General features: G+C 34.9%; 49 protein-coding genes and 2 tRNA genes (2 of these 51 only partly in view). 22 read left to right on the forward strand and 29 right to left on the reverse strand.

Features of this window, described 5'->3' with window-relative positions:
- On the forward strand, positions 1 to 856 hold the 3' portion of the coding sequence (locus CEY12_RS08615) for an alpha/beta hydrolase (RefSeq protein ID WP_089027310.1). It extends 278 nt beyond the left edge of the window; only the last 856 of its 1,134 coding nucleotides appear in the window; its start codon lies beyond the left edge, outside the window; the stop codon is at positions 854 to 856.
- Positions 857 to 1,091: 235 nt separating this feature from the next.
- Here CEY12_RS08615 and CEY12_RS08620 read toward each other — a convergent pair whose 3' ends face one another.
- Complete coding sequence (locus tag CEY12_RS08620; protein ID WP_089027311.1) at positions 1,092 to 2,096, reverse strand: o-succinylbenzoate synthase; 1,005 nt, start codon at positions 2,094 to 2,096, stop codon at positions 1,092 to 1,094.
- Positions 2,097 to 3,113: a class 1 fructose-bisphosphatase gene (gene fbp, locus CEY12_RS08625; protein ID WP_089027312.1), complete on the reverse strand. Its 1,017-nt coding sequence runs from the start codon at positions 3,111 to 3,113 to the stop codon at positions 2,097 to 2,099.
- 393 nt (positions 3,114 to 3,506) lie between these two features.
- On the opposite strand from fbp, the gene CEY12_RS08630 reads away from it, so the two are divergent.
- The 5 genes from CEY12_RS08630 (at position 3,507) to CEY12_RS08650 (ending at position 8,581) form a co-directional block, all read left to right on the forward strand.
- Complete coding sequence (locus CEY12_RS08630) at positions 3,507 to 4,745, forward strand: aspartate kinase (RefSeq protein ID WP_089027313.1); 1,239 nt, start codon at positions 3,507 to 3,509, stop codon at positions 4,743 to 4,745.
- 22 nt (positions 4,746 to 4,767) lie between these two features.
- Positions 4,768 to 6,609: a lysophospholipid acyltransferase family protein gene (locus CEY12_RS08635; RefSeq protein ID WP_089027314.1), complete on the forward strand. Its 1,842-nt coding sequence runs from the start codon at positions 4,768 to 4,770 to the stop codon at positions 6,607 to 6,609.
- A gap of 109 nt (positions 6,610 to 6,718) precedes the next feature.
- Positions 6,719 to 6,791, forward strand: a tRNA-Phe gene (locus CEY12_RS08640).
- 216 nt (positions 6,792 to 7,007) lie between these two features.
- Positions 7,008 to 8,354 (forward strand): DUF3472 domain-containing protein, encoded by a 1,347-nt coding sequence (locus tag CEY12_RS08645; protein WP_089027315.1) that lies wholly within the window; start codon positions 7,008 to 7,010, stop codon positions 8,352 to 8,354.
- A gap of 154 nt (positions 8,355 to 8,508) precedes the next feature.
- A tRNA-Phe gene (locus CEY12_RS08650) sits at positions 8,509 to 8,581 on the forward strand.
- Positions 8,582 to 8,648: 67 nt separating this feature from the next.
- Here CEY12_RS08650 and CEY12_RS08655 read toward each other — a convergent pair.
- Positions 8,649 to 9,407 (reverse strand): response regulator transcription factor, encoded by a 759-nt coding sequence (locus CEY12_RS08655; RefSeq protein ID WP_089027316.1) that lies wholly within the window; start codon positions 9,405 to 9,407, stop codon positions 8,649 to 8,651.
- Between the two features lie 395 nt (positions 9,408 to 9,802).
- Between CEY12_RS08655 and CEY12_RS22250 the strand changes: the two genes are divergently transcribed.
- From CEY12_RS22250 to CEY12_RS08665, 3 genes are all read left to right on the forward strand, one after another.
- Entirely contained in the window at positions 9,803 to 9,964 is a 162-nt protein-coding gene (locus CEY12_RS22250; RefSeq protein ID WP_157676789.1) for a hypothetical protein, read from the forward strand.
- Between the two features lie 65 nt (positions 9,965 to 10,029).
- Positions 10,030 to 11,373, forward strand: a complete 1,344-nt coding sequence (locus CEY12_RS08660) for a cupin domain-containing protein (protein WP_089027317.1) — start codon at positions 10,030 to 10,032, stop codon at positions 11,371 to 11,373.
- Positions 11,373 to 13,574 (forward strand): peptidase domain-containing ABC transporter, encoded by a 2,202-nt coding sequence (locus tag CEY12_RS08665; RefSeq protein ID WP_089027318.1) that lies wholly within the window; start codon positions 11,373 to 11,375, stop codon positions 13,572 to 13,574. Before CEY12_RS08660 ends, CEY12_RS08665 begins: the two co-directional genes overlap by 1 nt.
- A gap of 67 nt (positions 13,575 to 13,641) precedes the next feature.
- On the opposite strand, the gene CEY12_RS08670 is transcribed toward CEY12_RS08665, so the two are convergent.
- The 3 genes from CEY12_RS08670 to CEY12_RS08680 all read right to left on the reverse strand — a co-directional run bounded on the left by CEY12_RS08670 (position 13,642) and on the right by CEY12_RS08680 (position 16,625).
- Complete coding sequence (locus CEY12_RS08670) at positions 13,642 to 14,322, reverse strand: hypothetical protein (RefSeq protein ID WP_228409823.1); 681 nt, start codon at positions 14,320 to 14,322, stop codon at positions 13,642 to 13,644.
- Positions 14,323 to 14,327: 5 nt separating this feature from the next.
- A complete protein-coding gene (locus tag CEY12_RS08675) occupies positions 14,328 to 15,347 on the reverse strand; it encodes an alpha/beta fold hydrolase (protein ID WP_157676790.1) in 1,020 nt (339 codons plus the stop codon).
- A 168-nt stretch (positions 15,348 to 15,515) separates the two neighbouring features.
- Complete coding sequence (locus tag CEY12_RS08680; protein WP_089027320.1) at positions 15,516 to 16,625, reverse strand: helix-turn-helix domain-containing protein; 1,110 nt, start codon at positions 16,623 to 16,625, stop codon at positions 15,516 to 15,518.
- A gap of 230 nt (positions 16,626 to 16,855) precedes the next feature.
- Between CEY12_RS08680 and CEY12_RS22580 the strand changes: the two genes are divergently transcribed.
- From CEY12_RS22580 to CEY12_RS08695, 4 genes are all read left to right on the forward strand, one after another.
- Positions 16,856 to 17,455, forward strand: a complete 600-nt coding sequence (locus CEY12_RS22580) for a thioredoxin family protein (protein WP_228409824.1) — start codon at positions 16,856 to 16,858, stop codon at positions 17,453 to 17,455.
- A gap of 410 nt (positions 17,456 to 17,865) precedes the next feature.
- Positions 17,866 to 18,030: a hypothetical protein gene (locus CEY12_RS22585; RefSeq protein ID WP_228409825.1), complete on the forward strand. Its 165-nt coding sequence runs from the start codon at positions 17,866 to 17,868 to the stop codon at positions 18,028 to 18,030.
- 8 nt (positions 18,031 to 18,038) lie between these two features.
- A complete protein-coding gene (locus CEY12_RS08690; protein ID WP_089027321.1) occupies positions 18,039 to 18,671 on the forward strand; it encodes a DUF3575 domain-containing protein in 633 nt (210 codons plus the stop codon).
- A gap of 4 nt (positions 18,672 to 18,675) precedes the next feature.
- On the forward strand, positions 18,676 to 18,882 hold the full coding sequence (locus CEY12_RS08695) for a hypothetical protein (RefSeq protein WP_089027322.1): 207 nt from the start codon (positions 18,676 to 18,678) through the stop codon (positions 18,880 to 18,882).
- Here the strand turns inward: CEY12_RS08695 and CEY12_RS08700 are convergent.
- On the reverse strand, positions 18,879 to 20,075 hold the full coding sequence (locus tag CEY12_RS08700) for an exo-beta-N-acetylmuramidase NamZ domain-containing protein (RefSeq protein ID WP_089027323.1): 1,197 nt from the start codon (positions 20,073 to 20,075) through the stop codon (positions 18,879 to 18,881). The two genes, CEY12_RS08695 and CEY12_RS08700, sit on opposite strands and share 4 nt — an antisense overlap.
- A 4-nt stretch (positions 20,076 to 20,079) precedes the next feature.
- On the opposite strand from CEY12_RS08700, the gene CEY12_RS08705 reads away from it, so the two are divergent.
- Both CEY12_RS08705 and CEY12_RS08710 read left to right on the forward strand, forming a co-directional pair.
- On the forward strand, positions 20,080 to 21,309 hold the full coding sequence (locus CEY12_RS08705) for an ABC transporter permease (RefSeq protein WP_089029829.1): 1,230 nt from the start codon (positions 20,080 to 20,082) through the stop codon (positions 21,307 to 21,309).
- Positions 21,310 to 21,441: 132 nt separating this feature from the next.
- Positions 21,442 to 22,425 (forward strand): PLP-dependent cysteine synthase family protein, encoded by a 984-nt coding sequence (locus tag CEY12_RS08710; RefSeq protein WP_089027324.1) that lies wholly within the window; start codon positions 21,442 to 21,444, stop codon positions 22,423 to 22,425.
- 40 nt (positions 22,426 to 22,465) lie between these two features.
- On the opposite strand, the gene CEY12_RS08715 is transcribed toward CEY12_RS08710, so the two are convergent.
- The 3 genes from CEY12_RS08715 to CEY12_RS08725 all read right to left on the reverse strand — a co-directional run bounded on the left by CEY12_RS08715 (position 22,466) and on the right by CEY12_RS08725 (position 24,252).
- Positions 22,466 to 22,990: a hypothetical protein gene (locus tag CEY12_RS08715; protein ID WP_089027325.1), complete on the reverse strand. Its 525-nt coding sequence runs from the start codon at positions 22,988 to 22,990 to the stop codon at positions 22,466 to 22,468.
- Positions 22,991 to 23,029: 39 nt separating this feature from the next.
- Positions 23,030 to 23,245: a chaperone modulator CbpM gene (locus CEY12_RS08720; protein WP_410493907.1), complete on the reverse strand. Its 216-nt coding sequence runs from the start codon at positions 23,243 to 23,245 to the stop codon at positions 23,030 to 23,032.
- A gap of 89 nt (positions 23,246 to 23,334) precedes the next feature.
- Complete coding sequence (locus CEY12_RS08725) at positions 23,335 to 24,252, reverse strand: DnaJ C-terminal domain-containing protein (protein ID WP_089027326.1); 918 nt, start codon at positions 24,250 to 24,252, stop codon at positions 23,335 to 23,337.
- Between the two features lie 94 nt (positions 24,253 to 24,346).
- Here CEY12_RS08725 and CEY12_RS08730 point away from each other — a divergent pair, with 94 nt between their 5' ends.
- Positions 24,347 to 25,552, forward strand: coding sequence for a dicarboxylate/amino acid:cation symporter (locus tag CEY12_RS08730; RefSeq protein ID WP_089027327.1), 1,206 nt, complete (start codon positions 24,347 to 24,349; stop codon positions 25,550 to 25,552).
- 204 nt (positions 25,553 to 25,756) lie between these two features.
- On the opposite strand, the gene CEY12_RS08735 is transcribed toward CEY12_RS08730, so the two are convergent.
- Positions 25,757 to 26,140, reverse strand: a complete 384-nt coding sequence (locus tag CEY12_RS08735) for a DUF779 domain-containing protein (RefSeq protein WP_089027328.1) — start codon at positions 26,138 to 26,140, stop codon at positions 25,757 to 25,759.
- A gap of 506 nt (positions 26,141 to 26,646) precedes the next feature.
- Positions 26,647 to 28,176 (reverse strand): aldehyde dehydrogenase family protein, encoded by a 1,530-nt coding sequence (locus CEY12_RS08740; protein WP_089027329.1) that lies wholly within the window; start codon positions 28,174 to 28,176, stop codon positions 26,647 to 26,649.
- A 176-nt stretch (positions 28,177 to 28,352) separates the two neighbouring features.
- On the opposite strand from CEY12_RS08740, the gene CEY12_RS08745 reads away from it, so the two are divergent.
- From CEY12_RS08745 to CEY12_RS08760, 4 genes are all read left to right on the forward strand, one after another.
- The gene (locus tag CEY12_RS08745) at positions 28,353 to 29,276 is read left to right on the forward strand and encodes a helix-turn-helix domain-containing protein (protein WP_089027330.1); all 924 of its coding nucleotides are present in this window, start codon (positions 28,353 to 28,355) and stop codon (positions 29,274 to 29,276) included.
- Positions 29,277 to 29,309: 33 nt separating this feature from the next.
- Positions 29,310 to 30,254: an alpha/beta hydrolase gene (locus CEY12_RS08750; protein ID WP_089027331.1), complete on the forward strand. Its 945-nt coding sequence runs from the start codon at positions 29,310 to 29,312 to the stop codon at positions 30,252 to 30,254.
- A gap of 421 nt (positions 30,255 to 30,675) precedes the next feature.
- Positions 30,676 to 33,528 (forward strand): SusC/RagA family TonB-linked outer membrane protein, encoded by a 2,853-nt coding sequence (locus CEY12_RS08755; RefSeq protein WP_089027332.1) that lies wholly within the window; start codon positions 30,676 to 30,678, stop codon positions 33,526 to 33,528.
- Positions 33,529 to 33,531: 3 nt separating this feature from the next.
- Positions 33,532 to 35,103 (forward strand): RagB/SusD family nutrient uptake outer membrane protein, encoded by a 1,572-nt coding sequence (locus CEY12_RS08760; protein ID WP_089027333.1) that lies wholly within the window; start codon positions 33,532 to 33,534, stop codon positions 35,101 to 35,103.
- Between the two features lie 56 nt (positions 35,104 to 35,159).
- On the opposite strand, the gene CEY12_RS08765 is transcribed toward CEY12_RS08760, so the two are convergent.
- The 11 genes from CEY12_RS08765 to CEY12_RS08815 form a co-directional block, all read right to left on the reverse strand.
- Positions 35,160 to 36,488: a hydroxymethylglutaryl-CoA synthase family protein gene (locus CEY12_RS08765; protein WP_089027334.1), complete on the reverse strand. Its 1,329-nt coding sequence runs from the start codon at positions 36,486 to 36,488 to the stop codon at positions 35,160 to 35,162.
- A gap of 149 nt (positions 36,489 to 36,637) precedes the next feature.
- The gene (locus CEY12_RS08770) at positions 36,638 to 39,148 is read right to left on the reverse strand and encodes a M1 family metallopeptidase (protein ID WP_089027335.1); all 2,511 of its coding nucleotides are present in this window, start codon (positions 39,146 to 39,148) and stop codon (positions 36,638 to 36,640) included.
- Between the two features lie 14 nt (positions 39,149 to 39,162).
- Positions 39,163 to 39,390, reverse strand: a complete 228-nt coding sequence (locus CEY12_RS08775; protein ID WP_089027336.1) for a hypothetical protein — start codon at positions 39,388 to 39,390, stop codon at positions 39,163 to 39,165.
- Between the two features lie 4 nt (positions 39,391 to 39,394).
- On the reverse strand, positions 39,395 to 40,714 hold the full coding sequence (locus CEY12_RS08780) for a serine hydrolase domain-containing protein (protein ID WP_089027337.1): 1,320 nt from the start codon (positions 40,712 to 40,714) through the stop codon (positions 39,395 to 39,397).
- Between the two features lie 74 nt (positions 40,715 to 40,788).
- Positions 40,789 to 41,583, reverse strand: a complete 795-nt coding sequence (locus CEY12_RS08785; protein WP_089027338.1) for a thymidylate synthase — start codon at positions 41,581 to 41,583, stop codon at positions 40,789 to 40,791.
- Positions 41,584 to 41,754: 171 nt separating this feature from the next.
- Entirely contained in the window at positions 41,755 to 42,393 is a 639-nt protein-coding gene (locus CEY12_RS08790; RefSeq protein ID WP_089027339.1) for a hypothetical protein, read from the reverse strand.
- Positions 42,394 to 42,396: 3 nt separating this feature from the next.
- On the reverse strand, positions 42,397 to 42,837 hold the full coding sequence (locus CEY12_RS08795) for a hypothetical protein (RefSeq protein ID WP_089027340.1): 441 nt from the start codon (positions 42,835 to 42,837) through the stop codon (positions 42,397 to 42,399).
- Between the two features lie 118 nt (positions 42,838 to 42,955).
- Positions 42,956 to 44,302 (reverse strand): alpha-amylase family glycosyl hydrolase, encoded by a 1,347-nt coding sequence (locus CEY12_RS08800; RefSeq protein ID WP_172821023.1) that lies wholly within the window; start codon positions 44,300 to 44,302, stop codon positions 42,956 to 42,958.
- A gap of 278 nt (positions 44,303 to 44,580) precedes the next feature.
- On the reverse strand, positions 44,581 to 45,177 hold the full coding sequence (locus CEY12_RS08805) for an IS1096 element passenger TnpR family protein (RefSeq protein ID WP_089027341.1): 597 nt from the start codon (positions 45,175 to 45,177) through the stop codon (positions 44,581 to 44,583).
- A gap of 133 nt (positions 45,178 to 45,310) precedes the next feature.
- A complete protein-coding gene (locus CEY12_RS08810; protein ID WP_089027342.1) occupies positions 45,311 to 46,342 on the reverse strand; it encodes a sensor histidine kinase in 1,032 nt (343 codons plus the stop codon).
- Positions 46,343 to 46,390: 48 nt separating this feature from the next.
- Positions 46,391 to 47,068, reverse strand: a complete 678-nt coding sequence (locus tag CEY12_RS08815) for a response regulator (RefSeq protein WP_034686154.1) — start codon at positions 47,066 to 47,068, stop codon at positions 46,391 to 46,393.
- Positions 47,069 to 47,255: 187 nt separating this feature from the next.
- Here CEY12_RS08815 and CEY12_RS08820 point away from each other — a divergent pair, with 187 nt between their 5' ends.
- Both CEY12_RS08820 and CEY12_RS08825 read left to right on the forward strand, forming a co-directional pair.
- Positions 47,256 to 49,907, forward strand: coding sequence for a TonB-dependent receptor plug domain-containing protein (locus tag CEY12_RS08820; RefSeq protein WP_089027343.1), 2,652 nt, complete (start codon positions 47,256 to 47,258; stop codon positions 49,905 to 49,907).
- A gap of 41 nt (positions 49,908 to 49,948) precedes the next feature.
- Positions 49,949 to 51,172, forward strand: a complete 1,224-nt coding sequence (locus tag CEY12_RS08825; RefSeq protein ID WP_089027344.1) for a hypothetical protein — start codon at positions 49,949 to 49,951, stop codon at positions 51,170 to 51,172.
- Between the two features lie 233 nt (positions 51,173 to 51,405).
- Here CEY12_RS08825 and CEY12_RS08830 read toward each other — a convergent pair whose 3' ends face one another.
- From CEY12_RS08830 to CEY12_RS08855, 6 genes are all read right to left on the reverse strand, one after another.
- The gene (locus CEY12_RS08830) at positions 51,406 to 51,933 is read right to left on the reverse strand and encodes a hypothetical protein (RefSeq protein ID WP_089027345.1); all 528 of its coding nucleotides are present in this window, start codon (positions 51,931 to 51,933) and stop codon (positions 51,406 to 51,408) included.
- Between the two features lie 293 nt (positions 51,934 to 52,226).
- Positions 52,227 to 53,468 carry an amidohydrolase gene (locus tag CEY12_RS08835; protein WP_089027346.1) on the reverse strand — a complete coding sequence of 414 codons (1,242 nt, stop codon included), beginning with the start codon at positions 53,466 to 53,468 and terminating at the stop codon, positions 52,227 to 52,229.
- 81 nt (positions 53,469 to 53,549) lie between these two features.
- The gene (locus CEY12_RS08840) at positions 53,550 to 54,395 is read right to left on the reverse strand and encodes a helix-turn-helix domain-containing protein (protein WP_089027347.1); all 846 of its coding nucleotides are present in this window, start codon (positions 54,393 to 54,395) and stop codon (positions 53,550 to 53,552) included.
- 56 nt (positions 54,396 to 54,451) lie between these two features.
- Entirely contained in the window at positions 54,452 to 55,786 is a 1,335-nt protein-coding gene (locus CEY12_RS08845; RefSeq protein WP_089027348.1) for an amidohydrolase, read from the reverse strand.
- A 177-nt stretch (positions 55,787 to 55,963) separates the two neighbouring features.
- A complete protein-coding gene (gene hemL / locus CEY12_RS08850; protein ID WP_089027349.1) occupies positions 55,964 to 57,247 on the reverse strand; it encodes a glutamate-1-semialdehyde 2,1-aminomutase in 1,284 nt (427 codons plus the stop codon).
- Positions 57,248 to 57,302: 55 nt separating this feature from the next.
- A protein-coding gene (locus tag CEY12_RS08855) for a glucosaminidase domain-containing protein (protein WP_089027350.1) crosses the window boundary here: on the reverse strand, positions 57,303 to 57,671 show its 3' end. 684 nt of this gene lie beyond the right edge of the window; only the last 369 of its 1,053 coding nucleotides appear in the window; the start codon falls outside the window, past its right edge — the gene reads right to left on this strand; its stop codon occupies positions 57,303 to 57,305.

The raw sequence follows: 57,671 nt of genomic DNA on the forward strand, positions 1-57,671 counted from the left end.
AGCAGATAATCTCGGTGGAACTCAAAGAATGTTCTACGAATTGTATAAAAACATGTCCTCTACAAAATTAAGGAGCGATGTTTTACTATTTATTCATGGTTATGCTTATGATTTCGATGATGAACTGGAAGCAATCATAGATTTAAAAAAATTATTTATTGATCATCCTGAATCTCCCATCGAACACATCTTATTTGTAAGCTGGCCAGCTTCAAGCAGTATTGTCCCATTGACCTATTTTGATGATAAAGCATCAAGTATTAATTCAGGAACTTCTTTGATGAGACTGTTCTATTTCTATACTCAGTTTTTAAAAGACATCTTTTCCAACCGGGATTTAGCCCCTTGTAACCAGAGAATTCATCTTATGGCTCATTCTTTAGGAAACAGAGTACTTCAAAGTATGCTGTATAGCCTGAAAAATGAGAATATTCTGAGAGTTATTGATCAGGTCCTACTCCTGAATGCTGATGTAACTTATAAAGTTTTTGAAGATTCTGAAGATTCATTTAATAAACTGCCTTTGCTTGCCAATCGGATCTCAATTTATTTAAACCGTAATGATGCTGTTCTGGCTATTTCCCAATTTACCAAGAATATTCTTACACCGAGGCTTGGCAAAAACGGACCGACTAACATAGAAAAATTTAAGGATATTGTTTCTATTATTGATTGTACCTTTATTGAAAATGATCTTAAAACCGGTTTAAAATTTGAGCTTGGAAATCACTGGGGATATCTCTCCAGCTCACAAGCTCAAAATGATATTTTCCAGACACTGAACGGAATAGATAGAAACCTCATTACCAATAGAATAAGTAATTCTGAAAATATTTTCACAATTATTTCAAAATGATCATTTAACTTAGCATTAACAATAAAATAATGTGTTAAAATTTGTAAAAAATATAAAATGGCATGATCATTGCTTATTTCTAGCGATAGAGAATTAATTAAAATTTCCGGCAATGAAAAAGTTTAAAGAAAAGTTTTCTATTTTATTAGAAAACATCAAAAAAACGATTTTCATAAATGATGAGATTTAGCTAGATGCACATCAACAAGAATCCTAACACAGTTCCATGTTGAAATCATGCTTTAAAAAGCAAGCGTTCCCCAATTAGTTCCGAATGGTTGTCAAAATTATTAGTAAATAAGCCTCCTGTGCCTAAGCCTTGAGGCAATTTGCTATTTTTGGTAAAGGTATATTGCGCAATTGCATTCAATCCAATATTACTCTCCAATGCGGATGTGATCCACCAGCCAATATTATTTTCTTCTGCAAGAGCAATCCATTCATCAGATCCAGAAAAGCCCCCAATCAGAGAAGGTTTAAGAATTATATATTGCGGGTTGATCGTTTCTAATAGTTTTTTCTTTGCATCAATAGATGTAATCCCTATCAATTCTTCATCCAAAGCAATTGGTGTTGGAGTTTCAGCACATAGCAAAGCCATGTCATTCCAGTTTCCAGCCTTGATAGGCTGTTCTATAGAATGAATATTCAGATCTGAAAGTTGTTGTAATACAATTTTAGCTTCCTGCACTGTAAATCCCCCGTTAGCATCCACACGCAGTTCAAGTATATCTTCTGAGAACTTTTCCCTTAATTTCTTTAATACTTCATGTTCAGACTTCCAATCGACTCCAATCTTTAGTTTGATACAATGAAACCCTTTTTCGAGCTTATCCTGAATCTGCTCTTCCATATAGTCTACATCTCCCATCCATATCAACCCATTGATGATAATAGGAATCTGACCCTTTGTAAATTCGCTCGGATAGTAAAGATGATTTCCATTCTTCAGATTGAGAATCGCCTGTTCGTATCCAATCCAAATGGATGGAAATTCGGTTAACTCTTTCTTTAAAAATTGATGATCCTCCTGAATATTTTCACAAAGCCACTTCAGCTTCTCTTCATAATCAGGCCTGTCATCGAAACTCAATCCTCTAAAAATAGCACATTCCCCAATTCCCTTTTTTCCATCTTCTGAAATTGTAAGAATAAAAGTCTCTTTTTCATACAAAACGCCACGAGATGTTCCACTCGGGCGTTTGAATTTTAATAAATATCTGGAATATTCCGCTGTCATTTATTTTACATTATCTATTCGCATAAACTCTTCTGCTTTCTCTACCATAGATACACTTCCACAAAAGAATGGGATCCTCTGATGAAGTTCTGTAGGTTCTACTTCCAGGATTCTTCTAAATCCATCTGTAGCTTTCCCACCCGCTTGTTCAGCAAGAAATGCCATTGGATTACATTCATATAACAATCTAAGTTTTCCGTTCGGCGATTGAGAATATGAAGGATAAATATAAATCCCCCCTTTCAGCATATTTCTATGAAAATCCGCCACAAGGGAACCAATATACCTCGATGTATAAGGACGATCCCCTTCTTCCATCTGGCAATATTTCAAATAATTTTTAACTCCCTGAGGAAACTTGATATAATTCCCTTCATTGATTGAATAAATTTTCCCGGTAGCAGGGAACTTCATATTAGGATGAGAAAGATAATAGGTACCTAAAGAAGGATCAAGAGTAAATCCATTTACTCCGTTTCCAGTGGTATAAACGATCATTGTAGAAGATCCGTAAATCACATACCCGGCAGCAATTTGATTAACTCCTTTTTGTAAGAAATCTTCAAGCTGAACAGGCGTACCTGGTTCTGACACTCTTCTGTAAATTGAGAAAATAGTTCCTACAGAAACATTTACATCAATATTTGAAGATCCATCAAGGGGATCAATTAAAACTACATATTTACTAAGGTGTCCATTTCCAACACATTTAATATCTATAAAATCATCGTTTTCTTCTGAAGCAATTCCACAAACCACTTCCCTTTGTGACAAGGCAGTGATAAATATTTCATTGGCAAGAACATCAAGCTTTTGCTGTTCCTCTCCCTGAATATTTTCATTACCCGCTTTTCCAATGATATCTGCAATTCCAGCTTTATTTACTTCTCTGTTTACAACTTTTGAAGCCAATCTTATAGCACTTAGAAGTCGGGAAAGCTCCCCTGTAGAATACTGAAAATCTTCTTGTTTATCTATAATAAATTCTCCTAAAGTCTGCAACGATTGATCTGACATATTTTACTTTTTACGATTTCCCCAAATTTCGTAAAATTATTGCAATCTGAAAAAAATTCTTTTAAAACACTTTAATAACTGTATACCAACACAATACACCCCGATCTAATCATTACACCCTCTTATTGTTTCTATAATTTGTTCCCATTTTTGACTATAAGTAAATTTCATTAATTTTTATCATTTTTGGTCATATAACTCCATTACATAGGAATAATATGGTATAATCCCAACTATATAACACAAAAACACATCAATATGGTCAGTTTATCATAAAAATCTTTATCTCATCCTGCCCTTTAGCTATTTCATATCTCATTGTAAATTTATAATTTTGACGTCCGTAAAAAACTCAACTATTTTTTATCTAACAATTTTATTTTTAATAATTTAATGAAAATTTTCAAGTTTGGTGGAGCGTCTGTAAAAGATGCTGAAAGTGTAAAAAATGTGTCAATGGTTTTAAAAAGCCAGGGATTTGCTAAATGTTTGCTGGTAATCTCAGCAATGGGCAAAACGACTAATGAATTGGAAAAGGTTGTAGAACTTTATTTCAAGAAGGAAAACTATCAAACTGAAATTAAGGTTATTAAACAGAAACACATAGAAATAGCTCAGGGTCTTTTTCAGGAAAATCATCCTGTATTTGCAGAGATCAATTTGTTTTTTGATGATCTTGATTCTTTTCTAAGAAGAAATAAGTCACCTAACTTCAATTTTGTATATGATCAGGTAGTAAGCTGTGGAGAAATGATTTCCACTAAAATTTTAAGTGAATATCTGAATGAAATACAGTTTACCAATCAATGGCTGGACGCCAGAGATTATATAAAAACTGACAATTCATACAGAGATGGTAATGTAGATTGGAAAAAAACAGAAGAATTTATTTCTACTTTAAATTCTGAAATTTGCTATGTAACCCAAGGTTTCATTGGTTCAGATGAGAATAATTTTACAGTAACTTTAGGAAGAGAAGGTTCGGATTATTCTGCTGCTATTTTTGCTTATTGCACCAATGCAGAAGCAATGACCATATGGAAGGATGTTCCCGGAGTAATGACAGGTGACCCAAGAAAATTCAAGGATGTTACTTTACTTTCCAATATTTCTTATGAGGAGGCTATTGAAATGGCGTATTATGGGGCCAGCGTCATTCACCCGAAAACATTGCAGCCTTTACAGCAGAAAAGCATTCCCTTTTATGTTAAATCTTTTGTGGATCCTACAAAAGAAGGAACAAAAGTAGGAGCTTCAGAAAAAAATCAACATGAGGAATCTTATATTTTAAAAGAAAATCAAAATCTCCTGAAAATATCTACTAGAGACTTCTCATTTATTGCAGAAGATCATATGAGCCAGGTTTTCAGTCTTCTATCCAGACATAAAATTAAAGTTTCTTTGATGCAGAATTCTGCAATTTCACTAGCTTTATGTTTGGAAGATAAATTCAATGCAATTGATGATCTGAATGAAGAATTGCAAAAAGGCTTTAAAACTGAGGTAATTAAGAATGTATCATTATTTACCGTAAGAAATGCAAAGATGGATAAGATTGATCAATTTTACCAGGAAAAAAGTGTATTATTGGAACAAATTTCCAAGAACACACTTCAAATGGTAACACAATAAATATAATTGCGACTAAACACATATGAGCTTAATTTCGAAAAACGATTTAATCCAGGCTTCCGGCTTAAGTAAAATAGGGTTTCTAAAGAATCCTGTGGCATCTGCTATCATGAGCGTTGCTAAAATAAATGAAGTTAATAAACTATATGATAAACTGAAAGACAAGGAAGGTAAAGACTTTTTCGATTCATTTGTAAGGGAAAGAAACTTAAGCTATATCGCTTTTGAAGAAGATCTGGCTAAGATCCCAAAGACAGGGCCTTTTATTTTAGTTTCCAACCATCCGCTAGGCGCAATTGACGGGATTTTGATGTGTAAAATACTATTAGAAGTACGTCCTGATTTTAAAGTAATGGGTAATTTTTTACTGGAAAAAATAAAACCCATGGAGCCTTATGTAATTTCTGTAAATCCATTTGAAAACAGGAAAGGAGCTTACAACAGTTCTTCAGGAATGCGCGAAACTTTAAAGCATATTGAAAATGGGGGTTGTGTAGGTATTTTTCCTGCAGGAGAAGTTTCAAATAAAAACAATGCTTATAGCGAGATCTTAGATAGAGAATGGGAAAAGCCAGCTTTAAAATTAATTAAGATGGCCAAAGTACCTGTTGTTCCCATGTATTTTCATGCTAAAAACAGTACTTTATTTTATCAGGTCGCAAAGCTTCATGCAAGTCTGCAAACCCTAATGTTACCATCTGAAATGATGAATGACAGGGAGAAGCCCATTCGTGTACGAATAGGAAAACCTATAGCTGTAAAAGCTATGGATGAGATGGAAAATATAGAGGAACTGGGTGAATTTCTAAAGCGTAAGGTTTACATGATGAAATCTTACTACGAAAAAAGAAAATCTTTAGCCCAGGTCATTAATCTTCAAAATCTATCTTTAAAATTTCCTTTGCTTAAAGAAGAAAATATTGTCCAGAATATCATCGATGAAACGCCAAAAGAAAGTATTCTGCATGACATTAATAAACTGAAAGGTACCGATAAAATGCTTTTCAGTAATGGTAATTACGAGATCTATTTTACGACCTACGAAGAAATCCCTTCTGTAATGCGGGAGATAGGCAGACAAAGGGAGCTTACATTCCGTGCTGTAGGAGAAGGAAGCAATCTTCCTTTCGATCTGGATGAATATGATAAGCATTATCATCATCTTTTCCTTTGGGACAGCACTGCAGAGATGTTAGTGGGTGCTTATAGAATGGCTTTAGGAAAAGAGGTCATGAAAAAGTATGGCATCAAAGGATTTTATACAAGCTCACTTTTTGAATTTGAACAGGACATCCATCCATTCTTCAAAAAGGTCATTGAAATGGGAAGAGCTTATATCTGCCAGGAGTATCAGCAGAAGCCTCTTCCACTCTTTTTATTGTGGCGCGGAATCGTTCACGTATGCTTAAGAAATCCAGACCATAAATTCCTGATGGGAGGAGTAAGTATTTCGAATAAATTTTCAGAATTTTCAAAATCTTTGATGATTGAATTCATGCGTTCGAATTATTATGACGGTGCAGTAGCTCAATATATAACTCCAAGAAATGAATATAAGGTAAAGCTTAGGGATCGTGATAAAAATATCTTCTTTGAAGAAATGGAGTCTGATCTTAATAAGCTTGATAAAATTATCGACGACCTGGAACCGGAGTTGAGATTACCTGTTTTGATCAAAAAGTATATCAAACAGAATGCAAAAGTAATCGCTTTTAATGTTGATCCTAATTTCAATGATGCTATTGACGGACTCATGTATATCCGCATCAGCGATCTTCCGGAAAGTACGATTAAACCGGTATTGGAAGAAATGAGTGAGCAAATCAGAAAAGAACAGGAAAACAATCCGGCTGAGAATCAGTAGGTTTTTATCTTTAGTAGAAAAAAGTTTCGTTAATACTTGCGTCATATACTAAAACTTACTACTTTTGCATCACTTTAAAACAACGAAGTAAGACAAACAAAAATATAATGGTTTCTTAGCTCAGTTGGTAGAGCAATGGATTGAAAATCCATGTGTCCCTGGTTCGATTCCTGGAGAAACCACAAACCACCTTTTTAAGGTGGTTTTTGTTTTTATATACTTACAGCACTCCTTTCCACTCATACTATCCCAAAAGAGATAAGAAGTTCATCAACGAAGTAATATGTTTTTATTTCATGAATAACATCAATAAATTTAATCATCGATTTGTGAAATAATTTTCTAATTAGCGATAAAAGAATTAAATTAGTCTTTTAAACCAAATCACACATACAATCATGAGATTAAAATTATTAACCGATACTTTTTTAGGTATCTCATTGCTCATTTTTCAATCATGCGCAGAAAGCAATATTGCAACAGAAGACACCATTTCTACGCAAAAGAAAGTATCAGCTTTAGCAAATAACACCTCTTTCAGTGTACCAGTTGCAGGAAACTCCTTTCTAACAATAAAGCCTTCTGGTGCCAACGAGGTAATCACTTCTACCAAATTAGCCAACTGGACCAGCTCCAATACGGTTATCAGCACTTATTTCAGAGTAAGCAATACCGGAATATTAAGTATTGGATTAAAAGCCTCTGTCCCATCAGGCAGCAGTGTTGTAAAAGTAACTATAGGCAATACTTCAAAGAATATCACGTTAACAGGATCAGCTTACACTGATTATAGTGTGGGAGATTTTACGGTTTCTACTCCAGGATATGTAAAAGTTGATCTTCAGGGAGTATCCAAAACCGGTGGGTATTTTGCGGACCTAACAGATATTACGTTCAGTGGGGCAGCTTCCACCGGAACTAATGTTTTCAGTAATGACCCATCTTATTATTATTGGGCCCGCAGAGGACCTTCATGTCATCTGAACTATACCATTCCAACAACAGACAATGTCAGCTATTATTACAATGAAGTAACAGTGCCTGCAGGAGAAGACAAGATTGGCTCTTATTTTATGGCAAATGGCTTCGGTGAAGGTTATTTCGGCATGCAGGTTAACTCTTCTACAGAAAGAAGAATTTTATTTTCTGTATGGAGCCCTTTTGAAACGGATGATCCTAACAATATTCCTCCTGATCATAAAATAATCCTCAACAGAGCTGGTAGCGGTGTTACTATTGGGGAGTTTGGTAATGAAGGCTCCGGAGGACAAAGTTATTATAAATACAACTGGACGGCCGGGCAAACCTACAAATTCTTATTAAAAGGAGAACCCGACGGTAATGGAAAAACAGATTATACAGCATGGTTTCTTTCCCCAGATACCACAACCTGGAAACTTATCGCCAGCTGGAAGAGACCGCAAACGACGACTTATCTTAAAAGATTTTACAGTTTTGTAGAAAATTTCAATCCTGAGAATGGATACCAGGGAAGAAAAGCTGAATTTAAAAATCAATGGGTAAGAACAGCAGGTGGAAACTGGATGGCCATCTCAGGAGCGAAATTCAGTGTTGACAATACTTATAATGCTCAACAAAGAATCGATGCAATGGGTGGGACAAATAATGGTTCTTTCTTTTTACAAAATGGAGGATTTTTTAACTCTATCGTAGCTCCGGGAACACAATTTTCAGTTACTGCTCCTAATCAAGCCCCCAATATAAATCTTTCCACTCTTCCATAAATCACTAGATCAAAGATATTCAGCCAGTTATTACTTTGAAATAAATAACTGGCTTTTTATTTTCATTTAATTTTAATTTTTTGTTGCATTATATACTAAAAAGCACTATTTTTGCACCCACTTTAAACAACGAAGTAAGTCAAACAAACATATTGGTTTCTTAGCTCAGTTGGTAGAGCAATGGATTGAAAATCCATGTGTCCCTGGTTCGATTCCTGGAGAAACCACAAAACCACCTTATATAAGGTGGTTTTTTATTTTAAATAGATCAAGTAATTATTTAATTATTATACACTATAATAACTTATTGCTTGTAACAAAGGCCAATGCTTCAGAAATATTGCTTACCTGCATTTTCTCAAATAACTTTCTTCGATGAAATTTAATGGTATCGGGTGAAACAAAAATTTTCTCAGCAATTTTATTGATTGTATATCCCTGTGCGTAGTAGCGTAAAACTTCGAGCTCCCTTTCGCTCAGTTTTATTTTTTCCTCATTTCTCCATTTTTCCTCTTCAGCATCATACCACCAATAGTCATTAGTTCCCTGTCTTGAAATGGTAATATTTCCAGAATTCGTATTAGTAGATAAGGAGACGACCCCCATCGCTTTCCATATTTTACCTTCTTCTGTAAGAAACAAGGGTGTCAGTTTTTGATTGACCAAAATGGCTTTATCCTTATTCAGCAAGTGGATATCATAAGAAAGGGTATAATATTTTCTTTCCTCAGCAGGAATTTTTTCATAAAACTCATATCCCAACCGATTAACCTTTGATAATAAATCAGCGTCACTTTTCTGGACATATCTAAAATAAAACTCATACCCCATTTTCTTCACTTCTTCTGCAGTATTACCGCAAAGAAACAAGGGGTTCTCCGAAACATACTCAAAATTTCTTTTCTGATAGTCTATTATATATACACTCATATAAATAGCACGGGAAAAGGCATCCGTTACCTCAAGGTAATTATTTAATGCCATAGTTTCTTCATTTAGATCCTCTTTAACTGTATTCTCAGAAAAAAAGAACCTATTAATATTTTCACTCATAAATTCAAATTTGGTTATTGTTTTTTCATGTCATATCTGATCTAATTAACAATTCTACACTAAAGTGTAGCATTTAGTTAATTCAATCCGTCTAAATTTATGAAAAATAATTCCCACGAGCAAGACATCTTTAACGAAAATAATTATTGACTATAAGTTGTTTACAACGTCTATAATTTGTTTCCTTAAAAAAACTGAGGCATTTATTTCATTAATACAAGAATTAAAACGCTTCTCTTGCTTTAAATTGTTTTTAATTTAAAGAAGCATAACAATCTTTCTTTTTGATCTCAATAAGACAGATGTAAAAATACTTTCTTGCAAGAAGAGACCAGCGAAGGAGCTAATGTCTATAAACTTTGATCCACAAAAAATCATTTTAAAAATTTATTATCATGAAAAAAGCAAATTTTAACGCAAAAGAGTTTTTGAAAGTAAAAAACCTTTCTCCACTAGATCAAAACAAAGTAAGAGGTGGATTCGGAGCACAAGAAGCTGATAACGTAGTTGTACGTCAAGTACGTCAGGTAGTACAAGTTGTACAAGTAGTTTCTTAATATTACCTAGACAACAGAGAACCCCAATTCTCTGTTGTCTTTTTTTATTTCAAAAACTAAATACTATGGAAAATAATTTTACTAAAGATTTTTGGGAAAGTTTTATTGCTACCAATAAAAACTTCACTCAAACCTGTGTGATCAAAGATGTCATCTCAGAAGATTTGATCAAAAAACTGAAAGATGCAGTAGTTGATGGATTAATCAACAGATTTAAAACAAAAGATCATGATGGTTTCAGACTTTATTTTCCTTCTCAGGGAAAAGGTAAAGAAAATAATGATTTTGTTGATGAATTATATAAAAACCCTCCTTTTGAAAATGAGGATATCATAGAATATTGTAATCGGGTTTTCAAAGAAAAATTCGGCCTGATCGTTAATTTCCTTGAAAGACATTCTGATTATATAGCAAAAGAACTTAGACTCATCACTGAACCCCTACTGGAAACCATTGGTATTCCAGCTACAGGAGTAGATGTAACTGTTTTTATCGGAAACTACGGTTGGACACCCCTTGGAATCCATCAGGATCACAAAGGGGAAAACGTACTTCATTTCCATTTAGGTCCCGGAGAAAAAACAATGTACATATGGGATCAGGAAAAATATAAAGACCTTACGGGTACAAAACACAATAATTTTGATATAGAGCCTTTACTTGAACACGCTGAAAAATACGATTTTGGAGCTGGCGACTTATTCTATATGCCATGGAATAAATTTCATATCGGTAAAAGTGATGACCTTTCAGTTGGAGTAACATTTTGGTTCAACAACCCTTCGAAGGTTAAATTTTTCGACAGAGTGCTTAATACTTTCTATACCAATTATCTGGACGTTAATAAGGATGTTCTGGAGCCTCAACATAATTACTTAGAAAATCACCAGACCTTTGAAGAGTTCCTTTCTCTTTTAAAGCTGGACGAAGATATATTAAAAGGATCCACTGAAGCATTCTTTAAATACCTGTATGACGAATACAAGAGTAGTTTACTAAGCAATGCAGGATGGCAGGCACCTCCTCAAACGAGAGAATCAGAGGATAAATATGATATCGATGGTTATGAATTTTTACTTGAAAAAGAGATTCATGCCAATGACCCCTTTAAAATGATCTACAAAGTAGATGAAAGCAAAGACACATTCTATCTTTTCGTAAGAGGTTCAAAAATAGAAATGAGGTATCATCCTGAGCTAAAAAATATCGTTGATAACCTTAACACCCACAAAAGCTGGAAAGTAACAGATCTGTTAAAAGACCTGGAAACAGAATGGCCGATAGAAGCCGGTTTATATTTTCTTTCAATGATCTATAACAAAAAAGGGATTGAAATTGTAGGCGAAACTAAAACAGTGAAACAAACTGAGGATATTTTAACTGAGGATATTTTAATAGAAGAAAAATAATGAAATTTATTCCTCAACATGATAAAATGGACTGTGGTCCGTCATGTCTGGCTATGATCACTGCTTATTATGGCAAAGCATACGGACTACAGTACTTACGTGATTATTGTTTTATATCCAGGGAAGGTGTTTCCATTCTTAGTATGAATGATGCAGCCACCAAAATTGGATTTAAGACTTTAGCCACACAACTTGCTATTGAGGATTTAAAAAATGAATTCTTACCATGTGTCTTGCACTGGAACCAAAATCACTTTGTAGTTCTTACTAAAATTTCCAAACACTTTTTTAATAAGGAAAAAATATATACAATCGCTGATCCGGCACATGGAATTATCAAATTAACAGAAACTGAGTTTAAAAAGTCGTGGCTGAAAAACTCTGACAAAGGTATAGTATTGCTACTAGAGCCTACAGAAAACTTTTTCCAGGCTGAAAATGTTAAAGATAAAAAGGTATCCTTACAATACGTTTATCAATATCTGAGTCCACATAAAAAACAGTTCCTGTGGTTATCATTGATTCTTCTGCTGGGAACAGTGGCTACTCTGGCCTTCCCTATTCTTACACAAAAACTGATTGATGATGGTGTGAATAAGAAAAATCTAAGCATCATCACTTACATCCTTCTTGCCCAGCTGACATTTTTCCTTGGAAATATCATATTAGGAGTATTCCGTAACTGGATCATGTTGAGTGTTGGCAGTAGATTGAATATTAAAATCATATCCGACTTCCTTAAAAAACTGATGAGCTTACCGATAAAGTTCTTTGACACTAAATTTATGGGTGATTTTAATCAAAGAATACAGGATCATGAAAGGATAGAGCTTTTTCTTACTTCACAGAGCTTAGCGACTCTTTTCTCAATGATTACCTTCTCGGTATTCTTTGTTGTCCTGTGGACCTATGATTTCAGGATTCTTGCGACCTATTTTATATTAACCATAATTTCAGTTGTATGGTCGCTGTATTGGCTAAAAAAAATAAAATCGTTAGATTATTTCAGATTCCGTGAAAAAAGTGAAAATCAGGAATCCATTTATGAGATCATTAATGGTATTTCCGAGATGAAACTGAATCAGTTTGAAGAACACAAACGTAAGGAATGGGAAGAAATCCAGCAAAAATTATTTAAAGTAAATATCCGGATTTTAAAGCTTGACCAAATCCAACTTTCCGGATTCGAATTCATCAACCAGCTAAAGAATATTATCGTTACTTTCCTCGCTGCTTCTTTCGTAGTAAAGGGACATATGACATTAGGAGCCCTGCTGAGTGTATCCTATATCATCGGGCAAATGAACTCTCCCGTTAGCCAATTGATCAGCTTCTTTAAATCTTTACAGGATGCTAAGTTAAGCTTATCCCGTTTAAATGAAGTTCAAAATCATCCGGAAGAAGAACAGGAAGATCTGGTTCCTTTAATGAATGAAAAGTACACCACTCAAAACGGAATTCAGAAAGGGATCTATTTTAAAAATGTCTCTTTTCAGTATGAGGGACCTCAATCCCCTTTTGTTCTTAAGGACATTGATCTTTTTATCCCTCAGGGAAAAGTTACTGCCATTGTTGGAGCAAGTGGCAGTGGAAAAACAACATTGATGAAATTATTATTGAAATTCTATGAACCAACTTCTGGGGATATTTATTTCAATCATTCCAATTTAAAAGAAATTTCTCCAAAGAATTTAAGAAAAAACTGTGGGGTGGTGATGCAGGATGGTTATATATTTTCTGATACCATTGAAAGAAACATCGCAACCGGGGAAGAAATTCCGGATGATGATGTATTAGACTTTGCCCTTAAAACGGCCAATATTAAATCATTTGTAGATGAACTTCCTTTAGGACTAAACACAAAAATCGGAGCTTCAGGAAATGGAATATCTGGTGGGCAAAAACAAAGGATATTGATTGCAAGAGCCGTTTACAAACAGCCTTATTTTGTATTCTTTGATGAAGCGACCTCTGCACTGGATGCAGAGAACGAAAAAGTCATCCATGATCATTTACAGGATTTCTTTAAAGGTAAAACTGTTCTGATTATTGCACACAGGCTTTCAACCGTTAAAAATGCAGACCAGATCATTGTTTTGAAAAAAGGAGAGATCGTAGAACAGGGAAATCACCAGTCGCTGGTAGAAAAAAAATCAGATTACTACAATCTGGTTAAAAACCAACTGGAACTGGGTGCGTAAAACAATACAACTTCAATCACTATTTAAAAATAAAATGCCGGGTTTTTAAAAAACCCGGCATTTGCTATTAAAAAGGCAGTTTATAATTATACCCAACCTGTAAAAGATAAGGCAGCTGCGGTTTTGTTTTTAAGTCTTGTGATACGATAGCTCCCACTTTAAGATATACTTCCTGATTACTAAAAGAGTATCCTCCCTGAACTGCACCATAGAAGTTCCCTCCGGTTGCCGGTTCATACCACCCATCTTTTACGTCAGGATAATCTTCTTTGTAGTGGTCAGTATGTTTAAAATGGGTGACGATGGCTTTATCAAATCCAATTTCAAGGGCAGCAAACCATTTTGGACGATAATATCCGATAGTTCCGGACATATCCAAGCCAAAATTCATGAGTTGTACATTTTCATTTTCATATTTCCGGAAAATACCCTGAGCTTTCGCTGAAAACTGTAGATTATTAAGTTTTAACCATCTTACATTTGCACCTGCTTTCGTTTTAAAATCATCAAATAAACGCTCTCCCATAGGAACAGACGCTTCTATATTAACAATGGTGGGAAACAATTTGCTGTTGAATTTATATCCATATCCAAGACCAACAATAGCTCCATATTCAGCCCCTACATTCACATTGAGTATATGTCTTTCCTTGTCAGTAAGTCCTCCCCAGTTTACCGTCTGTGATAATGCCATGTTAGATACCAGGCTAAAAAAAGCTGCTGTTATATATAATTTATTATTTTTCATTTCTCTTAAAGGCTGTTGATAAAGTTGATAATTTTAGGTTTTGTCTGAGAGTTCCATGCATCCTTATTGGTGACGATACCATCGTGTCCGACATTTGAAACTTTAACGCTCTCCACATGTTTATAGGAAGAAGTTATCTTTTGAGCCCAGGAATCAGGATACGCCTTGTTTCTTTCACTGTAAAAAAACAATACCGGAGCGTTATAGTTTTGTAGACCGGCAGAAAAGTCTGATTTGTATTTATCCCCTACTTCAAACAAAGCGTCCATTATTACCGCTCCATCTCTCCAACCCGCACTTGAGTCAAAATCACCCTCTCCTGTAATATCATTTTTTGAACTCAGCATCGACATTTTATAATCTAATATTTCGTGCTGATCCTCTTTCCCGGAAATAAACTGATCCAGATAAGTGGCATCATTAAGAATCTCACCCCATAATTTAAAGGATCTTGATTCCTTTACATAGTCCTCAACGTCATCCCATTTTAATCCGCCGGGTTCACATACTATAAGTCCCTGGACAGCTTCAGGATATTTACCAGCATATCCTGAAGCTAGCATAGCTCCCCACGAGTGGCCTAATAAGACGACTTTTTGATTGGGTGTCTTTTTATAATGGGCAATTACTGACTTTAATTCCTCAAACATAATATTGGTAGCCCCTGCTCCCTGTGACGTGTAAGAATTTTTGGAAAAGCGCTGTGATAATCCAGAACCCCGCTGATCATAAAACACAACACGATATCCCTGGGCGGCTAGATCCTTGCAATTCAGAAGGTATCTATAATCTCCACCAGGCCCGCCGTGAAGGGCAATAATAAGAGTTCCGTTTTCAGGACCAAAAGCTTCAGAATGGAGTAAAGCGCCGTTGACACTGATTGCCGGCAAAGAAGAATCCTGGTCTACTGTTTTTGGAACTAAATTTCCAGGCTCATCTATTGTCCGTCCCTCGGTACAGGAAAATAGTAATGTAAAAATTGTAAAAGAAGCGACCAAGGCATTCTTTTTTCTTAATGTTGTCATAGTTTTCGGTTTAAAAATATTGATGCAAAGATTCATCAATTCCGAAAGCTAAGCGCCCCAACAGGAAGGTTGGCCCATGAAAAACAGCAAATACAAATAAATGACTATCAATTAATTATGCAAGTTGAAACGATTCCCTGAAACATGAAACGCTGAAAAAGAAAAGAATTAAAATGTTTTTTGGTATTCTGTGGGAGTAACTCCCGTGTATTTTTTGAAATTTCTATTGAAGGATGTTTTAGAATTAAAACCACAGTCAAATGCGATAGCTAAGAAAGTATATTGCTTACTCTCTGGTTCTACAATTTTATTTAAAAATTCTTCAATCCTCTTCTCATTAATCAGTTCGTAAAAGTTCTTATTCTCCCTTGAATTGATAACCTGAGAAAGGTAGTTAGGATGAACTTTAAGCAATTCAGCCAGTTCATTTAAAGTGAGATTGGGATTAATAAATGGTTTTTCTTCATTTAAAACGATGATCAAGCGTCTATGAATATCTTCAATACTTTGTTCCGTCAATCCTGATTTCTGATATTTTTTATCTTCAGAATCAACAATATGAACCACTTCATCCGCTTCATCTTCACTTTCTTCTATGGTAAAAAAGGAATTAGGCTGATTAAATACCTGCACCTGCTTAATTCCAAAATATCCTAACCACATAATAAAAACAGCAACAGCCCCATAAACAATATCGGCATTTTGGTTTAAAAGAACCAAACCCCAAATCAATCCCATCCAGATAATGAGATACAGCAACCAATTAAAATTTATTTTCTCAGTATTGGAAAATTGCTGAACCATATTTTTACGGAATCGGTACAAAAGAAGGAATGAAACAGCTACATAAACAATCCCAGATATATAGATGCCATACAATCTAATAAGTAATTCAGTATTAAAACCTCTTCCTTCCTGTTTAAAAATACTAATCCTTTCACTAAAAGAGGCTGTGTAAAATGATAAAAACAAAAGATTACACATTAAAAAAGGTAAAAAATGCAATAACAATAATGATGAAAAAGGCTTAGGAGAGGTTTGTTTTTTTACATACAAATACAAAAAAGGTCCATAAAGCAATGGTAGTGTAAATCCTAAAAAAACAGAAGAGGGATATTCTGTATACTGATTGGTAAGGAATAAGTAGTGGGTCAACAAATTGACTCCAATGGTCAAAAGCCATCCCCCTAAAATGAAATCAGCTGAACTTTTACCTTTCTTGGTCAACAAAAGAAAAGTGAGAAAAAAAGCGATAAATATCCCAGAAAGATAAAGCATACAAAGCTTTTATTATTGGTTATAGCATTAATACATTTAATTGTCTGATCGACAAAAATAAAGAATAACTTTCATCTAATGATGACAAAACAAAATAAAAACGGCAGTTAATTGTTTCAATATAGAAATTAACTTCAGTTCTTAAAATTAGTTAATATAAGAGATCAAACCGCTAAATCCTTAATCTATATCTTGAAAATTACCTATCTTCGCCTACAAATTTTAATCGAATGAAGAAGATCATCTCCGGATTATTTGTTTTTTTCACTGTACTTCTTTTTGCACAGGAAGCTATTCAGTTTCAGGATCTGCCTTTTAAAGACCTCGTTGCTAAAGCAAAGAAAGAAAATAAAATTATTTTTTTAGATGCTTATGCCTCATGGTGTGGTCCATGCAAACTGATGGAAAAAAATGTATTTACAAAAAAATCCGTTGGAGATTATTATAATGCCAATTTCGTCAATGCCAGATTTGATATGGAAAAGGGAGAAGGAAGAGAAATTGCTGCCAAATATGGTGTTCGTTCCTACCCTACTTATTTATTTCTAAATGGAGATGGTGAATTGGTTTCTCAGAATCTCGGATACATGGAAGAAAGTGTTTTCCTTGCGATGGCACAGGACATCAACTCCCCCAATAATAAAAAAGGTTCTTTAAAAGACCGTTTTGCTTCCGGTGAAAAAGACCCTGAATTTTTAATCAATGTCATGAAGTTAAATTCTACTTCAGATTTTGATTTTGCAAAAAAAGCTTCAGAAAGATATTTTGAAAACAAAAAGAAAACGGAGGAACTTTCGAAAGATGATATTGGATTTTTATTATTTTTCTAAAATCCGTAGAAGATCCTAATTATAAAATTTTCACTTCAAGAAAAGCCGATATTATCAAATATCTTCCTGAAGAAACTTACAAAGAGTTTGATCATCAGCTTATATTATCAAAAGTTGTAGCACAGTCTATTGATGATAAAAATAAGAAAATCAATGAAGACTATTTTCTGAAAACGGCAGAACCTTTAGTTGGAAAATATGAAGCTACCGTAAAACTGAATCAAACTAAAATCAGTTATTACGAACAAAATGAAAATTTCCCGGAGTACGAAAAAGCCGCTCTGGAATATTATAAAAATTCGGATTCTTTTGAACCTAATCAATTATTAAAAGCAGCCTGGATATTCTCCGAGCATATCAAAACAACGTCTTCATTAAAAAAAGCTGTTGAGTGGGCAGAAAAATCGGTTATGAGAGGAGAAACATCTGAAAACACTTTTATTTTAGCAAAGCTTTATTTCTTAACGGGAAATAATGATATGGCAAAGACCTATGCTGAAATGTCTAAAAATATGGCAACACAATCTAACAAGGATGCTACTTTAGCAGAAGGATTGCTTAAACAAATCAAATAATATTCAATATGAAATATAAATTTGCGATGGGTTTTCTTAGCCTGTTTTCATTAGGAATGGTACAGGCTCAGGAAAAGGAGCAGACAATAGAAAAAGAGAAAAGTTTGTATGTAAAAGGTAATGCTCTTCTTCTTCCCGTAGGAGTTTTGAACGCCGGATTAGAATACCAGCTGAGTAAAAAGTATACCTTACAGGGAGATTTTTTAGTTTCTCCATGGAAATCTTTCGCAGGACATGAATTTCAGTATTACTCTGTTTCCCTGGAAGGCAGATATTATTTTGACGAAGCCTTTAAACACTGGTATGTAGGAGCCAATCTTTCCACTGCTGCCTTTGTACTTCAAAAATGGAACTATTGGGGATCGGGTACCTATACCAATGATCGTGGGGAAAAATTTGTAAAATCCAATCTTTATCAAAAGGGAATTTCTGTTATAGTAGGCGTTACTGCAGGTTATCAGTTCCAACTTTCAGAAAACTGGAATCTGGATGTATATGCAACGGTTGGTACTTCTCAGGATTTCTATAAAGGGTATGATCGTACAACAGGTAAAAGATACGATATGGCAAAAGATTTCAATAAAAGTGGTGAAGTATTACCTTACAGAGGAGGTATTATGATTTCTTACAAATTAAAATAATACCATGAAACTATTCGGAAAGAACCATATCATCATTTTAGTGATTACTTTTGTCATCCTATTCCTAATGAATTATATTGGGAATGAAGCCCCTGACAAATTACAAAGAGCTGTTATGACGGCTTTTGCCGGAGTTGTTGGATTAACAATCGGTCTTTTTATACTGAATAAGGGTAAAAATGACAAGAACCCACCACAGGATTTCGATTAGTTCTCATATACAATATACCGGGATCTTATTTTTTCAAATGTATCTAGATCCGGCTTCCACGAGGCTTTGATTTCTTTTATTGACTTGCCTGCTATGATTTGTTTTCTCAATTCATCAGTCCCTGATAATGTATCAAACCATAGATTTTTAAGGAAAAAATCAAGTTGTGGATTCTTATAGTTTTTATAAGCTTTAATAACCCATTCTAAATTAAGCTCCCTTAAGTCGGTTGAATAATCAGACAGATTTTCACCATAGCATAATTGTCCATTAAGGAAAGGATCTTTTGCTCCATAATTAGGTTTTGGGGTAAATTGATAAGGAAGACTTTTCGTCCATGGAGAACCATACACCTGAAAAGGAGTATCCGTTCCTCTTCCTACAGAAACCTGTGTTCCTTCAAAAAAACATAAACTTGGATATAGGTTTATTGATTTATCATTAGGTAGATTTGGAGACGGCTTATCAGAAATAGCATATCGTTGTTTTTTATGATAATTCTGCATTGGAATCAAGGTATACTTTGCCTGTACTCCATTTTTCAGCCATTTTTCACCATTAACCATTTTTCCATACTCGCCAATAGTCAGACCATATACTACAGGAACTTCATGCATTCCTACAAAACTAGTCCATTTTTTCTTTAAAACCGGACCATCCGTATATCCATCATGAGGATTGGGCCTGTCCAGTACCATTACCTCAACATTATTTTCAGCAGCGGCTTCCATCAAATAAGTTAACGTTGAAATATAAGTATAGAACCGAACTCCAACATCCTGGATATCAAAAACGACAATATCAATTCCTTTTAATTGTTCAGCCTTTGGTTTTTTATTGCTTCCATATAAAGAAACAATTGAAATTCCTGTCTTCGAATCAACTCCATTCTTTACTTTCTCACCCGCATCGGCATCTCCTCTGAAACCATGTTCAGGGGCAAAAATAGCTTTTATCTTAACTCCGTTTTTTACCAGAAAATCGACTAAATAGGTTTTATCTTTCATTAAACCAGTTTGATTGGTTACAATACCAATTGTTTTACCTTTTAATAATGGCAAATACACGTCAGGACGGTCTGCACCTGTCTTAAAATCACCTTTAGTTTGATTTTGAGAATAATATTGATTGAATACTCCTAAAAAAATTAGGCAAATAAGAAGTAAATTTTTAATTTTGAAATCTAAATTCATAAGCTTGAACTTTCCTTTATATTTCTCTAGAAAAATAGCGTTTTCCAAAGATAACAAAAATAATCTTTCAAGGGTTATCATCTTCATAGGCAGGCTTTCCGTGGCTTTAGGAATTATAGTTTCATTAATAACGGTATCTACAGGTTTTGGTTCTAAAAAAGCAATCAAAGAAAGACTGGCAGATTTCAGCGGACATATTACGGTAAAATCAACCCGATCAAATTCTTCATACAATACTTCTGTTCTTGATAAACAAGGTTTAAATATCCAGAAAATAAAAGCACTTCCTGATGTTGAAAGTGTTCAAAAATATGCCATGGTTACAGGAATCATGCGTAATGAACATAATTTTGCAGGGATCATATTTAAAGGAATAGGCAAAGATTTTGATAGTGTACGCTTTAAAAAATTCTTAATTGCAGGAAGAACCCCTAATGTTACAGAAGTAGGGTATAATCATGGGGTAACCATTTCACAAAAAATTGCGAATGATCTCCATTTAAAAGTTAAAGACAGTATCGTTACCATATTCTCAAAAGCTGATCAGAAACCTATTTACAGAAAGTTTGAAGTAGTTGGAATCTACCGGACTGATATTAAAATGATTGATGAACAGTTTGTCATTGGTGGGATTAACCACGTCAGAAAGATACAGGATATGAAACCCGATGATATTGGAGGATTGGATATTTTCTTTAAAAATGTAAACGATATCGATAGTGATTTTCCGGAAATAGAAAAACTCATCGGTTATAAAAATTATGCTGAAAAAGCAACCGAAAAATTCCCTCAGATCACTGATTGGATAAGCATTTTTGATACGAATATAGCATTGATCATTATCATTATGCTTATTGTAGTAATCATCAATATAATCATGGTTCTGCTGATCCTTATTATTGAAAGAACAAATTCTATCGGTCTCTTAAAAACTCTTGGCGCAAGCAATTCCCAGATCAGGGCTACATTCATTAATTATACCTTGATCATTATGGTTCCGGGACTTTTATATGGAAATATTATCGGACTTGGCTTATTGCTTTTACAGAAGTTTTTTGGGATCATAAAACTAAATCCCGAGAATTACTATGTAAGTACGGTGCCGGTAGATCTTAACCCTATCGCTATCATTTCGATTTCAGTTGGAATTCTGATTATTTCCGCGTTAGCTTTAATTGTGCCTAGTTATTTAATCAGTAAAATTTCACCGGTTAAAGCTATTAAGTACAACTAATTTTCAAGCCATTTACTCTTGAAAACACCTATCTGAAAAGCAATAGGTATATTATATTTAATTCATTTTAGCAGGAGTCAAACTTCATAAATAATTTTAAAGCTGTATCTTTGCTGCGCTTATAAATTATGTATGAAATACGCAAAAAATATTCTTGAAACTATCGGAAACACACCACTGGTAAAGCTTAACAAAGTTTTAGGTGAAGATTTTCCAGCATTAGTTTTAGCCAAAGTTGAAACCTTCAACCCTGGAAATTCTGTAAAAGACAGAATGGCTCTTAAAATGATCGAAGATGCCGAAAAAGACGGCAGATTAAAACCTGGAGGAACTATTATTGAAGGAACCTCTGGAAATACAGGAATGGGATTAGCTCTTGCAGCGATCATCAAAGGATACAAATGTATCTTTGTAACCAATTCCAAACAATCAAAAGAAAAATGTGATATTCTTCGTGCTGTAGGCGCAGAAGTTATTGTATGTCCTACTGATGTAAAACCTACTGATCCACGTTCATATTATTCAGTTTCTAAAAGACTGGCTAAAGAAACTGAAAATGGATGGTATGTAAATCAATATGATAACTTATCCAACAGAGCTGCTCATTATGAATCTACTGCTCCTGAAATCTGGGAACAGACGGAAGGAAACCTTACCCATTTTGTAGTGGGAGCAGGAACAGGAGGTACTATAACAGGATGTGGAACATTTTTTAAAGAAAAAAATCCTGATATCAAAGTAATCGGTATTGATACTTATGGTTCTATTTTAAAGGAGTTCCATGAGACTGGTGAGCTTCATTATGACCATGCCTATACATACATTACAGAAGGAATCGGAGAAGATATTATTCCTGAAAACTATGATATGTCTGTGATTGATCATTTTGAAAAAGTAACCGATAAAGACGGAGCTATTTATGCAAGAAAGCTTGCCAAAGAAGAAGGAATCTTCTGTGGTTATTCAGCTGGAAGTGCAATGGCTGCACTGGTACAGATGAAAGATCAGTTTACCAAGGACGATGTTGTTGTGGTTTTACTTCATGACCACGGATCCAGATATGTAGGAAAGATCTACAATGACGAATGGATGAAAGAAATGGGTTGGCTAGACTAAACAATCATAAAAAAATCAGAGCTTTTAGCTCTGATTTTTTTTATTTAATATTTTTCTTTACGGCCTGTTTCAACATATTATAATCCGTTTTGCTCATTGATTTCTGAGGAAACATATAATTGTACCTACCTTCCAATGAAACATATTCATCATTGGTTTCTGATGATACAAATTCGCTCCATTTACTAAGCTCATACTGTTCATTAAGGTTTACAGTAAACGTATCGTTATTGAATCTTATTTCATAAATATCTGCTTTCTCAAGTGATTTTAAATATCTGTTCACCTCTTTTTTCCACCTCGATACTTTATTGATACCGACTGAAAGATAAACAGCACAAAGAAGAAAAACAAAACTTATAAAGTAAAGCACCCCAAAACTTTCTTCACTTAGGCTTCCTTTGAAACAAAATGTAATGCCTAAAAGTACGGCAACGACGATGGTGATTATAGTTTTACTTTTGGTGGTAGATGAAAAGAATAAACTTCCCTGATTTCCTTTAAAGTAAATCTCTTCAAAATCTTTCCGGTCTACATTTAGCCTGATCACTTTCTCGTCGCTCATTGTATAAATGATTTAATATGTTAAGATTGCAAAACTAAATTAAATATCTTCATATCGAGCATTTATTGTAGAAAGTTTGGCCAATAGATCTCTATTTTTCTTTTTAAGATCTGACATTTTTTGAAGCATTTCATGAATTACTTCAAGTCCAGGCAGGTTAATTTCAAGATCATAATGCCAATTGGTAAACCTCTCAAAAGTCGGTAAATCCTCATACATTAAATAGCGGATATCATTTTCGGTCTGTACATGCAACAATCCATATTCTACCAGTTCATCAAAAAAGTGATCTCTATATTGTATATTTTTACGAGTTCTTCGCGTGATATTCTTTCTTCCATGATCTAAGAATTTTTAAGTTGTTCAAAAAGCTCTTTTTGCTTATCGGTAAGGTTGGTTGGCAATTTCACCTCATAGGTTACGAACAGATCTCCAAAATGCCCTTCCTTTTTATATACTGGAAAACCTTTTCCTTTTAACCTTACCGTTACTCCACTTTGGGTTTCAGGTTTTACCTTTAAATTAACACTTCCATCCAGTGTATTTACTTTTATATCTCCTCCTAAAACAGCAGTATAAAGATCCACACTCACTTTAGTTTTGAGATCATCTCCTACTCTTTCAAAATCAGGATCTACAGAAATATTGAATGTAATATACAGATCTCCGGATGGCCCGCCGTTCATTCCCGGATTTCCATGACCTTTTAATTTAATCTGCTGCCCATCATACACTCCGGCCGGAATTGTGATTCGTACCTTTTTGCCATTGATCTCAAAAGTTTGTGGATGTGTTTTCGCAGCATCTCTTAATTGTAAATTAAGTTCCGCCTGTACATCCTGGCCTTTAAATTTCCCCGAAGCACTTCCCCGCGAGCTTCTTCCAAAGCCACCGCCACCTTGTCCAAACATACTCTGAAAGAAATCAGAAAAATCCTCCCCTTCTCCAAAATCAGCCCCTGAATATCCGCCTCCGTAACTTTGACCTTGACCTTGATATTGTCTCTGTTGCTGTTGTGCTTTTTCGTATTCTTCACCATGCTTCCAGTTTTCACCATATTTATCGTATTTGCTACGATTCTCCGGATTACTGAGAACTTCGTTGGCTTCGTTCAGCTCTTTGAATTTTTTTTCAGCTTCTTTATCATCGGGATTAAGGTCAGGATGCAGTTTTCTAGCTTGCTTCCGATATGCTTTCTTGATATCATCCTGCGTTGCTTTTTTATCTACCCCCAGAATTTTATAGTAATCTATATAAGCCATAGAAACGTTTATTTACTCAAATTTAAAAAATTTAAGCCTGAAAATTATACAATACTATGTTAAAAATAAAGCTATCTTTGGTAAAAAGCAGCGCATGAAAGAGATATTTAAAAACTACTCAGGAATTTTATTTTTACTTTTAGGGATCATCGTTGGAAGCATTATAGGCATCACTGCACCCGGTGTAGTTGATTATATTAAGCCTCTTGGAGATATCTTCCTAAATTTACTTTTTGTAAGTGTAGTTCCATTGGTATTTTTTGCAGTATCCAATTCTATAGCCTCCTTAGAACAGCAGTCGAAATTTGGAAAGATCATCGCTGTCATGTCATTCACCTTTCTGTTTTTCATACTAACTGCAGCCATTTTCACAATTATTGCTGTTTACCTATTTCCTATGGACCCTATTTCAGGAAGTTCACAAATCATCTCTGAAGAAACACATAACGAAACCTGGGGCAATAGAATTGTCAGTTTCTTTACCGTAGGTGAGTTTACCGAATTGTTTTCCCGTAAAAATATGCTTGCCCTTTTAATCTTTGCTTTTTTAACTGGTTTTGCAGCAAGAAAAACAGGGGAAATTGGTCAGCCATTCAGACTCTTCCTTGCTTCAGGATATGAAGTAATGAAAGAATTGCTTTTACTTGTTATGAAGCTGGCACCCATAGGTCTAGGGGCATATTTTGCTTTTCAGGTAGCAACTGTTGGACCACAGCTTTTTGGTTTTTATGGTAAGCCATTGGGCATCTATTACATTGTTGGGACCATCTATTTTTTTGTATTTTTCACCTTGTATACGTTCATAGCAAACGGGCGGAAAGGGGTTAAAGGGTTTTGGACGAATGCTCCTTATCCTACACTCACTGCATTAAGTACCTGCAGCAGTTTTGCCACCATGCCAGCCAATTTACAGGCTGCCACAAAAATTGGTATTCCAAGCTCTATCGCCAATTTGGTTATTCCAATCGGGACTACCTTGCATAAAAATGGTTCTTCTATATCTTCTATTATCAAGATTTATGTAGCATTTTTAATTATTGGGAAAGACTTTTTTGAACCTTCTAATTTGATTTTAGCACTGGGGATCACCGTTTTTGTAAGTATTGTAGAAGGAGGAATTCCTAATGGTGGTTATATTGGTGAGCTATTAATGATCTCTGTTTATAAATTACCTCATGAAGCAATTCCAGCTGTAATGATCATTGGAACATTGGTAGATCCTTTGGCTACAGTTTTAAATGCTGTAGGAAATGTCGTCGCGGCCATGTTTGTGAATCGGTTTGTAAAAGTGGACAGTTGAGAGTTGCTAATGTGATCATTTAGATTTCGAACGATCTAAAGTATATTTTTAAGTTCTCCTAAATTTAGGAGATTATACAGATGATTGCATTAATTTTTTTATGTATTCAGAGTAATTAAAATACAATGAATAGAATTAAAATAAGAATAAAATCTGCTCTACAAAATCCGCAAGAGAAAAGAGTATTCATCATCAACACAGAGATTACTCACTCCGTTTTACGGGTTCCAGATTTTCGTATTCTTCAGGAGTGAAAAGTTTGTAATGGACTTTAAACGTTTTTCCTAAAGGTGTTTCAAGGGAAAAACCACCAGGTCCGAAGCCATCAACAACATCTAATGTAAAGTGAGAATACTTCCAGTATTCGAAGAGATCACGATCGATCCAAAATTCATGACCATTAACGGTCCCGATCATAGCATCATTCATCCTTGGAAAAAACCCTCCTTTTTCAAAACATTGAGGCTGGGTTCCTTCGCAACATCCACCGGCCTGATAGAACATGAGATCTCCATACTTTTTCTCCAACTCCCAGATCACTTCCAGTGCCTTTTCTGTAGCTGATAATCTCGATATTTTATTTTCCATTTTTTTGTTTTTAATTAATCGCCAGAATGCAAATCATCTGCTCTAGTTTTTTAAGTATAATAAAATCGGATATTTTTGAAACCTGTAGAGCTCAATTATAATCAAAATGGTTTAGATTCCTACGGAATGACAAAAGTGATGTATTATTTAGGATATTTAATTCTCTACGCCTCCACTATTACTAGAAATACTCATCTTTTGTTTTATCTCTCGCTATCTATTTCATTAAAAATGCCTGACAAAACAAATTCTGCCAGGCGGTATTAAGCTTAAAAAATATCAATTAAGGCAGGTTTTTATCATAATCCTGGTATCATTCAATCCGTATTCTTCTGAAATATTTAAAATAAGGTTGCAAGTTTCGCGTGAGGGATCGTAAGGGCGGCGAGGAACGAGCCGGTGCGTAATGAAATGAAGCACCGAAACGAAGTGCAGCCCTGAATAGCCCGACCGTTTTGCCCCGCTCTAAAGCGGGACAAACGGGCACGCTCTGATGTTAAAAAAAATTAAAAGAACCCTAATTTGTTTTTGTTGTAAGAGATCAACATATTTTTCGTCTGGCGGTAATGATCCAACATCATTTTGTGGTTTTCCCTCCCAATTCCTGACTGTTTATATCCTCCAAAAGGAGCCCCGGCAGGATAAGAATGGTACTGATTGACCCAAACTCTCCCCGCCTGAATCTGACGTGGAACATTATACAACTGATGAGCGTCTCTTGTCCACACTCCTGCTCCAAGACCATAAATGGTATCATTTGCAATTTTTATGGCTTCCTCTTCATCTTTGAAAGTCGTGAAAGCCAAAACAGGTCCAAAAATTTCTTCCTGGAAGATTCTCATTCTGTTGTTTCCTTTAAAAATAGTGGGCTGAATGTAATATCCTTCTTCTAAACCTTCACCCACATTATTTACATCTCCACCCACAAGAACCTCAGCACCTTCCTCTCTTCCTAATTTGATATAAGATAAAATCTTATCCTTTTGAATCTGGGAAGCCTGAGCACCCATCATCACAGTTTTATCTAAAGGGTTTCCAACTTTTATGGCTTTCACTCTTTCAATGACTTTTGCAATGAATGCATCCGCTATATCTTCCTGAACAAGCAATCTTGAAGGACAAGTACATATTTCCCCCTGATTGAGTGCAAAAAGGACAGCGCCTTCAATCGCTTTATCTAAAAATTCATCATCAGCTGCCATCACGGAACTGAAGAAAACGTTAGGTGATTTTCCACCCAGCTCCAATGTAACTGGAATAATATTTTCGGTCGCATATTGCATAACCAAACGGCCTGTAGCTGTAGAACCTGTAAACGCAGCCTTTGAAACTTTTGGATTTGTTACTAATGCTCTTCCTAATTCTGCACCGAAACCGTTGACAATATTTACTACACCTGCTGGTAAAAGATCACCTATAATTTCCATTAAAACCATAATAGAAATCGGAGTGCTTTCTGCCGGTTTTAAAACCACACAATTTCCTGCTGCCAATGCCGGAGCTAATTTCCAGATGGCCATCAATAAAGGAAAATTCCATGGAATAATCTGAGCAATTACTCCTAAAGGTTCGTGAACAATCAACGAAACGGTGTCTTTATCCAGTTCATTATGCGAACCTTCTTCTGCGCGAACTACGGAGGCGAAATATCTGAAATGGTCAACTGCAAGCGGTAAATCTGCTGCTAAAGTTTCTCTAACCGCTTTACCATTATCTATCGTTTCTACAATAGCTAGATATTCGAGGTTTTGCTCTATTCTATCAGCAATTTTATTTAATATAATACTTCTTTCCGTTGAAGAAGTATCCTTCCAGGTTTGAAATGCTTGATGAGCGGCATCTACCGCCAGTTCCAAATCTTCTTTAGATGAATGAGCTGCCTGTGTGAAATTTTTCCCGTTCACCGGGGATACAACATCAAAGTACTGACCGTTAACGGGTGCTGTAAACTGACCATTGATATAGTTGTTATATTTAGCTTTGAACTCAGGCCACTGCAATGTAGTTTCCGATTTTTGTTCTGTTAGTGTGCTCATATTCGTATGTTTTGATTTTCTGTCCAACCAAATTACACTTCCATAGCAACAACAAATAGCACAATCCTACAAAAAAACTTCAAAATAGTATTCCGTTTTAATTTTATCATTTTTTAACAATACCTCCATTCTATATTTCCTTATATTTGATAGCATAGGCCTAAAAATGTTTAGAAATGAATGATAATAAGTTTTTATTAAATACTCCTGAACTGAAAAAAGAAAATCAGTTGGTGAGCCTAGTTGAAAATCAAACGAAATTCAATCTAAACAACTGTGAGTTCAGTATCTATGAAACTCACAAAGCTGCTTTTGATGTAAAACTTCACTTTGACACGATCGCTTTTACAGCTATGCTACGAGGTAAAAAGCATATGAAGCTGGAAAATAAAACAGGGTATTTTGATTATTTTCCAGGGGAAAGTATATTAGTTGCTCCCGGAGAAACGATGGTTATTGATTTTCCCGAGGCAGATGAAACCCCTTCACAGTGTATTTCTTTAAGCCTGAACCCTGAATTTATAGAAGACTCCCTCAATCATTTAAACTATACACTTCCTAAAATAGACGAAACTTCACAATGGAATATTCAATTGGATGAATATTTTCTTTTTAACAATAAATCCCTTGCTTCAGCAACCAATAATATTATGAGAATTGCGATGGATGATAATTCCCAAAAAGATATTATGGCCGACTTTGCATTGAAAGAACTTTTGATACGATTGATGCAAACTCAAGCAAGAAGCATGGTGGAAAAAAATATTGCAAAAAATAAATCAAGGATAGGGTTTGCTGTCGATTACATTAAGAAGAATCTGCATCAGAAATTATCCATTGAAAGCATTGCAAAGCTCGCATACGTCAGTAAATCCAATTTCTTTAAAATGTTTAAAGATGAATTGGGTACTTCCCCTAATGATTTTATTTTACAGGAACGGATCAATAGAGCTAAAGAGCTACTGGCTGGTCAAAATAGCATTAAAGAAACGGCTTTTCAAACAGGTTTTTCAGACACCAATTATTTTACAAGGGTATTTAAGCAACTGGTTGGAGTAACTCCAAAGAGTTATCAGAATAAGATTATTTATTTCGATTAAGTTTTTGCTGATTATCTTTTAGAAATACTCCTTATGAAACTTCTAAATTTCTCCGTGATCATATTACTTTTTGTAAGCAATATGTATCACTCTCAAACACCCAAAAGAAAGTTTCAAATCTCCTCAGATTTAGAACAGATTCCATTATGGCCAAAAAATCAAATGCCAGATCAATCCGGGACAAGAGGAGGCGAAATAATAACCGATAAAGGATCAGTGACGAATGTATCCACACCAAGATTAATTGTTCATCGCCCTAAAAACCCAAACGGTACAGCAATATTGGTTATAAGCGGTGGTGGATATGCTCATATTGAATTAGGAAAGGAAAGTACCCCAACTTCGGATTGGTTGCAGTCAGAAGGAATTACAGCTTTCGAGCTTATTTATAGGCTACCACAAGAAGGCTGGAAGACGACCAATGTCCCTTTTGAGGATGCCCAAAGAGCCATGCGACTCATCAGAAGTTCAGCTAAAAACTATGAAATTGATCCAAACAAAATAGGAATTTTGGGCTTCTCAGCAGGTGGACATCTGGCCGGTATGATTGCTACACAGCCTAATAAGAAGTTTTATAGCCCCATCGATGCCATAGATTCTTTATCTGCAAGACCAGATTTTACAGGACTGATTTATCCTGTTATTTCTATGCTTCCACCCAATAATAAAACCCATGCTTTTAAGAGTATCCTTGGAGCCAATGCATCAACTTCCGAGAAGATAGAATTTTCTGTAGAAAGGCAGGTGAATGCTCAGACACCACCTACATTTTTAGCTCAGGCTATTGATGATCCTATTTCTCCTGTGGAGAATAGTGTATTAATGGATAATGCATTGAAGAAAGTGAATGTTCCTGTTGAAATGCATTTGTTTCAAACTGGAGGACATGGCTGGGGATTGGGGAAGAAAGGGAGTGAGGTGGCGGCGTGGACAAAACTTTTTAAGGACTGGATAAAGAATGTTGGTTTGTGGAAATGAATTGACTTTATAAAATATTTTATATAAGTATTATAATTAGATGAATGTCAATCTCCAATAGATTTCATTAATGCCTTCAGAGTTCCATTTTTCTTTAGGTTTTTGAAGTTTATACATAATTTATTTTATTGTTTTAAGTGCCAAATTTATCATGTCGATTCCTTGTGATTGAACTTTCCAATTAAACAATTTAGAATAATTCTAAATATAATATTTATTTAAAATAACCTTACATTTAAAATATTTTAACAAGCTGACACTTCAAGTTATTCCCAAATCGGATTTTTAACATTTTGTGTAAATTTTCCTATTCTTTTATCATTTAACAAAACATAACATACTAATTAACAACGAATTACAAATTGCATGCGTTAATGTTTATTAATACATTTATCGTCTTAATATCTTAAATTTTGTTAATATGAATGTAAAACTACGTTTTTTAAGCGTTGGAGTTCTGTGTTTTACAGGCCATGCGCTATCTGCTCAAAAAGCAGTAAAAGATACTCTACAGAGAGAGGCTAAGATCGAAGAGGTCGTGGTACAGGGATATAGAACAGTTACAAAAAAAACAGCGGTAACATCTACAGCATCAATTAGTAAAGAAACAATTGAAAACAGACCTAATGCCAATGTAATGAATGTTGTTCAGGGGCAACTTGCAGGAGTAAATATAACAGCAAGTTCCGGACAACCAGGAGCAAAGCCTCAGGTCGTCATTAGAGGTGTCGGATCCTATGGAGCTAATACTGATCCGTTATACGTTATTGATGGTTTCCCTTCAAACAGTGACTCTTTTAGATCATTAAATCCCAATGACATTGAAAGTATGCAGGTTTTAAAAGATGCAACGTCCATCGCTGAATATGGAAATAGAGGATCCAATGGAGTTATAGTGATCAAAACAAGGCAGGGAAGGTATGGCAGTGGAAAACTGAATTTTAACTATTCCAGTCAGCTTGGAGTTTCTTTTCTGCAAAATCAAAAGTACAACTATGCCAATTCCAATCAATTGCTTACGTTAGAAAAAATATATGGAATTGGTTTGGGTTCAACAATGTCGGATGAAGCTATTGCCGATTACAGAATTAATACCAACTGGGTAGACTATTTCTTCAGACCGGCAATCTTATCAAGCCATACATTAGGAGTTGAAACCGGAGGTAAGAATTTTAACTCTTATACATCAGTAGGCTACCTTAATCAGGATGGATTATTAAAAACAACAGGTCTTCAGAGATTTAATGTGAGATCAAATATCAATGGAAGATCTGAAAACAATAAATTTAAATATTACCTTGGTATTGCTGCAGGCTTTTCTAAAAACAACGAAGCAACTAACTTAGGAGAGGGTGTCATCAATCGTAATTACGTTACAGGTGCTTATTTGGGAGCACCGTACATATCTCCTTCTGAATATCAGAACTCAAGCCAATTGCATCAGTTGTATCAAAGTAATGGAACTCTATTGTATACTCCACTCATGTTAGTAGATAAGATAAATCAATACTACAACCTAACAGATGAAACCAGATTAGATTTTACATCTGATGTGTCTTACAAAGTGATGGAAGACCTTACGGCTAAAATGAGAGTCAATGCGCAATTACTAAGTACAAGATTTATTCAGTCAGAATTTCCTAATTCCTTTAACGCCCTGTTATTTCAGGCAACCGGGCAAGAGTTTACCGGATTTGAAGAGATCAATAACAGAAGGGAATTTACTTACAATAATTTGTTTGGTTTAGATTATTCGAAAACATTTGGAAATCATACTTTTAATATATCTGGAAATCTGGAATATAATTTTGCCAATCTGCAGATTGATAATATGCGGCAGAGAGGGCTTAATCCTAAAACCTTTGTCCCCGGAACCGGTCAGGGTTACATAGGGGATACGGATAAAGATGATTTTTATGTTCCCGTAGTTTCTGTGTCCCAGGCAAGATATAATCTCATTTCATATTTTGGAAACTTTGATTATGATTACAGAAAGAAATATGGATTGGTTGCAACAGCCAGAAGAGATGGGACCAGTAGATTTATAGGCAATTTGCAATGGGGAACATTTTGGTCTCTCGGAGGAAGATGGAATATCAGTGAAGAAAATTTCTTGAAAGAGATCTCTTTCATCAACAATCTGAAAATCAGGGGATCTATTGGTACAGTTGGAAATCAAAGAATTATTGACGGGCCTGTTTTTGAAGGATTAAATCCACCAAAATATGCTGATATCTATGGAATTCCCACAGAGACTCGCTATACCTACAATAATTTACAAACTTACCGGATAGAATTTGGTGACCCGCAGTTAAGATGGGAGACGACTAAAACCTATAATATCGGATTAGACTGGGAGTTATACAACAGAAGATTCAGGGGATCATTTGATTATTATAACAAAAAAACGATCGATTTATTCATGAAGGATCCCACTGCTCCTATACTCGGAGCAAGGTTTATTGTAAGAAATACAACAGCAAATTTGATCAACAAGGGATATGAACTTAATGTAGCTTTTGATATTCTAAAAACTGAAAATACTACGTTTACATTGAGAGCAAATGCGGCGATGAATAATCAAAAGTTTGACAACTACCCTGTTGGTTTAATAGATTCACAAGCCAATCCTACTTATCGATCACAAAATGGAAACTTACCGTTTACTCCTTATGTGTACCATTATATTGGTGTAAATCCGGAAAATGGAAATCTTTTATTTGAGGATATCAATGGTAATCCAACAGAAAATCCAACCGATGCTGACAGGAAGTTATATAAAAATAATTATTTCCCTAAGTATCAGGGAGGTTTTGGTTTTGACTTTGAGTGGAAGGGCTTTTTTGCTACCACTACTTTTACGTTTGTTGCTAATGTCTCTAGGTTTGATGATGATTTAGCTAATGCATTAGATCCATCAAACTTAGGTACGTTTAATGTTTCAAATGATTTGTTAAATGCATGGACCCCAACAAACAGAAATACAGATGTTCCAGCACTGAATGCCGCTAATCTTGGAGCGGTAACCAATTCAGACCGGTTCTTAGTAAATGCCTCCTATCTGAGACTGAGAAATGTCCAGCTGGGATACAGGCTTCCAAAACGCCTTATACAAGATACCTTTATTAATGATGTGTCCATCATCCTGCAAGGAGAAAATATCTACACGTGGACTAAATGGAAAGGTTTTGATCCTGAAAGCAGCAGAAATTCTGATGCATATCAATATCCCACTCCCAGAACATTTACTTTAGGTTTTAATATTAAATTTTAGAAAATGAAAAAAATTATACTTGCTACAATTTTAGTAATCAGCTTCTTTTTAATCTCTTGCAGACAGGAATTATTGGAACCCTATACACCGGGATCCCTGACTGAAGAAGTTGCGTTGACAACAAGTAAAGATCTTGAGCTGGTAATGAATTCGGCCTATCTTGAACTTACTGACAGAACAGAATCCGTATTCACGTCCGTTTTCACTGATGAAGCAGGAATAGGCTATGCTAACGGAGGACAAGGTATTACTACTGAATATGTTTTCTTTATGAACCCAAGCCAAACAAGCCCTATTAATTTATGGAATAAAACTTATTTTGCATTAGCAAGAATTAACAGGGTTTTGGTATATGTAGATAAAATCATTCCAGAAGATCCAGCAGATGCAAAAAAGATTGCCGATTTGCAAGCACAGGCATTAACTATGAGAGCCTACTGCCATCTAAAATTATTATCTTATTTTTCAACAGATTTTAAAAATGACAGTGCGCCAGCTGCAGTGTTAGCCAATAGGGTATTCTTACCAGAAGAAAAGCAGAATCCAAGAGCCAGTAATGGTAGCTTTTACTCTATGATCCATTCGGATCTCGATAAAGCAATTTCAATATTTTCAAGTACTACTATTGCATTTGTAAATAACTATGCAAATATTAATTTTGCAAGAGGGCTTAAGGCCAGAGCCTATACTTTAAAAGGAGATTACAACAATGCGGAAATCTGGGCTGATGCTGTCATTCATAATTCAGGACTTGTCTTGGCCAATCAGGCAGAATATAAGGCGCTCTTCTTTAGCGATTCACAACCGGCAAATTCTGAAGTATTATTTAGGCTTGAAAGAACCAGCAATCAGAATGTACAACTGACCAATCTCCATAATGGATGGTGTTCAATAAGACCCAATTTGGCGGGTTCTCCATTTTATGAGGTAAGCAGATCCTTACATAATGTACTCAATCCTGATAATCTACCAGCCTCTTCATTAAATACCTTACCGGATGTCAGAGCAAACGTAATCATAGCTCCTTCCTCGATTGTAGATCCCAATTATGCAACATCTCCTGATTATAGAAATAGCGATCGGTTAATTATCAATAAACACGGAGGTGTCGAATCCGGAACTCAAACTGCTGCAATTACAGCAAATAATGGTTTTAACAATGCTATCAAAGTGATGAGACTATCAGAAATGTATATGATTAAAGCAGAAGCCAGAACGGCAGCCGGAGACTTTACAGGAGCCGCAACAGCCATTAAAACGTTGTTAGATGCACGTTTTTCAACTCCTCAGCCATTATCTGTCTTTACAAATGCAAAACAGGCATGGGCGGAAATTCTTAAACAAAGAAGAATCGAATTCGCCTACGAAGGATATCGATATATCGATTTGAAAAGATTAGGCACCCTGGCAGGGGTTGGAATTGACAGAGATCCTGCAGATTATTCCTCAAGTTCGGCTAATTATCCGGCTGCTAATCCATCTAATCTTCCGATGACAAGTTTTAAGTGGACATTACCGATTCCTCAGGATGAGATCAATGTTAATAAAACAATTCAGCAAAACCCGGGATACTAAGTAATATAAAAAATTCAGCACTTCAATGAAGAAGTGCTGAATTTTTTATATCTATTTTAATCCTGATAGGTATAATATCTTGCTCCTACTAATACCGGATTTTCAAGTTCAACAGAATCTAATCCAAATCCTTTGTAATTGGTATTAACAGACTTGTTCAACTGCTTCCTATGTAATTTTTCATAGGTCTCAAAACTAACAGCGGTTCTGTTTTTTAAATTTTCAAATAGTTCCCATTTAGAAACCACTTTCTGCCAATTCCCAGAAATCTTCCCTGAAAACACTTTAGATTTTGATCCGCTGCCATAACTAAAAAAACCAATTTCTTTTCCTTTTAAATCTTCATTTTCATTGTATGAAGTTTCTAAGGCAGAAAGTAAACCCATAAAAATTGAAGCAGTGTACATATTTCCTATTTCTGAAGATGCCCTCTGTGTTTTTTCTATTTTATCTCCGATCAATTGCAGGTATTCATCAGATTTAGCCACTGCTTTTTGTTCCTCCGGAGTTTGATAGTTTAAACCGTTTTCCAGACTGTAAATTTCTGTAAACACTCTCTTTCCATGAAAAGCATAGGGAAGGTGAAAAACCAGATACCTCCAATCATCAGAAGGCTTTTTCTTACCACTGATTTCTTTATAATGGTCATAAGCTTCTCTGATACGATCCTGATAACACTGATTAGAATATTGTCCATCAAAAACAGGTTCATCGGTAAACACTTCTATTTTATCCGAAAATGATTCCGGTGCATTTTTCAGATCTTCTTTTTTGTAATGACGTCTGGGTTTGAAAAAATCAAAAACACTTTCTGTGGCTACTCCCCATTGGTTTTCAATTTCCATTAAATCAGGCTGAGAAGAAATCAGAAGCGCTACTGCCCCACCACCCTGGGTGTATTCTCCTGAAGAAGCCAGCTCGTATTTTGCATAATCACTTGCAATAACGATTGCTTTTTTATCCGGATTTACCCTTACAAAATCCAGCGAATTATGTAACGCATCTACTGCCCCCACACAAGCAAATGTCATGTCTACTACATCACAGTTTTTAAAGCAGCGCTCTCCATATTTTATCTCCAGAACCTTTTCAACCATCTGCATCGCATAAGAAGCTGTAGGTTTTGCAGCATCCAGGGCACTTTCAGTTCCAAGATAAATCCGTGCTATATCTTTGGGATCAATATGGTATTCTTTAATTAATTTCAACAATGCTTCTGCAGCAAAAGTAGCTGCATCTTCATGGACATCAGGAAAGCCCATTTTATGTAAACCCAATCCTTTTTCTAATTTTGCAGGATCAATTCCTCTTATCGTAGCTAAATCTTTAATTTCCAAATACAAAGAAGGCACATGATAACTTGCTGCCTCTATTCCAAAACCCATATTATCTAAATTTAATACGAATTTAAAAAAAAGTAAGCGTTTAAAGCCCTTATTATTACTTACTTTTTAAAAATTCCTCCCAATAATTCAGAAAAAGAAAAAAGCACTTCCTCAATGGAAGTGCTTTTTGTTTAAATATGATGATTATTTTATTTATAATCTTCAATACTTTTATTTAAGGCATCTATTTGCTTATTGATGCTTGCTGCATTTTGTGGGTTTTGCTTCAGTAATTCCATTTTTTTGCCAAGACCATCTTTCAACATTTGTGAGATCATCATCTTCGCCTGAGGATTCTGAGCAACCTGACCTTTAGCCTGTCCTAATAATTTAGTAATACTTTCGGTAGCTTTTAAATTATCTGAAGTCATGATCCAATTGAAGCCTTCTTCTGCAGATTTACCCAATTCAGGATTTTGGAATTTAATGAATGGATAAAATGCGGCAATTGGAGCAATATTCGCCATTTGAGAAGAGATCTTGTTTTTGACTACAATAGGTAACAATTGTGCCAACAGATCCTCAGAAGCACCTTTCAAGTCAATTTTATCTGCTAAAGTATTCGCCTTAGAAGGATCAACACTAAGAATTGCTGATAAAGAGTTTCCTCTTACCGAGTTCGAAACAGCATTAACTCCTTTTTCAAAAACAGGAAGATATTTTTTATCCTTTGCTTTTGCTAATGCAGCAACCGCAGCACCCTGAACTAATGTTTTAGGATCACTGGTTGTCAGTTTTTCTACATCAGCAGCCAAAGCTTTTGCTTGCTCGGGATTCGACAGATCCATTAATTCTAATGCCTTCATTCGCACTCTGAAATAAGGATCTTTTAAGGCAGCAGATAACAATTTAGTGGCAGTAGGATTTTTACCAACCTGATCTTTAATTGCTTTCAATGCTGTATATCTGCTCTTAAATTCTTTAGAGTTCGTGAACTGCATAAAGTTCTGTTCAGGAGTTTTTGTTTCCGTAATTTCAGAAACCAATATTCCGTCAGCATTGATATTCACTAAATCCGGATTCTTTGAAACATCAAAATTAAACGTATTTTTCGCTTCAGCATTTACCCATACGTTATATCTTTTTGGTTTTCCATTATCATAAACATCTATTGCCAATGGAAACTGGAATGGCTGTTCCTGGCTTTGATTGATCACCAAAGTAACTTGTTTCTTAACGGGTTCAAAAGTATAGGAATAATTCAGTTTTGGGTTTCCACTTCCAAAATACCATTGATTAAAGAACCAGTTCAAGTCTTTTCCTGAAACTTTTTCAAAAGAGAGTCTCAGCTGATGGGCTTCCCCATTTTTATATTCATTGGTTTTCAAATAATCATTCATTCCTGCAAAGAACGCATCATCTCCCAAATAGTTTCTTAACATATGAAGGATTCCACCTCCTTTCTGGTAAGTTACCAGATCAAAAACATCCTCACGGGAATCATAATTGAATCGTACAAGATTTTTATTAAAATCTGCAGGATTATGGATGTACATATTCACATCACTCATCTGATGGTAGTCTGCCTGATCTTTCCCATATTTATATTCATTCCATAAATATTCGGAATAATTAGCAAACGACTCATTAACAGTAAGATTGCTCCAGCTTTCCGCAGTCACCAAATCTCCAAACCACTGGTGGAACAACTCGTGAGCAATGGTATCTTCCCATTTGTTCTCATCGATTAGCTGTCCGGGTTTTTGAAGAATATCGCTTCCATGAAGTGTTGCCGTTGTATTTTCCATAGCTCCGCTTACATAATCACGTCCTGAGATCTGTGAATACTTTACCCACGGATAATCATATCCCAGCTTCTTTGAGAAGAAATCAATCATTTCCGGGGTGTTTCCGTAAATTTGCTTTGCATAAGGTTCATATTCTTTTTCGATATAGTAATCTACCGGAATATTTTTCCATTTATCTTTTACGATAGCATAATCACCCACACCCATAAAGAAAAGATAGGTAGAATGTCTTTTCTCCATCACCCAATGATCGGTTCTCTGCCCATTTGATTCTTTCTTGGAGTCTTTTAAAACACCATTGGAAAGTGTAACATATTTATCAGGAACGGTCATATAAATTTCCTGAGTAGTTTTTTGATTCGGTTTATCAATCGTTGGGAACCAGGCAGAAGAAGATTCAGTTTCTCCCTGCGTCCAGATCTGAGTTGGTTTATCAGGATCCTTTCCCTGAGCATTAATGAAATACAAACCTTTTGCATCGTTAATTGCTGCACTGCCTTCCTGTTTAACCTCATTAGGGCGGGAAGTATATTTGATGTACACGGTGTAATCCTGATCCTTCTGATATGTTTTATCAAGATTAATCGTTAAGACATCATCCTTATACTCATATTTTAAAGGAGATTTTTTACCATTATTATCTAGAGCTACTTCATGGATCAACATGCTTTTAGCATCAAGGACCAATTGATTGGTAGGATAGAAATAAGGTGAAGCTGTAAGCCATTCTTCTCCTCCCATCTGCTCTTTTTCGTAATCAAAATTTACTTTAAGCTTGGTATGTTTTAATTCAGTTACTTTTGTATGTGTGGCTCTGTATACTTTTTCTCTACCAGAAGTTTCAGTTTGTGCGGATACCTTTGCAGAAAAGAAAATCGCTAGTACTGCAATCGATAAAATGGCCTTTTTCATCCTTATTTAATTTATTATTTAGAATTATTTTTAGTTAGTATGTCGAAAATATCATTGACTAATGTCTCATAATCACCTTTTTTAAGCTGTTCTTTAGTTTTTGCAAAGGCTTTCTTCAGTTCGCTTTCCGGATTTTCTTCATCTATGATCTCAACGGAACTGACTCCCTTCAATTGAAGGATGGCATTTTGTAAAAGTTCGAGATCTGCTTTTTGATCGGTATTTATTTTTAAATATTTCATCTTGTTATTCTTTTGTAAATAAGATCGTATTACCACCTTGTGAAAGAACAAGTTCTTTTTTTGCAGGATTAAAGTTAATAACAATTCCCGCTGTATCAAATTTAAAACTTGTTTTAGAAGTTGCCTCTAAAGGAAAAGCACCCTGACCAGTTGCTTGAGCCATTAATACTTTATCTTTAACAAAAACATCAATTTTCATGGGCATTTTTGTTGTAGCATACGTTCCTGTAAACTGCTGAAGTTCACTTTCAGAAAGAGTGATGACTGCAAGGTTGGGAATCTCAAAATCTTTCCCATATGCAGCACTCAAAGCGGTGATCGAAATATTATTATTGTCAAAATTACTTTGATTGCTAATCATCGCAAAAGTCTTTTCTCCATCAGGGAAATAATATAGTATTGAGCTAAAGCGGTCTATTCCTCCGTTATGTCCAAAACCCATCTTCCCCATAAAAGGAACTTCCCCCAATCCAAAGCCATAGTGATCTTTAAATGTACGCATTTTTTCAAGACTTTCTTTTGATATCAGTTTCCCGGAAGTCAGGCCATTCATAAAAATAACCAACTCGGAAGGGGTAGAAACCAGGTTTCCTGCACCTATGGGAACAGACATATCTGTCTCCGGACTTTTTATATAATTCCCATTTTCATAAGTGTATGAGTTTGCCTCATTTTTTGAAGGATCTATCTTTCCTCCTACTTTGGTGTATTTTAACTGTAATGGCTTAGCAATGTATCCTTCGATGATTTGGGCGTAACGCTTTTTGTATACTTTCTCCAAAATAATCCCCAATAAAGAATAATTTGAATTACTGTAACTGAATTTAGTCCCCGGCTCAAAATCAGAACCCGCTTTTTGAATAATATCGATAAGCTTTTCCTCTGAAACAGCTTGTTGATAATATGTCGCATACAAATCATCATCAGTGAAATTATGAATTCCACTTCTATGATTTAAAAGATATTCTATTTTGATTTTTTCAGCGTTCTTTATTTGAGGGAAAAATTGACTTAGGTTGGTATCCAGTGTTACTTTTTTCTCTTCCACAGCTTTCATGATCAAAACTGCAGTGAAAGTTTTGGTTATCGAACCTATTCTGTACACTGTATTGAAATCAGCTTTTCTCTTACTTTCTACATCAGAAAATCCAATGGCATTCGAATAGATTACTTTTCCATGATCCGCTATAGCAAAACTACCCATTACTTTATGCTCCTTGTCCAAAGTTTTAAAGTAATTGTCCAGTTTTTCTCTATCTATATTCTGACCAAAACCAAAATTGAAAGCTCCGATGGAAACACAAAAAAATATCTTTTTGAACATACTAATGAGATTTCATTAATAGGTCATGAAATAATAAGATTTGTTACATGTGCAGCAACTTTGGAAATATGAAATTAAATCGCCACAGGCGCTTTGATGCCCGGATGTGGATCATAATTTTCCAATGTAAAATCTTCAAAATTGAAATTGAAAATATCTTTGATTTCAGGATTTAGTTTCATTACCGAAAGAGGTTTCGGATCTCTGGATAATTGTCTGTTAACCTGTTCGAAATGATTATTGTAAATATGAACATCTCCAAAGCTGTGAACATAATCTCCTACTTCCAGGTCACAAACCTGAGCTACCATCATTAGCAGTAATGCATAGCTTGCAATATTAAAAGGAACACCAAGGAACACATCAGCACTTCTCTGATACAGTTGCAGAGATAATTTCCCATCTGCAACATAAAATTGAAACAAAGCATGACAAGGGGCTAAAGCCATATTTGGAATTTCGGCTACGTTCCATGCAGAAACAATCAGTCTTCTGGAATCGGGATTTTTTTTGATCTGATCGATTACTTCAGAAATCTGATCCACTACTTTATTATCAGCTCCGTTCCAGCTTCTCCATTGTGCACCATAAACCGGACCTAAGTCGCCATTTTCATTCGCCCATTCATCCCAAATACTTACACCATGATCATTTAAGTACTGAACATTCGTATCTCCTTTTAGAAACCAAAGCAATTCATAAATTATAGATTTCAAATGCACTTTTTTGGTCGTTACCAAAGGAAAACCTTTTGATAAGTCATACCTCAGCTGATATCCGAAAACACTTCTTGTTCCCGTTCCTGTTCTATCCGTTTTGTCGGTTCCATTATCAAGGATATGCTGTAAAAGGTCTAAGTAATTTTGCATTGTGAAAGTTTAATTATTGTGCTTTTTAGTAAATTATAACAGACTTCAAAGTTAATAAAAAAACAACTGTAAAAATAATTTCACAGTTGTTTAACGTTATTTTTATTTGCTCTTCTTGAACAAGACTTTCTGTAAAAACAATGATTTATTTTAAAGAATTTTATAGATCAATTATCTTATAACAACTGCCACATCCTGAGAATTTCCTTCTATGGATTTTATCTTTCCAAATTTCCTTTTGTCCATGATAGTATCGCTCCAATAGTCTAAAGTAACATTTCCAAATTTCACCAATTTTTCGTATTTACTCTGATCTATGATTTCTTTGCCTCCGTAGTCTATTGAAATATTTCCAATCACCTTTAATTTTCCAAACTTACTATTATCGATGATATCCTTATCCCAATAGTCAACAGACAGATTTCCTATTTTTTTTACTTTCCCCTCTTTTTCTTTATCAAAACGATCCCAGTATGCTATAGTGATATCTCCTATACTTTTTACTTTACCATTGTTATCCATGTCAAAACGGTCAAAATAATCAACCTGATAGTTTCCTATTTTTTTAATCTTACCTAGTTTGTCCCGATCCATATACTGGTCATCATAATAATCAATATTCCCATTTGAAATGGAATTGAATCCGGCAATTGATCCATCATCGTCAATTGTAATGATCATATCTCCTATTGTAATATCAACAGACTTTAAGTCATAGGATTTGCTTGAAACATTAGCTCTTATCTGAGCCGATATTAAGGAATTTACAATGAGAAGAAGCAGGCCGCAGAGAAAATATTTTAATTTCATAATTTAACAAATGTTTTCGATCGTTTGATGTATCTTATTAATCTCAAACGTCTCTGCCATTTTCTTGCCAAACATTGCTTTTACCAGCGGAGATTCGGCAGAAACAGTTGTTATCTTCTGATTTTCAAATGTTATCTCTCCAACAGATACTGAAATATAAAACCATCCTCTATCCGTTTTCACTAATGCACCATTCTGCACTTTGGAAGATTTCTCAGTACTTATCTTTTGAATAAAAGCCTGTTGATTTAAAGTTTCATTAAGTTGCCTCTGAAGATTATTTATTTCCTGCTGAACCATTTCACGACTGGTTTCATATTTGTCCCCCATTGAGCTTTTTGTTTCATTATTTGCAGCCCGGGTTTCAGCAATTAAGTTTTCAAATTTTTGAATTCTCTCGGAAAGTTTCCTTTTAATGATATTTAATATTTCTTCCTTGTTCATTTTAATTAACTCAACCTATGTTTGTTTGACTTAAAAAGCGGGCTAAGGCCCGCTTGTATTGGTTTAAATATAGAGAATATTTTTATATTTTAAGCCAGAATTTCAATGACTTTGATCTTCATTTTTCAAATACTTTGTAATCAGAAACTTTAAAATCAAAATCCTTACCTGTATTGAAGTCCCTTTTATTTCCATCAAACACATCTCTAAAGATCCCGGATATATGGTCATCCTGAATACTGAAACTAACATCTTCGTTAGACATATTTAAAACGACCAAAACTTCATCATTCCCATTTTTCCGGATATAAGCTAAAATTTTATCATTAGCTGTTGTATTCAACAGATAGGTCGTCACATTTGGATCTCCTCCCCGTAAGGCAAGATTTGAAGATTTCAGTTCCAATAAGGTTTTATAAAAATCTGCCATCTGGAAATTATGAGTCCATGCGATAACATCTTTTTCGAAAAATTCCAATCGCTTCATATTAGGCAGTTCCTGGCCCGAGTACAATAGCGGAATACCATTCCAGGTTGCTGAAAAAACGGCCATAGGTTTAGCGATCACCCCATACTTTTCATATTCTGTTCCATTCCAGGAATTTTCATCATGATTGCTTGTAAACCATGCTCTCATTGAAGCATCTCCGATATTAGAATATTTTATGAGCAGATCTTTCAAATCCTGCAATGGAAGATTCTTTTGGTAATAATCGTCAGAGGTATGCATCCACTTCCACGAATAGCTCGCATCAAAAACCTTTCCGTATTCAGGACTTTCCAATTCATCAAACTCCCCTAACCAGAAAAGTGGTTTTATCGTTTCCACTGCAGGGCGTGCCTGCTGCCAGAAATCTACTTCTACCCACGAAGCCAGATCACATCTGAAACCGTCTATATTAGTTTCTTTAATCCAGAACTTCATGGCATCGATCATTGCTTGGCGCATTTCCTGGTTTTTATAATCCAGTTCAATAATATCATCCATTCCTGAAGCAATATGAAATTTCCCATCAGGATCTTTTAAATAAAATTCAGGATGCGTTTTTGTCCACACATGATCCCAGCCCGTATGATTTGCGACCCAGTCAATGATGACTTTGAAACCCAACCGGTGAGCTTCATTCACCATATGTTTAAAATCATCCATGGTCCCAAATTCAGGATTAATGGATGTATAATCAGCAGCAGCATATGGACTTCCCAAACTTCCTTTTTTATTTTGCTGAGCAATTGGAGTAATGGGCATCAACCAAAGTACTTTAACCCCCATTGACTTTAGACGGGGCATCTCTTTTTCAAATGCTTTAAAAGTTCCTTCCTGCGTATATTGCCTTATATTGACCTCATAAATATTTGTCGAGTGCTTCCAGTCTTTAGGTAAATCCATTCTATTATTTGTATTTTGTATAGCACAGGAAACAATTCCTAAGCCAATAATTGTCAATAAAATTATTTTTTTCACTAATCCTCGTTTTAACAAAAGTAAGGATTGTTTTTATGTTTAAGAGCGAAAAGGCGAAATTGCAAAAAGGCGAAAAGGCAAAATCGTGAAATCGTAAAATTGCGAAATTGCGAAATTGTAAAAAAGTAGTCAATGTAAAATATAGGAGTAAAAAGCGAAAAGGCGAATTTGATTTTTAGCACTTTCGCCTTTTCATACATTCTCCTTTTTGCGTAGTATCATAAATAAAAAGCCCCGGATATTGATCCAGGGCGGTATATTATACATTGTGTTACCAATTATCTTTCATCATCATTTTCCTCCTCTTCATCAAAAACATCATCATTGTAGTCTTCTTCTTCCTCATCATCAAAGCTATCATCTTCATCAGAGAAATTATCTCCACCTCCGAAATCATCATCAAAGTTGAACTCATCATCCATCAGAGGCATTGCTGATTTCTTTTTAGATCCACCTCCGTTTCCACTTTTACTAGGAGCTTTTAATGGAACATTTCCAAATCTGTATACGGTAATTGGATAATTAACTCCTTTTGTTTCTTCGATTACTTCTACAAGCTCACAGAAGAATTCCCAAAGATCCAGAAGTCCATACTGAAACTGAGCTTTATCTCCACTACTTGCAAAAGCTTCATCAATATATACATCTGACATAATTTCACCATCACCATCATCACTCATATCTTCTAATGGAACACTTTTTACTATCGTACCATCTTCTTCCAGTAAATTAAAAGTTGAAAGCTCATCTCCCTGCAAGCTGAACGCACTCTTAATTCCCAGATGTAAATTCCATAGTGTCTGTTTTCCCTTCACTTCGATATCACGGAAAATATCTTCTTTCGCATCTAATATTACGCGGATTTTGTAAACCATATCAGTCTTTAAATTACTTTTTGCCTTTATTTATTATGATAAATTTCTGTTGCAAATATATAATAAATGACATGTCACAAAAAAATATTTCATGATTTTTTAAAATATTTTTTTTCCTTACATTTTGCCCAGACTATTTACTTTTTTCAAGCATAAAACTAAATTTTGTGCCTTCAAGATACACACTTTCTACGGTAATATTTTGTTTGTGAGCCTCCAGAATATGTTTTACAATGGCTAAACCTAGTCCGGAACCGCCTTCCCTACGACTTCTGCTGGTTTCTACACGATAAAACCGTTCAAAGATCCTTGGTAAGATCTCAGATTTTATTCCCATCCCATTATCAATTACCTCAATTAAAACCTTATTCTTCAGAACACTTGTTTTAACGATCACTTTTGCTTCCTGTCTGTTCGCATAATGAATCGCATTGGAAATAAGATTGATAAAAACCTGAGACATCTTCTGTTTGTCAGCTTCAACAAAAATCTGGGGATGCAGTGTTTGTATCTGTAAAGTGGTATTGTGTTTTTCTGCTTCAAGATCAAGCAAATCAAAAATTTCTTTTATTAAAAGATTAACATCAAATTTTGAAACAGTGAGGTTGATCTCACCCGCCTCAAGTCTGTTAATCATATCCAGATCTGTAACAATAGCAATTAGCCTTTCAACAGAGATATCTATTCTTTCCAGATATTTGTCCCTGATCGTCAGATTATCCACACCTCCATCCCTTAAGGTCTCTACATATCCCTGGATGGAAAATAATGGTGTTTTAAGCTCGTGGGAAACATTTCCAATGTATTCTTTACGATAGCTTTCCATTTCTTTCATCATATCGATTTCTGAAACTTTCTGCTGGTTAAGATCTGAAAACCTCTCCCCTAATTCTTTAATGGTAATATTTTCATCGTTATTGTTCACGATTTCCTGGGGTAATATCTGTGAAAGCCCACGAACCTGTTTCTTACCATAATAGTTGAACAACAGTTCAAGAACCAGGTAATTAACAATGAATATAACAACCAGACAAATGATAAGTCCTATTTTGAAAAAAGGAGTTTTATAATAAATATCTTTCAGTGAATCAAAAATGATTACCAACAAGAACATCACCAATGTAATAAGACATGAGGCGACAAGAGTAAGCCTGTAAAATTTCAATTTTACAAATTTTATGGGTTAAAAAGTAAAGATAGGCTATTTCGTTTGTTAAACGATCAATTTATAGCCTATTCCCTTTAAAGTCTGAATCGTATTGATTCCTAATTTCTCTCTTAATCTTCTGATGTGAACGTCAATTGTTCTTTCACCAACAATAACATCATTCCCCCAAACTTTCTCAAGAATCTCTTCTCTTTTGAAAACTTTTTCGGTATTGGATGCTAAAAGATAAAGTAAATCGAATTCTTTTTTAGGAAGTAAGAACTGTTGCCCGCTTTTAGAAACTCTAAAATTATCTTTGTCAATAATTAGGTCTCCAATTTCAATTAATTTGGCATTATCAGATACCTGAGAAGTTAATTGCAACAAAGCATTTACTTTAGAAATAAGGATTTTCGGTTTGATCAGCTTTACAATGTAATCATTGGCTCCAGCCTGAAAACCTGCTAGTTGAGAAAACTCTTCACTTCTTGCAGAAAGAAAAACAATCAATGATTTCTGAAGTTCTTTCACTTTACGAAGTTCCTGGCAAGTTTCAATACCATCCTTTTCCGGCATCATTACGTCTAGTAAAATCAGATCGGGAATTATTTCTTTGGCTTTTTCTATTCCTTCGTTACCATTGGTAGCAGTATAAATATCGTAGCCTTCCTTTTCCAAGTTGTAAGACAGAATCTCTAAAATATCCAGTTCATCGTCTATTAAGAGTATTTTCTTTTGGTTCATTTTCAATTTTTACGCGTCAAAGTTAATAATTTTTGTACGACAGATTAACAAATCAATCATCGTTCATATAAAGTTAACAATAATATTGTTTTGTTAATGTTTAGTTAAGAAAAAATTAAATTTAACTAAACCATATACCCCGATAAACTTTTATTCCTTTGCAGCGAAAGAATATAGTAAAAATAAAATGAATTTTACAAAAGTTAGTATAGCGGTTATCTTTTTAACCGCCTCATCGACTGCATTTTATGCTCAAGATACCAGGCAGGATACCATCAAGAAAGAAAAAAAAATCGAAGGTGTTATCATCCAGGGAAGTAGCAATAAAAAAACTGAAACTGCTGTATTAGGAGAACAGAAAAAAGCGATTATCCAGAAGCAAGCTGTAAGTGCTGAGGAAATCTCAAGAAAAGGGATCTCCAATGTAGAACAAGGTCTTACAAAAGTAACTGGGATTACCACAGTTGAAGGAAGAGGACTTTTCGTAAGAGGACTGGAAGAAAGATACAATTACCTGCTAATAAATGGTCTTGGTTCTCCTTCCAACAACCCTTTCCAAAAAATCATTGCTCTAAAGCAATTCCCAACCGATGTTGTAGGTAAATTAAATATCTACAAAACATTTAACTCTAACCTTTACGGAGATTTCGCAGGAGCTACTTTTGATATCGAAACTTTAACGATTGACAAGCCTTTTTCAAAAATTGAATTTAGTGTTGGAGTTAATACTTTGAGTACTTTTAGAAATGACTTTAAGGTAGCTGAGGGTGCAGATGGAATGAATGGATACTTAGGTTTAAATTCAAGAGACAGAAAGCTTCCTAATGAAATAAGAAATTCAAGACCAAACAACTACAGATTTTCCGCTAACGAATCTTTAAATTCTTTTAAAGACTCCTGGAACGTAGACAATGTAAAATCTTTGCCAAATACCAGTATTGGTTTCACCACTGCGCAGAAGGTAAAAATGGGGTCCGGAAATTTAGGAATTTTATTCTCATTAAACCAGGGAACTAAATTTGAATATAAAGAAGGTGCCAATAACCAGTTTAGATCACAAGGTAAAGATTCTTTCATTGATAATATGAACTTTCTTAATCGTAAACAATACAATTACGAAACAGAATCTTCAGCATTGCTAGGTCTTGGATATAAAAACAAGGGAACTGTTGTTAATTTAAATGCATTTTATCTACAAAATACCAATAACATTATCGAAGATAATTTTGGATACAAAGACAATTTAGTTCAAAATAAAAAATCTGGATTCTTTAGAACCAATCAGTTGGATGTTTCAAGATTTTTGGATTTACAATTAACGGCTTCACAAAAAATCACTGACAGACATCAAGTAAAAGCGGGGGCAAGTTATGTAATTAACAATTATAGCCAACCGGATAGAAAAATTATTGATGGTAACCGTACAGATCCAAACACTGGAGCTATTCTTCCTGAAAATATGATCCAGATGCGTTATGGAGGAAACAACCTTATTCGCCAATATTTGGATGTTGATTCTAGATTTTATGGTTCTGCATTTGCAGAATATCAGTTATCGTTAGGTGAAAAAGGTGATAAAAAAGATTACCCAATACAGATTGCTTTAGGTTATAACGGATTCTCCGATTTCAGAAAAACTTCTTACAGATTCTTATTTGGTCGTACTTCCAATGCTTCTTTAGCACCATTCATAGTTAACGTTGATACACCACAAAATACATTTGATGCATCAATAAGAAATGGAGATTTATTCTATCAGGAAGGTTCTGATATTTCTCAATTCTATTCGAGTTTTTACCAAATCATTAACGGAGGTTATGCTAACGTTAATTTCAAACCTACTGACTCTTGGGATATATTATTAGGTGCTAGGTATGAAAATGATATGACTCTGATCCGTTATTCCGATCAAGGTGCATCTAAAAAGAATAACCTTGATAAAAATAAGGACTTTTTCCTACCCTCACTGGCGATCAAAAAAGCTCTTAACAGCAAAAACAATTTAAGATTTGCTTTTAGTAAAACTGTTACACGTCCTATTCTTATTGAGACGATGCCTATTAAATATATCAGTCCTGATAACGTAAATATTGTAGGAAATCAAAATATTCAAAATAGTGAAAACTATAATGTTGATTTAAAATGGGAATATTATCCTACTACAAAAGAGATGTTTGCAGTAAACCTATTTGCAAAAAGAATTGATAATGCAATTGAACGTTCTCTTACGGCATCAGCAGATGCAACAGGTTCTACAATTACATTCTTTAATGCAAAAAAGGCTGAATTGTACGGAATAGAATTAGAAGGAATTTTAAGTTTAAACAGAATTTCAGAATCTCTTAGAAATTTCACCTTAGGTGCCAATGCTACTATTATGCATTCCAATGTTGAGAGAAGCCAAGAACAATTGAATATGGAGCGACCAGTTTGGTTTGAAAACACAGGAGAAACTTTACACAAAAGAGGTTTACAAGGTGCTGCTCCTTATACAATCAACGCTGATTTAAAATACGAAATAAAGAACCGTAATAACCTGGCTCAAACATTCTCGCTGGTATATAATGTTTCAGGAAGTAAAATCTATGCAACTGGAGGAACAGGTACAGATAATTATTATGAGAAACCTTTCCATCAGGTAGACTTTGTTTATCAAGGACAATTAACAAAGAACTGGAATGTAAAGTTTGCTGTTCAAAACATTCTTGACAGTAAATACAGAATCTTGCTGGGAGAAGATAAGAGTTATTTGCCTCTAAAAGTTGAAGATGGAAGCAATGTCCTTACAGACTATTACAGAGGTGTTACCTTCAACTTCACTGTAGGTTACACATTTTAAACAAATTAATTAATAAAGAAGAATATAAAATAAGTATAAAAATGAAAAAAAGAGTTTTATCATTATTAACGTTAACTGCGGTGTTAACAATAGCCTTAAACTCATGTACTATCGATGTAAATGATGGTTTAGGAGAAGGAAATACAGTTACAACTCCTGGAACTACTGAAAGTGTATTAAGCGGAAGTGGAACTTTAGCAGGAACTATTACAAAGGATCTTTTAATTAAAAAAGGAAATTATACTTTAGACGGAATCGTTAAAATAACTAATAACGCTACTATCACAATTGAAGCTGGAGCTACTTTCAATGTAGTTACCACTAAGACAAGTGGTTTAGTTGTTCTTCAAGATGGTAAGATTAATGCTGTAGGTACTGCTTCTGATCCAATTGTATTTACAACTTCTACTAAAACTCCTGGAGATTGGGGTGGAATTACCCTTTACGGAAAAGCACCAATCAAAGCCGTAAACGGAAATACTCAGGCTCTTTCTGAAGATGGAAATAATGTTTATTATGGTGGAACTGATGCCAATGACAACTCCGGTACTATGAAATTTGTTCGTGTTGAATATGCAGGTAAAAAAATCGGTGATGGTACATCTGAGACTAACTCGATGACTTTTTATTCTGTAGGAGCAGGAACCACATTAGAAAATCTTGTCTCTTATAAAGGAACAGATGACGGGTATGAATTTTTCGGGGGAACTGTAAGTGCTAAGAATATTGTTTCTTATGGTAATTATGATGACTCATTTGACTGGCAAGATGCTTGGAGTGGGCAAAACAATACAAATTGGTATGCCTTCCAAACAGGAACAGGAAATTTTGGAATGGAAATAGAAGCGTCAAGCAATATAGATAATGTTGCTCCTAAAGTTTCAAACATTACATTAATCAGAGCTGCAAATACAAATCCAGAATCTGCAAACTCTCCTGAAATTTCTGCTATTCAGTTTAAAAAACATGGAACAGGAATTTTCTCCAACGTTTATATCAGTGGTTATAAAAACATTGGAAACCAAAAAGCTTATTCTGTTCTTATCCAAGATGCAGCAACAGAAACTAGCCAGGTAAATACAGGTAAAGTAAAAGTAGAGCCTCTTACTTACTTAAATTCTGATAATGCTGGAATTTGGGGATATGCTTACACTCCAAACGGTGGAAAAACTTTCACCAATTCAACAACCGTTACAAAGGTATCTTTAGTGCCAGGAGCTTGGGCTACTGTAGATGGTGTTAACCTTTTAGCTGGATTACAATAATTAAGTAATTAGTTTCTCATATCAAATTGAAAAAAGCCATCAGAAATAATTTTCTGATGGCTTTTGATTATCTAAAAATATCAAGATCCATATAAAACAAAAGGTACTGAATAATCATTCAATACCTTTTTTATTTTATTACAGTTTTCAGAGTATTACTAAGATGTAATCTTAACATGTTTAATTAGTATAGTTTGGTCATAGTTTTTTAGTTTCGTGAGTTAGTAAGCAAATCAGGTCGTAAGGAAGTCTTTTGGAACCACATCTTTCAGTTCCTTGGTCTTCAGCAATCTGTTTTGTCCGTAATGTTCTATGGAGATCACCTTTTTTAAATCACTTTTGGCAATTTTTGGTTCCAATAGCAATGAATAAAACTTTGCAATATCTACTCTAAGGCCTTCGGTCTCTATAGTATATTGTTCTTTACCAGATTTAAGACATCCATCAAACAACTCTAAGAGGTGATGAAAACTGATCAATTCTTCTTCAGAAAGAACTGCTTTTTTAGCAAAAAGTTTAAATTTACTCTTACCGTCTTTCTTGTTCTCAACTTGTGCAGTTAGGTCGTTAAAATTCCCATCAGGAATATTAAGTCTTATCTTCAAATAGCTCATCATCTGCTCAGGGGAAATCCTGTCCTGGTAATAGTCATGAAGTTCCTTTAAAGAAGTCCATCTACTTCTATCCAGCGACAAATCCACCTGTCTCAAAAAAGCATAAAAGAAAAGAATTTGCTTGTAATCTACTTCTAAATAGTTCATAATATTCAATAATTTATTAGCTTTCCCACTATTGGTTACAATTTTGGGAAAATAAAAAAACAGTTTTTCGTAAAAATATTTGTGTGATGGTAGTTGATATTGCCCGATGCATCGGTGCTCAGCAAATAACTATGCGAATTTATTTTATTCTTAAATAATAAACATATATTATTATGTAAAATTAATATTAAAATTATATTAACCAAATTTTATTTAAAATAAAAGCAAAAACACCATTATAAATTAATTTACAATGGTGTTCATTTACAAAAACAAGTATTAAAAAAACTCTATTAGGATTCTTTCCAGCCCAGGTGATCTTTGGTCATTAATCCAGCTATTGCAGACATTCTTGCTACAGACTCCGCAGAACAGCTTGCATCTACGAAAACAGCATGAGCTGCATCGCCTGTTTTTGGCCATTGCTGGTTCCCATTTTCATCTAGTGGAAGAATATCCTGTGTAGCAAATGCTAAAACCCTTGAGAGTTCAAATTCGGTTTCATATCCGTACAGTTCAGCAATTAAATTGGCTTTCTGTAACATATTTCCCGATCCGAAAGTACTCCAGTAATCCTGTACATTATCGTTTCCGATCAAAACATTCACTCCATATTTTTTAAGTGTAGGAATAGGCATAATTGTCCCCCTGAAAGGAACTGAAGAAGCTATTCCCACTTTAGCAGCAGCTAATTTCTCGGCAATTTCATTGGTTTCTTTTAATGATAAATGCCCTAAAGCAAAAGCATGGCTTACAAAAGTTTTCCCCTGAAGTATTGGGTTTTCTGTAACTTTATCAATTAAATAATTAATCGTCTTCATTCCTGATTCACCAACCTCATGCAAATGAATATCAATTCCCTTTTGATGGTCCAGGGCCAGCTGAACGGTTAAATCAAGTACTTTTTCAATATTCCCATCAATGCTGTAAGGATCTAAACCTCCAATAAAATCCACACTCTCCAATGCTGCGGCTTCTTTCATAATAGAAGCAGACTCGGTATAATACAATCCATGCTGTGGAAAGGCAACCAGTTCGGCTTTAAAGGAATCTTTTTTATTTTGTAAGGCCTTTTCTAAATTTTCTAGTGATCTTAATCCGGAAGTAGGATCCACATTAAAATGGGTCCTTGCATAAGTGGCCCCATAGTTTTGCAGTAGTGAGATCAATTGCTCTGCTCTTTCAACTGAGGTTTTTAAAAGCTCAGGAATAATCTGCTGTTCGTAAGCGATCATATCTTTCACCGTTTTTCTTTTAGGAGAAAGAGCCTGCCATGGCAAGCCGTATAGGGTTTTATCTAAATGAACATGCATATCTCTGAATGCAGGGAGCATTAATTTCCCCTTTACATCAATCCCTTTTGATTGGGTATCATTCGGTTTGATGGCTTTTATTTTTCCTTCCTCAATTTCCACGCAGAACAAATCCGTTTTTGTTCTTATAACCTCTTTGTCATCATACTCAAAACCGGTTTCCAGGCGGACATTTTTCAATATATAATTCCCTACGGCAATAGGTTGATATTCTGATTGCATATTCCTGATTTTAATACTACAAAGGTAAATATGTCTTCTATAAAACTGGTGTATCAATCATATCATGCTTTGTATTAATTATTACTCCTTAAATTGGGAAGGAGTCATGCCTGTCTGGGCTTTGAAAAATTTGGAAAAACTGGCGTGATCATAAAACCCAAGCTCATAAACGATGTCTTTTACTGACATTTCAGAAACCTTCAAAAGACGTTTCGCTTCAAGCAAAATGCGATCCTGAATCAGTGAAGAAGCTGATGTATTTAGCTTTTTCTTACAGACAATATTTAAATAGTTAGCAGAAATGTTCAGCTTTTCAGCATAAAAAGAAACAGAGCGCTCTTCTTTAAAATAGATATCGATAAGGGATATGAACTTCGAGATAATAGGATTAGAATTAAAAATCTCAAAATCATTAAAAGTACCTTCCACCGATTCACTGATAAGCAAGCCAATTACCTCAGCTCTCTTTTGTATCAATTCCCAAAATATATCCTTTTCGCGTAAAATATTCTGGATGGCTTTAAATTCATATAAAAGCAATTCATACATTGCTGCTGAAATATTAATTACAGGGTGATTCTGATAATAAGAAGCAGAGAACCTCAATATGGGAAGAAAACTTTCAAACCACTCACGGCTGATCATCAGCTGATATCCAATCGTTTCTTTCCCGATCACCCATTGATGAACCTGTCCGGGAAAAACCAGATGTACCTGTTTATTTTCAATCTTATATTCTACAAAATCTATTGTGTGTGATCCTCTTCCCTCTTCAAAAAGATTGATAATAAAAAAATCATGTTTGTGAGGTTCATCAATAGATCTTTCCCCATGGAGCTCATTGAATAACAGATTACAACCCTTCGATTGATCTTCGCTAAATTCCTGGATACCTAAAATGGGAAAATAATCTGACTGATGATTCATCCTACTCTTAATTTACTTCCTAAAATAAGTAAATTTTGTGAGAGTGGCAGACTTTACTAAAAAACAATATTTCCCTGATGAATCAATGATTCCACTTTAGAAATTCTTGAAACAGCTTCTGCGGAGCAACTGGCGTCAAGAAACACCAGATTGGCATCATCCCCTATTTTGGGCCACTGCTGATTTCCTTTATCATCTAAAGGAAGAACATTTCCTGTTGCTAATTTCAGGCTTCTCGACAGAAAAAACTCTGTAGAATAACCATACAGCTGCGCCATTAGATTAGCCTTCTGCAAAACACTCCCCGTCCCAAAAGTATTCCAGTGATCAACAATACTGTCGTTACCGGTTAGAACAGTTACGTTATGTTTATATAAAGTCGGAATAGGCATAATAAGGCTTCCAAAAGGAATTGTAGAGATAATTCCTATTTGAGCTCCGGCTAATTTCTCAGCAACCTCTTCTTGTTTTGGTTTATCTAACTTTCCTAATATAAAACAATGACTTAAATAAGTCTTTCCCTTAAGAGAAGGATTTTCATTCACCTTATCGATCAGGTATTCTACTGTTTTCAAACCGGATTCTCCGGATTCATGCAAATGAATATCTATCCCTTTCTGATGATCTAAAGCGAGCTGAACTGTAAAATCAATTGTCTTTTCAATAGCCCCATCAATTGTATAAGGGTCTACTCCACCAATAAAATCAATATCCATAGCTGCTGCCTCTTTTAGATAAGGTACAGAATCCGTATAAAAGACACCATGCTGAGGAAAAGCAACCAACTCAGCACCAAAAGATTGCTTTTTATGCTCCAGTGCTCTTTGAAGGTTCTTTAAAGAATCCAGTTTTGAAGTAGGTTCTATATTCACATGACTCCGGGCAAAAGAAGTTCCTTTAGACTGTAGCAGTTCAATCATCTTTTCTGCTTTCATCGTAGAATTTTTCAACATCTCCGGAAGTATTTTCTGTTCCAAAGAAATCATTCCTTTTATTCCGCCAGTTCTTTTTCTTACAGCTTGCCACCGATCTCCATAAAAAGTTTTATCCAGATGGATATGCATATCTTTAAATGCAGGAAGCATTAAAAATCCTTTTGCATCGATCGCTTTAGCATTAGGCTGATTCGAACTCACTTTGGTTACTTTTCCATTTTCTATTTCAATGCAAAATAGGTCCGTTTTGGTTGAAACCACTTCCCCTTCCTCATATTGAAAACCAGTTTCCAGACGTACGTTTTTAAGGGTAAGTTTTCCTTTCCCCTTAAGAACTTCATTCTTAGCAAACAAACCGGTAGCACCAAGGTTTCCTGAAGCCAGTGTGAGTCCAGCCATTGCCAGTGCAGAATTTTTGATGAAGTCTTTTCGGGATATATTATTTGAAGTGTTCATGTCCAATCTATTTATTACAAAATTAAAAAGAACATCATCAAACAATGAGTATCGTTTATAACAGTACCTGTATGATTTATTTGAAAAGACACTAAAATGAAACATCTTTTTGTTTTAAAATAAAAAAAGGCAGGATTTAGTCATCCTGCCCTTATTATATTTTAATTATGAATGTTCTTATGAATATTCAAATTTTCTTATTGCTTCCAGTGTCATATCAATTTCCTTATCTTTTATCGCATCACTTATAAAATAAGTTTCATAACCACTTGGTGGAAGGTAGATTCCATTAGTTAACATCTGGTGGAAGAAGTTATTGAATAAAGAGTGATTCGCTTCCTGTGCCTCATCAAAGTTCGATACTCTGTTGATATGGAAGAAAACAGACATCATAGAACCTTTTCTATTGATCTTATGGGCAATCCCTTTTTCATTTAAGATCTTTCCGATTTCAAAATCTAAAGTTTCTGTTGTTTTATTAATTCTCTCAAAGAAGTTCTGATCGTTTTTAATCAATTGAAGCGTTTTTAAGCCCGCTCTCATTGCCAGGGGATTACCACTTAATGTTCCAGCCTGATAGACTCCTCCTTTTGGAGCCAGATGATCCATAATTTCATTTCTTCCTGCAAACGCACCTACCGGAAGACCTCCTCCGATCACCTTTCCATAAGTAACCAAATCTGCTTTTACATTGTACAATTCTTGGGCACCGCCAAAAGCTAATCTGAAACCAGTCATTACCTCATCAAAAATTAATAAAGTTCCATTTTCATCACAGATCTTTCTTAAGTTTTGTAAGAAATTATTTTCCGGTAAAACACAACCCATATTTCCGGCAACCGGTTCAATAATTATGGCTGCAATTTCTCCCTGATTATGACGGAATAAATCTTCTACCTGTTCGAAATCATTATATCTTGCTAAAAGAGTATCTTTTGCTGTTCCTGATGTTACACCCGGTGAATTTGGATTTCCAAAAGTTGCAGCACCACTTCCCGCTTTGATCAGAAATGAATCCGAATGTCCATGATAACATCCCTCAAACTTGATGATCTTATCTCTTCCGGTAAAACCTCTTGCCAACCTTACAGCACTCATACAAGCTTCAGTTCCTGAGGAAACCATTCTGATCTGATCGATATTCGGAACATGCTCTACGATGAACTTTGCAATTTCTGTTTCCAGTTCCGTTGGAGCCCCAAAAGAAAATCCTTTTTCTGCCTGGATTTTTAATTCTTCCAAAACTTCAGGATGGGTATGTCCTAAAATAGCCGGGCCCCAAGAATTAATGTAATCAATATAGGTATTATCATCCACATCGGTAAGATAAGCCCCTTTTGCAGATTTCATAAAAACAGGGACACCTCCCACAGATTTGAATGCTCTAACCGGAGAATTTACCCCACCCGGAATGTATTTGTAAGCTTCGTCAAATAAAGCTGAACTTCTTTGGTACTTCATATCACTTTAATAAATGCGCCAAAAGGCGCATCATTATTTTATATTTTAAATTTTATTAATTTCTAGGTTTTTTATCAATCAGATAGATCAGCTGCCCTGTAGAAGGTTGCTGCCCCTCATCCATTCTGTTTTTTGCATACAGCTTGTGTAATTTGATTCCGAATTTCTGGGCAATATCATGCATATCTTCACCTGATTCTGCTTTATAAACAGCGGTATTTCCCGTAGAGTTTTTGGATTCGAGAAACACAATTTCATTCTTCTTTAAAGTAGTTCCTTCCAGTTCATTCCATTTGATCAATCGGCTTTCGCTTACTTTGAATTTATTGGCAATGTATTTTACATCCGTATCTTCAGGGATTACAATATATTTTAAACCATCATTCGGATGACTTTTTATTAAAATGGAATTAAGAATTTCAGC

Origin of the sequence: Chryseobacterium sp. T16E-39, assembly GCF_002216065.1 — a bacterium.
Classification (GTDB): domain Bacteria; phylum Bacteroidota; class Bacteroidia; order Flavobacteriales; family Weeksellaceae; genus Chryseobacterium.

What these genes read in the sequence shown, in the direction of transcription:
- CEY12_RS22585 (WP_228409825.1), top strand. Translation starts at nt 17,866, where the DNA reads ATGAGAGGAGAAACATCTGAAAACACTTTTATTTTAGCAAAGCTTTAT.
- CEY12_RS08665 (WP_089027318.1), top strand. Translation starts at nt 11,373, where the DNA reads ATGAAATTTATTCCTCAACATGATAAAATGGACTGTGGTCCGTCATGT.
- CEY12_RS08805 (WP_089027341.1), bottom strand. Translation starts at nt 45,177, where the DNA reads ATGGTTTACAAAATCCGCGTAATATTAGATGCGAAAGAAGATATTTTC.
- CEY12_RS08680 (WP_089027320.1), bottom strand. Translation starts at nt 16,625, where the DNA reads ATGCTTTATCTTTCTGGGATATTTATCGCTTTTTTTCTCACTTTTCTT.
- fbp (WP_089027312.1), bottom strand. Translation starts at nt 3,113, where the DNA reads ATGTCAGATCAATCGTTGCAGACTTTAGGAGAATTTATTATAGATAAA.
- CEY12_RS08745 (WP_089027330.1), top strand. Translation starts at nt 28,353, where the DNA reads ATGAATGATAATAAGTTTTTATTAAATACTCCTGAACTGAAAAAAGAA.
- CEY12_RS22250 (WP_157676789.1), top strand. Translation starts at nt 9,803, where the DNA reads ATGAAAAAAGCAAATTTTAACGCAAAAGAGTTTTTGAAAGTAAAAAAC.
- CEY12_RS08845 (WP_089027348.1), bottom strand. Translation starts at nt 55,786, where the DNA reads ATGAACACTTCAAATAATATATCCCGAAAAGACTTCATCAAAAATTCT.
- CEY12_RS08730 (WP_089027327.1), top strand. Translation starts at nt 24,347, where the DNA reads ATGAAAGAGATATTTAAAAACTACTCAGGAATTTTATTTTTACTTTTA.
- CEY12_RS08795 (WP_089027340.1), bottom strand. Translation starts at nt 42,837, where the DNA reads ATGAACAAGGAAGAAATATTAAATATCATTAAAAGGAAACTTTCCGAG.
- CEY12_RS08710 (WP_089027324.1), top strand. Translation starts at nt 21,442, where the DNA reads ATGAAATACGCAAAAAATATTCTTGAAACTATCGGAAACACACCACTG.
- CEY12_RS08715 (WP_089027325.1), bottom strand. Translation starts at nt 22,990, where the DNA reads ATGAGCGACGAGAAAGTGATCAGGCTAAATGTAGACCGGAAAGATTTT.
- CEY12_RS08740 (WP_089027329.1), bottom strand. Translation starts at nt 28,176, where the DNA reads ATGAGCACACTAACAGAACAAAAATCGGAAACTACATTGCAGTGGCCT.
- CEY12_RS08820 (WP_089027343.1), top strand. Translation starts at nt 47,256, where the DNA reads ATGAATTTTACAAAAGTTAGTATAGCGGTTATCTTTTTAACCGCCTCA.
- CEY12_RS08815 (WP_034686154.1), bottom strand. Translation starts at nt 47,068, where the DNA reads ATGAACCAAAAGAAAATACTCTTAATAGACGATGAACTGGATATTTTA.
- CEY12_RS08775 (WP_089027336.1), bottom strand. Translation starts at nt 39,390, where the DNA reads ATGAAATATTTAAAAATAAATACCGATCAAAAAGCAGATCTCGAACTT.
- CEY12_RS08755 (WP_089027332.1), top strand. Translation starts at nt 30,676, where the DNA reads ATGAATGTAAAACTACGTTTTTTAAGCGTTGGAGTTCTGTGTTTTACA.
- CEY12_RS08790 (WP_089027339.1), bottom strand. Translation starts at nt 42,393, where the DNA reads ATGAAATTAAAATATTTTCTCTGCGGCCTGCTTCTTCTCATTGTAAAT.
- CEY12_RS08645 (WP_089027315.1), top strand. Translation starts at nt 7,008, where the DNA reads ATGAGATTAAAATTATTAACCGATACTTTTTTAGGTATCTCATTGCTC.
- CEY12_RS08630 (WP_089027313.1), top strand. Translation starts at nt 3,507, where the DNA reads ATGAAAATTTTCAAGTTTGGTGGAGCGTCTGTAAAAGATGCTGAAAGT.
- hemL (WP_089027349.1), bottom strand. Translation starts at nt 57,247, where the DNA reads ATGAAGTACCAAAGAAGTTCAGCTTTATTTGACGAAGCTTACAAATAC.
- CEY12_RS08695 (WP_089027322.1), top strand. Translation starts at nt 18,676, where the DNA reads ATGAAACTATTCGGAAAGAACCATATCATCATTTTAGTGATTACTTTT.
- CEY12_RS08655 (WP_089027316.1), bottom strand. Translation starts at nt 9,407, where the DNA reads ATGAGTGAAAATATTAATAGGTTCTTTTTTTCTGAGAATACAGTTAAA.
- CEY12_RS08670 (WP_228409823.1), bottom strand. Translation starts at nt 14,322, where the DNA reads ATGAAAAATAATAAATTATATATAACAGCAGCTTTTTTTAGCCTGGTA.
- CEY12_RS08675 (WP_157676790.1), bottom strand. Translation starts at nt 15,347, where the DNA reads ATGACAACATTAAGAAAAAAGAATGCCTTGGTCGCTTCTTTTACAATT.
- CEY12_RS22580 (WP_228409824.1), top strand. Translation starts at nt 16,856, where the DNA reads ATGAAGAAGATCATCTCCGGATTATTTGTTTTTTTCACTGTACTTCTT.
- CEY12_RS08830 (WP_089027345.1), bottom strand. Translation starts at nt 51,933, where the DNA reads ATGAACTATTTAGAAGTAGATTACAAGCAAATTCTTTTCTTTTATGCT.
- CEY12_RS08700 (WP_089027323.1), bottom strand. Translation starts at nt 20,075, where the DNA reads ATGAATTTAGATTTCAAAATTAAAAATTTACTTCTTATTTGCCTAATT.
- CEY12_RS08635 (WP_089027314.1), top strand. Translation starts at nt 4,768, where the DNA reads ATGAGCTTAATTTCGAAAAACGATTTAATCCAGGCTTCCGGCTTAAGT.
- CEY12_RS08620 (WP_089027311.1), bottom strand. Translation starts at nt 2,096, where the DNA reads ATGACAGCGGAATATTCCAGATATTTATTAAAATTCAAACGCCCGAGT.
- CEY12_RS08750 (WP_089027331.1), top strand. Translation starts at nt 29,310, where the DNA reads ATGAAACTTCTAAATTTCTCCGTGATCATATTACTTTTTGTAAGCAAT.
- CEY12_RS08760 (WP_089027333.1), top strand. Translation starts at nt 33,532, where the DNA reads ATGAAAAAAATTATACTTGCTACAATTTTAGTAATCAGCTTCTTTTTA.
- CEY12_RS08835 (WP_089027346.1), bottom strand. Translation starts at nt 53,468, where the DNA reads ATGCAATCAGAATATCAACCTATTGCCGTAGGGAATTATATATTGAAA.
- CEY12_RS08690 (WP_089027321.1), top strand. Translation starts at nt 18,039, where the DNA reads ATGAAATATAAATTTGCGATGGGTTTTCTTAGCCTGTTTTCATTAGGA.
- CEY12_RS08825 (WP_089027344.1), top strand. Translation starts at nt 49,949, where the DNA reads ATGAAAAAAAGAGTTTTATCATTATTAACGTTAACTGCGGTGTTAACA.
- CEY12_RS08735 (WP_089027328.1), bottom strand. Translation starts at nt 26,140, where the DNA reads ATGGAAAATAAAATATCGAGATTATCAGCTACAGAAAAGGCACTGGAA.
- CEY12_RS08785 (WP_089027338.1), bottom strand. Translation starts at nt 41,583, where the DNA reads ATGCAAAATTACTTAGACCTTTTACAGCATATCCTTGATAATGGAACC.
- CEY12_RS08780 (WP_089027337.1), bottom strand. Translation starts at nt 40,714, where the DNA reads ATGTTCAAAAAGATATTTTTTTGTGTTTCCATCGGAGCTTTCAATTTT.
- CEY12_RS08840 (WP_089027347.1), bottom strand. Translation starts at nt 54,395, where the DNA reads ATGAATCATCAGTCAGATTATTTTCCCATTTTAGGTATCCAGGAATTT.
- CEY12_RS08725 (WP_089027326.1), bottom strand. Translation starts at nt 24,252, where the DNA reads ATGGCTTATATAGATTACTATAAAATTCTGGGGGTAGATAAAAAAGCA.
- CEY12_RS08660 (WP_089027317.1), top strand. Translation starts at nt 10,030, where the DNA reads ATGGAAAATAATTTTACTAAAGATTTTTGGGAAAGTTTTATTGCTACC.
- CEY12_RS08770 (WP_089027335.1), bottom strand. Translation starts at nt 39,148, where the DNA reads ATGAAAAAGGCCATTTTATCGATTGCAGTACTAGCGATTTTCTTTTCT.
- CEY12_RS08765 (WP_089027334.1), bottom strand. Translation starts at nt 36,488, where the DNA reads ATGGGTTTTGGAATAGAGGCAGCAAGTTATCATGTGCCTTCTTTGTAT.